The sequence below is a fragment of the Streptomyces sp. NPDC006743 genome (assembly GCF_040703815.1).
GTDB lineage: Bacteria > Actinomycetota > Actinomycetes > Streptomycetales > Streptomycetaceae > Streptomyces.
On the sequence record NZ_JBEYJA010000023.1, the window covers coordinates 57019 to 113332 of the forward strand.

Below are 56314 nucleotides of genomic sequence, written 5' to 3' on the forward strand. Positions count from 1 at the left end.
CCGTGAGCGTACGGGTGAGTGCCCGCACGTGCCCGGTGACCCGGCTCCAGCGCTCGTCCTCCGTCTCGGGCGGCACGGGCGAGGGCGGCCGGCGCAGCGCGCGCAGCGGACCGGCGGTCAGGCGCAGGCTCTCCCGGCTCCAGCGGCGGGCCGAGTGCAGCGTCTCCAGGCGGCGTTCGAGCCGGGCCGCGCCACGGGACCAATCGGCCGCCGTCCCGCCGTCCCAGTCGCCGCCGCGCAGGCCGTCCGCGACCGCGCACAGCACGTCGCCCGCCTCCCGCGCGACCGCCGCGAGGTTCTCCCGCACGTCCCGCAGGTGGATGGGCGGCAGGACGAAGGCGTTGACGGCCACACCGATCACCGCGCCGAGCGCCGTCTGCCACAGCCGGTGCCCCACCGCGGCGACGGAGACACTGCCCGTGGCCAGGGTGAACACGGCCGTGGTGGCACCGTAGACGCCCTGGTCGCCGAAGCGTGACCAGTTGGACAGCAGCATCAGCACGGGCAGCGACAGCGCGAGCGCGGACAGGGTGCCGCCGGTGACCGCCTGCGCGCCGGAGGCGAGCAGGGTCCCCGCGCCGATCGCCGCGCACTGCTGCCCCGCCCGCAGCAGCGAGCTGTACACCGTGGCCTGCACCATGACCAGCGCCACCCACGGCGCCATCAGGGCCATCGGGTCGCCCAGCCAGACCTTGGCCACCACCCAGGCCACCAGCGCCGCCGCCGCGGCCTTGAGCGACTGCACGACCAGGTCGCGTTCCCGGCCGGGGCCGCGCACCATGGCCCCGAGAGAGCGACCGACGCGGCGAGCCTCCTCGCCGACGGTGCGGCAGCAGCGGGCGCCGAGCCGCCCGCCGGGGGCACGGGCCGCGCGCCGCGCGCTCCGGCGCGGGGTGCGGCGGTCCGGCGGGGGAGTGGGTGCTGGGTTTTCCGGTACGCCCGTCATCGTGCCCGGGTATCCGCGCGGTGCGGTGTCTCATGCGGGGCGTACGTCACATTCCCGCGCGGTGGGCCGTCGTGCCGTCGGGGCACGTCAGGCCAGCGGGCTGTCGGCGAGGGAGGCGAGCAGGTGCGCGGGGCCGTCGTAGACGGCCTGCGCACCGGCCTGCTCCAGGTCGGCGCGCGGGATGCCGCCGCACAGCACGCCCACGCAGCGCACCCCGGCCCGGCTGCCGGCCCGCATGTCCCAGACGGTGTCGCCCACGAACACCGCGCGCTCGGGGGGCACACCGACCAGTTCCAGGGCGTGCTGCACCGGTTCGGGCGCCGGTTTGCCCGCCTCGACGTCGTCGGCGCTCGCGGTGGCCGCGATGGCGTCGTCCGCGTCGATCGCCCGGCGCAGCGCGCCCAGTTCCGCACCGCTCGCCGAGGTGGCGAGGACCACCGTCCAGCCGCCCTTGTGCAGGTGGCGCAGGAGCCGGCCGGCGTCCTCGAGCGCCGGCAGCCGGTCGAAGTACTGGGCGTAGAGCGTGCTGTGGGCGTCGCTCAGGGCCGCGTCCTGGTCCTCGTCGCGGTCGTCGCCGAGCAGATGGGCGATCAGGTCGGTGGAGCCCAGGCCGACGGAGCGGTGGATGGCGTGCATGGGGACCTGGTGGCCCGCCTGCCGGAACGCCTCCCACCAGGTGGTGACGTGGAGGTGGTTGGTGTCGACGAGCGTTCCGTCGACATCGAAGACGGCGGCACGGTCCATCCGGTGTGTTCCCTTCTGGTGAGAGGTCTCCTCGGGAGATCTCCTGAGAGTTCGGTGGTGCCGGCGGAGCCCGCGGGCCGGCGGGGCGCGGCACACCGGTCCGGGTACCACGTCAGCCGTCCCTCACTCCGGGCGGCGTCCGCCGCTCCCGGGCCCAGGCCAGCAGCTCGTCCAGGGACCAGGTGGTCACCACGCGCCCGGGCGGCACCCCGCACTCCTCCGCCCGCGCGCAGCCGTGGATCTGCCAGTCCAGTTGCCCGGGTGCGTGCGCGTCGGTGTCGACGGAGAACAGCACCCCCGCCTCCACCGCGCGGCGCAGCAGCCGGCGCGGCGGGTCCAGCCGCTCAGGGCGGCTGTTGATCTCCACGGCGGTTCCGGTCTCGGCGCACGCGGCGAACACCTCGTCCGCGTCGAACTCCGACTCGGGCCGCCCCCGCCCGGTCACCAGCCGTCCGGTGCAGTGCCCCAGGACGTCGGAGCGCGGGTCGCGTACGGCGGCCACCATGCGGCGGGTCATCGAACGGGCGTCCATCCGGAGCTTGGAGTGCACCGAGACGACCACCACGTCCAGCCGTTCGAGCAGCTCCGGTTCCTGGTCGAGGGAGCCGTCGTCGAGGATGTCGCACTCGATGCCGGTGAGCAGCCGGAAGGGCGCCCAGGTCTCGTTCAGCCGGGCCACCACGTCGAGCTGCTCGCGCAGCCGGTCGGGCGACAGTCCGCGGGCCACCGTCAGCCGCGGCGAGTGGTCGGTCAGCACCGCCCACTCGTGTCCGAGGGCCGCGGCGGCCCGGCCCATCTCCTCGATCGGGCTGCCCCCGTCGGACCAGTCGGAGTGGAGGTGGCAGTCGCCCCGCAGCAGTGCCCGCAGCCGTTCGCCGCCCTCCGTGAGCGGCTGGTCCGCCTCACCCTCCAGTTTCCGCAGATAGCCGGGCACCTCCCCGGTGAGCGCCTCGCGCACCACCTGGGCGGTCTTCGGCCCGACTCCCTTGAGCGACTCCAGCGACCCGTCCGCGGTCCGCCGTTCCACCTCCCCGGCGGGCAGCGCGGCCACCACCCGCGACGCCGTGCGGAAGGCGCGCACGCGGTAGGTCGGCTCCCGGGACCGCTCCAGCAGGAAGGCGATCCGGTCCAGCGCCTCGACGGGGTCCATCGTCACCTCCACCTTCAGGGTTGCCCGCCCCGGCCGCACCCGCACCCGCACCGGCGCCGCCCGCCCCGCCCGTTTGCCCCCGACCACCCCGGGTACTGCGATGCCCCGTCCGCACGACGATCCCGTGCACCGCGTCCGCCCCGTACGGCGTCCCGGTCCGTACGGCGATCCCGTACCGCAGGAGGTCTCATGTCCGCAGCTTCGTCGCAGGCCGTCCGGGTGGCCGTCGTCACCGGCGCCGACTCCGGCATCGGCCGTGCCACCGCCGTCCGCCTGGCCGAGGCGGGGCTGGACATCGGCATCACCTGGCACAGCGACGAGAAGGGGGCCGAGGAGACCGCCGAGGAGGTCCGCGCGCACGGGCGCCGGGCCGCCGTGGCCCGGATGGACCTCACCCGGCTGCCCGCCGCCGCGGACGCCCTGGACGAACTCGCCGGCGCGCTCGGCGACCGGATCGACGTACTGGTCAACAACGCGGGCACCGGCACCGCCACGCCCTTCGTCGACCTGCGTCTCGAGGACGTGCGCGAGGTCCTGGACGTGGACCTCGTCGGCCCGTTCCTGTGCGGGCAGAAGGCGGCCCGGCGGATGATCCGGCAGGGCGGCGGCGGCCGCATCGTCAACGTGACCTCGGTGCACGAGCACCAGCCCCGGGTGGGCGCCGCCCCGTACTGCGCGGCCAAGGGCGGCCTCGGACTGCTCACCCAGGTGATGGCCCTCGAACTGGCCGAGCACGGCATCACCGTGAACGCGGTGGCGCCCGGTGAGATCGCCACGCCCATGACCGGCCAGGAGGACACGGACGTACGGACCGAGCACCGCCCGGGCGTGCCGCTCGGCCGCCCCGGCGACGCCCGGGAGGTCGCCGCCGTGATCGCGTTCCTCGCCGGTCCCGACGCCTCCTACGTCACCGGGGCGTCCTGGAGCGTGGACGGCGGGATGCTGCGCATGGGCCCGATGGCCGGCTCCCACCTGGCCGGCGACGACTGGCGGCGTCCCTGAGAGGGCCCGTGGCCGCCGCCCGCACCCGGAACGGTGCCGGCTCCGCCCGCACCCGGCACGATCTAGGCTTGAAGACATGACCGAGAGCGCGAGTCCCTACATCTCCCGACCGCGGATCATGGTGCTCGGAGTCCAGCGGGCCGACCCGCCGTTCCGCATCATGGAGATCGACGGCGAGGTGATCGGCGAGGCGAAGAGCGTCACCGACGTCCTCCAGGCCGCGGCCGCGTTCGGCATCACCGTCCACGACCTGGACGACCCGGACGTGGTCCGCTGGGTGGGCGGCGACAAGTTCACCTGGCGCTGACGAGGCCGTCCGGCTCCTGCCGCGCAGCTCCCGCCGCCCACCGCGTCCGGCCGCGCCGGACGCAGAGCTGCGGACAAAAGCGGGCCCCGGCGGGCGGTGTGCGGCACGCGCCCTCGCCGCGTTGCCGGAAGGCCCTGGCAGCTCCGCTGCAAGGACCTTCCGGCGTCTTGCGATCGCACGCACCGGACACCGCCCGCTGATCGGAACCCACTTCTGTCCGCAGCTCTCAGCCCACCGTCCACTTCTGGTTGGCGCCGCCCGTGCAGGTCCAGATCTGCAGGCGGGTGCCGTCGGCGGAGGAGTTGCCGGTGACGTCCAGGCACTTGCCGGCCTGCGGGTTGACGATGTCGTGGGCCGCCGAGAGCGCCCACTTCTGGTTCGGGCCGCCGGTGCAGTCCCACAGCTGGACGGTGGCGCCGTCCGCGGTGCCGTTGCCCGTGACGTCGAGGCACTTGCCGAGGGCGCGCAGGCTGCCGTCGGATCCCACCGTCCACTGCTGGGCGGCGGTGCCGTTGCACCCGTAGAGCTGGACCGCGGTGCCGTTGGCGGAGTTCGCCCCGGCGACGTCCACGCACTTGCCGGCGAGTCCGCGGATGGCGCCACCGGCGGACGTGCCGCCCGTGGTGACCGAGACGGAGTCCACGACGAGCTGCTGCGGGAAGCCGGTGGAGCCGTCCGGGTCGCCGGGCCAGTAGCCGCCCACCGCCAGGTTCAGGATGAGGAAGAACGGCTTGTCGAACACCCAGGTCCTCCCGCCCAGGTCGGCGGGCGTGCGCCGCTGGTAGACGGTGCCGTCGACCGACCAGGTGATCGAGCCGGGCGCCCAGTCCACGGCGAAGGTGTGGAACGCGTCGGCGAAGGCCTGGCCGCCCGGCAGGGTGTAGGCGGCGCCTATGCCGCCCGAACCGGAGTAGCCGGGGCCGTGGATGGTCCCGTGCACGGTCGAGGGCTCGTACCCCACGTTCTCCATGACGTCGATCTCCCCCGAGTCCGGCCAGTTCACCGGGGTGCCGAGCATCCAGAACGCCGGCCACATGCCCTGCCCGCGCGGAATCTTCATCCGCGCCTCCACGTGCCCGTACTGCGCGGTGAACTTCCCCGAGGTGTTCAGCCGTGCCGAGGTGTACTGGCACGTTCCGTACCAGCACTGGTAGTTGGCCGGGTTCTCGCGCCGGGCGGTGATGACCAGGTGGCCCTGGCCGTCCAGGGCGGCGTTGCGCGTACCCGCCGTGTAGTACTGCCGTTCGTGGTTGTTGACGTTGTCACCGGTCTCCGTCTGCCACTTGGCAGGGTCGACGGCGGCGCCCGCGGGCCCGTCGAAGGTGTCGGAGAACGCGGTGACGGCGGCGGCCGGGGCGGCGGTGGCGGCGCCGGGACGGGCCGAGGCGTCCGTCGCCCGGGCCTGCGCGGGGCCGACGGCGGCGGCGCCGGCGAGCACGGTGGACAGGGCGGCGAGGAGGCATCCGCGGAGCAGGCGTGGGGAGGTCACGGAACTCCCTTCCGTGCGGCGGCCCGTGCGCGGGCGCGCGGCAGTCGTGGGGGGACAAGGAGAGGGGTGCCCCTTGATTCAAGTGGTGAATTAAGGGGGCGTCAATACTCCGGGACGCAGCGGCCGGTACCCGCGGGCGGGGCCCGCGCCGGGTCCTCGTGTCAGCCGAGTCCCGTCTCGGCCGTGTCTCGTGTCACCCGTGTCGCCTGCGCGCGTGCACGGCCCGGCCCATGCGCCGCCCGAGCAGGAGGTGACCGGCCAGCGCGCCGGTCGTGTTGAGGATGACGTCGTCGATGTCGAACGCCCGCCCAGTGATCAGCGCCCCCTGCGCGAACTCCACCAGCAGCATGACGAGCGCGGTGAGCAGCAGCACGCGCAGCAGCCCGCGCGCCCGCGGCGCGACCACCGGTACCAGCACGCCGAACGGCACTCCGAGCAGCAGGTTCCCGCCGATCTGCTGGACCGCGTCGCGCAGCCCCGGCTCGCTCAGATAGGCCCGCAGCGACCGGCCCGGGTGCAGGTTCGTGTGCACGAAGGACACCGACGAGGGCGACGGCTGGAGCGTCAGCCGGGCCAGGACGACGGCGAACGCCACCATGAACACGAAGGCGCACGCCATCGCGGGAAGGCGCAGCGGCCACGGCAGGGGCCTGCGGTCGTGCGGGTCGTCCCGTGCGTCCCGCGCCTTCGCGTCGCGCGCCTCCCCGCTCAGCGCCTCCCCGCTCCGTGCTTCCCCGCTCGGCGCGGCGGGCCGGGACCTGGCCGAGCGGGAGCGGAACACGGTGAGCGGGTGGAACGCGATCCTGCTCATGTCATCCTCCGTACGCCAAGTCGGCCTGCTGCTGGGCCGGTTACCCGCGAACGTCTCCGGGATGCCGGGGCGGCAGCCCGGCGGCGCGGCCGGGCCGCCGGTTTCCGTTGCTGCTGTCGGGGCATCCGGGCACCGGATGCGCGCGCCGCCGCGCGTCCCGCGGCCGGGGCGGTGCTTGGATGCCGGGGAAACGGCGTCAGGCAACGTGACGGCACAGCGGAACGACGGACGGCGAGGAAGCGCGCGGCGGGCCGGGGCACGGCGAGACAGAGCACGGCAAGGCAGAGCGAGACAGAGCACGGCAAGACAGAGCACGGCAGCGGAACCAGCCCGGGGAGGTGCCGGTTGAACCCGCGTACGACACTCCTCGCGGTGGGCGAGGTGCTGGCCTGGTGGGCCGCGCTCGTCGTGCTGTGGCTCATGCTCATCAGCACCGTCTACACCCTGGAGTGGGTGGTCGGCGCCTGCGCCGCGGGCGCGGGCGCGCTGGTCGCACGGGCCGGACGGCGGGCGGTGAGCCGCAGGTGAACGGCTGGCTCGTCGCGGCGACGGCCGTCCTGGCCGTCGGTCTCGGCACGACCCTGTGGGGCGTCGCCACCGGCCCGCTGGGGCGCCGCGTCGTCGCGCAGAACCTCTCCACCGCCCTGGTCTGCCCCGGTCTGCTCCTGCTCTCCCAGGGCTACGGACGCACCTCCTACGTCGATCTCGCCCTGCTCCTGGCCCTGCTGGGTCCGGTCGGCACCCTGGTCTTCGCCCGGCTGCTCGCCGACGAACTCGCCGAGGATCCGCCGCGGGCCTGGGCGGCGACCTGGGCCTGCGCCCTCGCCGGCGCGGCCGTCGTGCTGGTGCTGTGCGTGGTCACCGGACCCGGCCGGGCCATGGTGAAGCTCCTGATCGTCGGGGCGCTGCTGGTCGGCGGGAACCTCCTCGCCTCCCGGGCCCTGTCCGGCGGTTTCCCGGGGGTGAACGGTGGCTGACGCACTCGTCGTCCTGGCCCTGCTCGCCGTCGCGGGCTGCGCCACCGCCGCGGTCGCCAACCGCGACCCCGCGCGCCAGGCGCTCGTCCTGTCCGTCCTCGGCACCGCCCTCGCCGTGCTCTTCACCGTCCTGCAGGCCCCCGACGTCGGTCTCTCCCAGCTCGCCGTGGGCTCCGCCCTCACCCCGCTGCTCGTCATGCTCACCGTCCGCAAGGTCCGGCGGCGTTCCGCCCACGGCAAGAACGGCAGGCAGTGACCCCGCGCGCCCGGCTGTGGCTGGTGTTCCTCGGCGGCGGCGCTCTGGCCGCGCTGCTCGTCGCGGCCTGTCTGCGGCTGCCCGCGTTCGGCGGTCCGTGGCACCCCTACGGCGACCGCGCGGTCGACGCCTCCCTGACCCGGCACATCGCGAACACCATCGCCTCCGTCAACTTCGACCAGCGCGCCTTCGACACGATGGGCGAGATGACGATCCTCTTCGCGGCCGTCCTCGGCTGCGTCGTCCTGCTGCGCCAGGCCCGCGACGAACACCGCGATCCGCCCCTGCCCTCCGAGGTCGCCGCCCCCGTACGCCACTGGGCCCTGGCCGTGCTGCCCGTCGCGCTGGTCACCGGCCTCTACGTCGTCGCCCACGGCCAGCTCAGCCCCGGCGGCGGCTTCCAGGGCGGGGTCGTCGCCGCGACCGCCCTGCACCTGATGTACCTGGGCGCCGACTACGCCGCCCTCGAACGCGTCCGCCCCGTCGACGCGTACGAGATCGGCGACGCGCTGTCGGCCTGCGCCTACCTGGTACTCGGCTTCGCCGGAGTCCTCACGGGCACCGCGTTCCTCGCCAACACCCTGCTGCCGTACGGCACGTTCAACACGCTGTCCTCCGGGGGCACCGTCCCGCTGCTGAACGCGGCCATCGGCATGGAGGTCGCCTGCGCCGTCGTCGTGCTGCTCGCCCGCTTCCTGGACCAGGCCGTCGAGATCGAGGAGGAGAACGGGGAGTGAGCGCGCCGTGAGCGACGTCATGCACGTCCTGCCGTACCTGGTGGCCGCCTATGTGTTCCTGGCCGGCTGCTACGGCCTGGCCACCAGCCGGAACCTGATCCACGCCGTGGGCTGCCTGGCCGTGTGCCAGTCGGCGACGTACATCCTGCTGCTGGCGGTCGGGTACCGCGACGGCGGCACCGCGCCCGTCTTCTCCGACATCGCGCCCGGCTCGCGGCCCGTGGTCGACCCCCTGGTGCAGGCGCTCACGCTGACCGACATCGTCGTCGGCGCCACGGTCACCGCGCTGCTGCTGGCGCTGACCGTGCAGATCTCCAAGCGGCACGGCACGGTGGACCCCGACGAGCTGAGGGAGCTGCGCGGCTGATGCACCGTCTGCTGCCGCTGCTGCCCGCCGTCCCGCTGCTGGGCGCGGCCCTCCTCGTCGCCGGCGGGCGCCGTCTGCCCCGCCCCGCCGCCGAGGCGTTCGCCTCCCTGGTCTGCGCCGGCACCGCCGCGCTGGCGATCTGGCTGCTCGCCGGCTCCTCGCCGCCGCTCACGGAGTGGGTGGGCGGCTGGTTCCCGGTGGGCGGCGAGAGCGTCGGCATCGTCGTGACCGGGGACGGCGCGAGCCTCGGCATGGCGGCACTCGTCTCGCTGCTCACGCTCGCCGCGCTGGCGTACTCCTGGCACTACTTCGACGAGCCGCCGCGTGGCCACGCCGGTTCCTTCCCCGCGCTGATGCTGCTCTTCCAGGGCGGCATGTGCGGGTTCGCGATCGCCGCCGACCTGTTCAACGCCTTCGTGTTCTTCGAGCTGATGAGCGTCATCGCCTACGCGCTGACCGGATACCGCATCGACGAGGCCAAGGCCGTGCAGGGCGGCCTCACCTTCGGTGTCGTCAACTCGCTCGGCGCCTACTTCATGCTCATGGGCCTCGCCCTGCTCTACGCCCGCACCGGTGAACTGGCCATGGCGAAGATCGGGCGCGGACTGGACGCCGCCGCCGGGCACCACGGCCCCGACGCGCTGGCCCTGGCCGGTTTCGTGCTGTTCCTGACCGGCCTGCTGGTGAAGGCCGCCGCCGTGCCCTTCCAGTTCTGGCTGCCGGACGCGCACGCCGTCGCGCCCACCCCCGTGTGCATGCTGCTGTCGGGGGTGATGGTGGAACTCGGCGTCTACGGTGTCTGGCGGGTGTACGGCACCGTCTTCTCCGGGCCGGGCGGCGTCCCCGCCGCCGACGCGACGCGGGCGCTGGTGGTGCTCGGCGTGCTGACCGCGGCCGTCGGCTCGGTCATGTGCTGGTACCAGCGGCACATCAAGCGGCTGCTCGCCTTCTCCACCATCTCCCACACCGGCCTCTTCCTGGTCGGCATCGGCGTGCTGAAGGCCGAGGCGGACGACGGGACTGCGCTGTACATCCTCGCCCACGGCGGGGTGAAGGCCGCCCTGTTCGCCTGCGCGGGCATCCTGCTGGACCGCTACGGCAGCGTCGACGAGTTCTACCTGCACGGGCGCGCCCGGCGCCTGCGCGGTGTCGGGATCATGTTCGCCGTGGGGGCGCTGGCGCTGGCCGGGCTGCCGCCGTTCGGCACCGGCCTGGGCAAGGCGGTGAGCGAGGAGGCCGTCGGCGGCCCGCTCACCGTGCTCTACGTCGCGGCCTCCGCCCTCACCGGGGGAGCGGTGCTGCGCGTCGCGGCCCGGGTCTTCCTCGGGCTCGGCCCCCGGCCCGAGGGCCGCGACGGCGGGGAACGCGACGGGGACGAGACCTCGGGCTCCGGCGAGGAGCCCGAGACCAGGCAGCGGCTGGACAAGGTACCGATGACCATGCGCACGGTCCCGGCCGTGCTGCTGGCCGCCGCGCTCGCCGTCGGCGCGGTCCCCGGCTTCGCCGGCCGGGTGGGGCACGCCGTCGACGAGGCCGGAACCTGGGGGGTGTTCTCCTCGGTGCAGTGGGCGGCGAGCGGTGTCCTGCTGGACCTGCTGTCCACGCTGCTGGCGGTCGCGCTCGCCGCGGTGGCCGTGGCCCGCCCGGGGCTGCTGGGCGCACCGGACTGGGCGCTGCCGCTGCGGCGCCTGCAGTCGGGGCACGTCGGCGACTACGTGGCCTGGCTGCTGGTCGGGGCCGCGCTGCTCGGCGCGCTGGCCCTGCCCGGCGTCCTGGGGTGACCCTCCCGCCCGGTCAGTAGCATGAGCCCCGGCAGTCCGGAATGATCATGCGAGGAGCGGATCGTGCGAGACATCGCGGTGTTCAGCGGCAGTGCCCATCCCGACCTCGCGGCGGAGGTCTGCGCGCACCTGGGTGTGCCGCTCAGTCCCACCCGGGTCAGCCGGTTCGCCAACGACTGCCTGGAGGTGCAGTTGCAGGCCAACTGCCGGGAACGGGACGTGTTCCTGATCCAGCCCCTGGTCAAACCGGTGCAGGAGCACCTGGTGGAGCTGCTGCTGATGTGCGACGCGGCGCGCGGCGCCTCCGCCGGGCGCATCACCGTCGTCATGCCGCACTACTCCTACGCCCGCTCCGACAAGAAGGACGCCCCGCGCATCTCCCTGGGCGGGCGGCTGGTGGCCGATCTGCTGGTCGCGGCGGGCGCGAGCCGGGTCCTGGCGATGACGCTGCACGCGCCGCAGGTGCACGGCTTCTTCACGGTGCCGGTCGACCACCTGCACGCGCTGCGCGAACTGGCCGCGCACTTCAGGCAGTACGACCTGACACGCACCACGGTCGTCTCGCCCGACCTCGGCAACGCCAAGGAGGCCGCCGCCTTCGCCCGGATGATCGGCGCCCAGGTGGCCGCGGGCGCCAAGCAGCGCTACGCCGACGACCGGGTGACGATCAGCTCGGTCATCGGCGACGTCGCCGGGCGGGACGTCATCGTGCTGGACGACGAGATCGCCAAGGGCAGCACGGTGCTGGAACTCCTGGACCGGCTGCGCGAGTCGGGACCGCGCTCGATCCGGATCGCCTGCACGCACGGCCTGTTCGCGGCGGGCGCCCTGAAACGGCTCACCGAGCAGAGCGACGTGCTGGAGATCGTGTGCACCAACACCGTGCCGGTGCCGGTGGAGGGCCACGAGGAGTACCGGGCCCACGGGGACAAGCTGCGGGTGCTGTCCATCGCCCCCGCGCTCGCCGAGGCGGTGCGCCGGATCCACAACGGGGAGTCGGTCAGCGCGCTCTTCGACGCGCCGCAGGACGAGTAGGGCGGGCCTGCGGCCGGGCGGGGGCGGCGTCCACGGCGGCGTCCAGGGTCGGCCGCGGGGGCAGGTGCCGGGACAGGCCGGTGACGGCGAGCACCCGCAGGGTCAGCGGGTGCGTGCACACCAGCAGCAGTTCCCCGCCCTGGCCGAGGACGCGGATCCGGGCCCGGTGCAGCAGACGCAGCCCGGAGCAGTCGAAGAACTCCACTCCGCTCAGGTCGATCACCACCCGCGCCCCCGGCCGGGCGGTGACCCGGTCCAGGCGAGGCAGGATCCGCATCGCGGAGGCGATGTCGATCTCCCCGTGGAGCTCCAGCACGGTGTACCCGCGGTGCCTGCGGACGCGCAGCTGCCGGGCGGGTGGCGCGGGTGCGGGTGCGTTCGCCACGACGACTTCGCCTCCAACCGGTGGGTTCGCTGCGGCAGGGGCGCGCTCAGGGAGCGCACTGCCCGCCCTCGTCCTGCAAGTTACCCTCGTTAGAGTGAATTCCAGCATGTTCGATTGACATATGTCTGTGAATTGCCGTTGGCCTCCCGGCGGGGTCCCGCCTCACTCGGCGGCGAACACCCGCACCCCGCCCACGTAGGTCTCCCGCACCTTCGTGTCCGCGATCTCCTCCGGCGGACCGGCGAACGGGTCACGGTCCAGCACCACCAGGTCCGCGAGCGCCCCCTCGCGCACCTCGCCCGTGTCGTCCAGGTGGTTCACCCGGGCCGATCCCGCCGTGTAGGCCCTGACCGCCTCCGCCAGGCCGATGCGCTCACCGGGCAGGAACACCGGCGCGCTGCCGCCGGGCTCGCGCCGGTTGACCGCCACGTGGATGCCCTGGAGCGGATCGGGGCTGCTGACCGGCCAGTCACTGCCCGCGGCCAGCGCCGCCCCGGCCCGCAGCAGCGACCCGAACGGGTACTGCCACCCGGCCCGTTCGGCGCCGAGGAAGGGGATCGTCAGCTCGTCCATCTGCGGTTCGTGCGCGGCCCACAGTGGCTGGATGTTGGCCGTCGCGCCCAGCCGGGCGAACCGGGGGACGTCGTCGGGGTGCACCACCTGGAGGTGCGCCAGGTGCGGCCGGGTGTCGCTCGGCCCGTTCGCCGCGCGCGCGGCCTCCACGGCGTCCAGCGCGTCCCGTACCGCCCCGTCGCCCAGCGCGTGGAAGTGGCACTGGAATCCGAGGGCGTCCAGCGCGGTGACGTACTCCGGGAGGCGGCCGGGGTCGATGAACCGGGTGCCCCGGTTGGCGGTGGCGCAGCCGCAGCGGTCGAGGTACGGCTCCAGGAGCGCCGCCGTCCCGTTCTCCGCGACCCCGTCCAGCATCAGTTTCACACTGCCGGCCCTGAACCGGCCGTGGCTCAACGCGGCCCGCTTCTCGACCAGTTCGGGGATCTGCTCCGGACCGCGCGCCCGGTCCCACCACAGGGCGCCGCGCACCCGGGCGGTGAGCGAGCCGTCCCGGGCGGCGGTCAGGTACGCCTGGGAGGGGTCCTCCATGCCCAGGAAGTCTCCGACGAGCGCGTCCTGCCAGGCGGTGATGCCGAGCGCGTGCAGACGGCGCTGCGCGTGCAGCAGGGCGGCCAGCCGGTCGGCGGGGCCGGCGGGCGGCACGTGGCGGCCGACCAGCTGCATCGCGCCCTCCTGGAGGGTGCCGCTCGGCTCGCCCCGGGCGTCGCGCTCGATCCGCCCGTCCGCCGGGTCCGGCGTGCCGCGGGTGAGCCCGGCCAGGGCGAGGGCACGGCTGTTGACCCAGGCGCCGTGGTGGTCGCGGTTGGGCAGGTAGACCGGCCGGTCGGGCACCACGGCGTCCAGCAGCTCCTTGGCCGGGGTGCCGCCCTCGAAGGCCTCCATCGACCAGCCGCCGCCCAGGATCCACTCCCGCTCCGGGTGGGCCTCGGCGTAGGCGCGCACGCGGTCCACGGTCTCCTCGGCGGTCAGTGCCCCCGTCAGGTCGCACTGGGCCAGTTCCCTCCCGGCCGGCACCGGATGGACGTGGGCGTCCTGGAAACCGGGCAGCAGCAGCCGCCCGGCCAGCTCGACGACCTCGGTGCGCGGCCCGGCCAGCTCCCGTACCTCGTCGTGTCCGACGGCGGTGATGCGGTCGCCGGTGACGGCCACCGCGGTCGCGGTGCGGCCGGCCGGGGTGAGGACGGGACCGCCGGTGAAGAGGAGATCTGCGTGCATGAGTGCCTTTCCTGGACCGCGGCCCGGGGGAGGGGCCCTGCCGGCCCCGTGCACGCACATGAAACCGCCGGCCCGCACGACAGGTCAACGGTGTTGTCACAAGGTGCCTCCCGAGCCGCACCGAGGGCGCCGGAGGCGCCAGAAGCGCCGGAGGTGCCAGATGCTGTACCGCTGCTTGCGCCACACCGACGGTCTGATGCCCGCCCTCGCGGACGAACTCACCGGCCGCCCGCTGCGCGCCTGGCGCCCCACCGGCGAGCGGCGTCACGACGTGCGGGCACTCCTGCCGGACGCGGCGGCGGCCCGCCTGGAGGAGGTCCGCGCCGCAGAAGACGACTGAGCCCCCCCGAGAGTCCGGCAACGGGGCCCGGACCCGCGGGGGGCGGCGGGGAGGCAGCAGGAGCGCGGTGTTCCGGCCGTTCGGGTCGGTCCCGGCCGTTCGCGTCGGTCCCCGCCGTTCGGGTCAGTCGCGGCCGTCCGCGCTCTTGGCGGGCCAGACCCCGGTCGAGCGCGCGATGGCCGCCGCGCCCGCGCGGTCCACCGCGCTGCGCACCACGGCGAACAGCGCGCCCTGCACGGCGGCGGCGAGCAGGATCTCGCCCCAGCGGCGGTCCTCGTCCAGCGCGTCCGGGGCGTCGTCCTCGTGCCGGAAGGCCTTCCACGTCGTGCGGAACGCCTTCCCGGCCAGCGCGCCGCCGGCCCAGCCGAGCACGAAACCGACGGGCTGGTAGACGAGCGGGAGCTTGTTCTTCTTCTTGGCCACCTGAGTCCTCCTTTGCAGGGACAGCGGATACGGCGGGTACGGCAGGCAGCGGTCAAGGGGGGGCGGGGCGGTTACGGCGGCTGCGACGCCTGCGGATGTCGCCGCCGCCGTGGCCGCCGGGGCGTCAGGGCCTGCCCCGGGGCGGTACCCGTTCGGCGTCGCGCACAGGGCCCGGCGGTGTCCCCTCGCCGAAGGGCCGGCCGCCGAGTTCCTCGCGCCGGTGCGGCGTCAGCCAGCCGCACAGGTCCGGCCCGAGCGGCACGATGCCGGTGGGATTGATACCGGTGTGCACCTGGTAGTAGTGCCGCTTGATGTGGTCGAAGTCGACGGTGTCCCCGAAACCCGGCGTCTGGAAGAGGTCGCGGGCGTACGCCCACAGCACCGGGTTCTCCGTCAGCTTCCAGCGGGTGCACTTGAAGTGCCCGTGGTACACGGCGTCGAAGCGGACCAGCGTGGTGAACAGCCGGATGTCCGCCTCGGTGATCGTGTCGCCGACGAGGTAGCGCTGCCGTTCCAGCCGCTGGGCCAGCGCTTCCAGCCGGCCGAACACGCCCTCGCACGCCGCCTCGTACTCCTGCTGGCTGGTGGCGAAACCCGCCCGGTAGACGCCGTTGTTGACGTCCTCGTAGACCTGCGCCATCACCGTGTCGATCTCGTCGCGCAGCGCCCGCGGATACAGGTCGGGCGCCCCGGGCCGGTGCAGGGCCGTCCACTCGGTGGCGAGGTCGAGGGTGATCTGCTGGTAGTCGTTGGTGACCAGCGCGCCGCTGGACACGTCGACGACCGCCGGGACGCTCACCCCGCCGGGGTAGCCGGTCTCCCGCCGGTCGTAGGCCTCGCTGAGGTAGCGGATGCCGAGCACCGGGTCCCGGCCGCCGGGGTCCAGGGTGAACCGCCAGCTGCGGTCGTCCTGCACCGGATCGACCACGGCCAGCGACAGGGCGTCCTCCAGCCCGAGCAGCCGCCGTGACACCAGGGCCCGGCTCGCCCAGGGACACGCCCGGCTGACCACCAGCCGGTACCGTCCGGCCGCCACCGGGTGGCCCTCCCGTCCGTCCGCGGTGATGCGGTCGGCGAAATGGCTCTTCGAACGTTTGAATGACTTGTGGCCGTAGGAGCGGTTGCCGTCGTCCCGGTCGGCTCCGTCGTCCATGCCCGTTCCTCCCTGCCGTCGCGGCGCACCGGTGAGGTGCGCTGGTGAACGCGTTCCCCGAAATCGGCCGGCGGCACGGTGTGATCCGCACCGACGGGGGCAGTCGGCGAACGTGGACGGGACACCCGACGAGCCGGCCGAGACGCCCGGCGCAGCCAGCACAGTTGACACCGCCGAGACCGCCCGCACGGGCGGGAGCGCCGATACCGCCGAAAGAACCGAGCATGCCGAGGCGACCGGCGCCGCGGGGACTTCCGAGGCCCCCCGGGCGCCCGGCGCCTCCGGGACCACCGAGACGACCGGCACCTCCGCGGCAACCGGCACCGCAAAGACCTCCGAGGCGACCGGCTCCTCCGACACCTCCGGCGCCTCCGGACCGGACCCGGGACCGGCCGCCGACCGGAAGACCCGGGTCACCGTCCTGGTGGCGCTCGCGGCCAACCTGGTCATCGCGGTCGCCAAGGCCGTGGGCGGCCTCGTCGCGCACTCGCCAGCCCTGCTGTCCGAGGCGGCCCACTCCGTCGCCGACAGCCTCAACGAGATCTTCCTGCTGGCCGCGCTGCGCCGCAGCCGCCGCCCCGCCGACCGGCGCCACCCCTTCGGCTACGGCAAGGAGCGGTTCTTCTGGTCGCTCCTCGCGGCTGTCGGCATCTTCGTCATGGGCGGCTGCTTCTCCTTCTTCCAGGGCGTCGAGGCACTGCGCAACGGCGCGGAGGAGGACTTCACCGGCTACGTGGTCGGTCTCGTCGTGCTCGGTGTCGCTCTGCTGGCCGAGGGGACCTCCCTGCTGCGGGCGGTGCACCAGGTGCGCGGGGAGGGCGGCGCGGGCGGCCTGCGCGACCCCGCGCTGCGCACGGTCGTCGCCGAGGACGGCACCGCGGTGCTCGGTGTCACGCTCGCCATTGCCGGCATGGCGCTGCACATGGTCACCGGCCAGGTCGTGTGGGAGGCCTCCGCCTCCCTCGCCATCGGCGCGCTGCTCGTCTACGTCGCCTACCGGCTGGGCCGCGACGCGCGCGACCAGCTGATCGGGGAGGCCGCGGACCCCGAACTCAGCGGCAGGATCCGCAGTCTGCTGCGGGCGCAGCCCGAGATCGACAGCGTGGAGGCGCTGCTCACCATGAAACTGGGCCTGGACTCGGTCCTGGTGGCCGCCCGGGTCGACCTGGCGCCCGGCATGGACAGCGAACGGGTCGAGGAGGTCGCGGTACGCATCAAGGAGTCGATCGCCCGCACCGTCCCCGTCGCGGACCAGATCTTCCTCGACGTGACCGACCGCCCGGCCCAGGAGGCACAAAAGAGCCCCGCCGCGACGGGGGAACGCGGCGGGGCCTGACAGACGGGTGCCCGCCGCACGGCCGGTCCATGCCTGCCGGACCGGCATCCGCCCGGAACGGACGTACGCCCACGACGGCCGCCCCGGCCGGTTCCCCTGCCGGCCCCGCCGGTTCCCCTTTCGTCCCGGCGGGTCCCGGGCCGTCCCGGCCGGTCCCGGGCCGGTCTCAGTGCCCGCCGGTCGCCTCCAGCACGAAGACCGGGATCTCCCGCGAGGTCTTCTCCTGGTACTCGGCGTACGGCGGGAACGCGGCGACGGCCCGCTCCCACCACTCGGCCTTCTCCTCGCCGGTGACCTCACGGGCCGTCATGTCCTGCTTCACCGGGCCGTCCTGCAGCTCGACCCGCGGGTCGGCCAGCAGGTTGAAGTACCAGAACGGGTGCTTGGGCGCGCCGCCCTGCGAGGCCACCACGGCGTAACGCCCCTCGTGCTCCACCCGCATGAGCGGCGTCTTGCGGATCCGGCCACTGCGCGCACCGCGCGTGGTCAGCACGATGACGGGCAGCCCCGTGTCCATCAGCGTGGTTCCCTCGGTCCCGCCGGACTTCTCGTACAACTCCACCTGTTCCCGCACCCACGCGGCGGGGCTGGGCTCGTACTCGCCCTCCAGAGGCATGACGTCCGTCCTCTCCTGATCCGTCGGTCCTGATCCGTCGGTCCTGTTCCGTCGGCCGGTGATCCGCTGGTTCTGATCCGTCGGTCCTGATGCCTGCCCGGCGGGTCCCCGGTCGTCCGCCGTGCTGCAACACCGGCGCACGGACGATTCATCCCTACCGCGTTCCCCCTCGCCCATGCCCGGCCCGTGCCGTCGTCTCGGGGGACAGGGCGGGAATCCGGCCGATGGTCACAGCGCCGTGGTGCCCGGCGGGATCCGGCAGGTGCCGGGGTCCCCCGGACGGCCGTATCACGCCAGGTGCCGCGCCGCACCGCACCGCGCGGGGCGGCCCGGTCCTGCGCCACCACGTCCTCCGCGGACGGTGCGGTCACCGCGCGGGCCCTCGGCCCGGCCCACCGCCCCGGGAGTCCGCCGACCAGGCCGTCCGCACCGCCCGCGCCCGGATCACGGCGCACGGCGCTGGCGGTGCGCCGGCCCGAGGACGGCGGCGGACAGGGGCGGCGGCACGGTGCGGGCGGACATGGCCGGATCGTGCGCCCAGGCCCGCTCGGGGACAATCGGACCATGAAGCGGAAGAGGCGCTTCCCGGCCAGATCCGGCAGATCGCCGATGTGGCCGAACTTCGCGTCGCCCTATAGATGCCCCAGGCATCTAATGAAGATCGGCACGACGCACCCTTCGTCTGCGAGGTCTTCCATGCCGGACCCGACCATCGAAACCCCCCGCACCGTCGAGACCCCCCACCCCGCCGGGACCGCCGACGCCGTGGCCTTCCCGCAGGACCGCACCTGCCCCTACCACCCGCCCACCGGCTACGGCCCCCTGCGCGAGACCCGCCCGCTCGCCCGCATCACCCTCTACGACGGCCGCCCGGCCTGGCTCGTCACCGGGCACGCCCTCGCCCGCGAACTGCTCGCCGACCCGCGCCTGTCCAGCGACCGCACGCGCGACGGATTCCCGGTGACCACCGCCCGTCTGGCGGGGGTGCGCGACCGCAGGACCGCCCTCCTCGGTGTCGACGACCCCGAGCACCGCACCCAGCGGCGCATGCTGATCCCGAGCTTCACCCTCAAGCGCGCCACCACCATGCGGCCCCGGATCCAGGGGATCGTCGACGGCCTGCTCGACCGGATGACCGACCAGGGGCCGCCCGCCGAACTCGTGCGGGACTTCGCCCTGCCCGTGCCCTCCATGGTGATCTGCGAACTGCTCGGCGTCCCCTACGCCGACCACGAGTTCTTCGAGGAGCAGTCCCGCCGGCTGCTGCGCGGCCCGGACGTGGCCGACGTGCTGGACGCGCGCGACCGGCTGGAGGCGTACCTGGGCGACCTCGTCGACCGCAAGCGCAAGGAACCGGGCGACGGGGTCCTGGACGACCTGGTCCAGCAGCGGCTCGGCGAGGGCGAACTGGACCGCGCCGAGGTCGTCTCCCTGGCGATCATCCTGCTCATCGCGGGCCACGAGACCACCGCCAACATGATCTCGCTGGGCACCTACACCCTCCTGCAGCACCCCGACCGGCTGGCCGAGCTGCGCGCCGACCCCGCGCTGCTGCCCGTCGCGGTCGAGGAACTGATGCGGATGCTCTCCATCGCCGACGGACTGCTGCGCCAGGCGGACCAGGACATCGAGGTGGCGGGCACCACCATCAAAGCCGGGGACGGCGTGATCTTCTCGACCTCCGTCATCAACCGCGACCGGTCCCTCTACGAGGCCCCGGACGAGCTGGACTTCCACCGGCCCGCCCGCCACCACGTCGCCTTCGGCTTCGGCATCCACCAGTGCCTCGGCCAGAACCTCGCCCGCACCGAACTGGAGATCGCCCTCGGCTCCCTGTTCGCCCGGCTGCCCGGACTGCGGCTGGCCGCCCCGCCGCAGGAGATCCCCTTCAAACCCGGCGACACGATCCAAGGAATGCTGGAACTCCCCGTGACCTGGTAAGAGGCTGCTCCCATGCGCATCGACATCGACAAGGACCGCTGCATCGGCGCCGGCCAGTGCGCCCTGGCCGCCCCGGGTGTGTTCACCCAGGACGACGACGGCTTCAGCACCCTGCTGCCCGGCCGGGAGGACGGCGGCGGCGACCCCATGGTCAGGGAGGCCGCGCGGGCCTGCCCCGTCGCGGCGATCACCGTGACCGAGAAGGACGGCGCCCAGCCCCTGGGGTGAGGGGGACGACAGGGCCGGGGAAGCCGGGCCGGGGCAGGCCGCGGCCCGCCCCGGCCGTGCGGCGGTAGGGTGCCGCGGGTGACCGAACCGGCCGGGGAGACACCCGCGAAACCCTTCCTCTACGTCGTCGTCTGCGCCGCCGGCGTCGCCGTGGGCGTCGGCACCCTGGTCGCCGCCGCCCGAGCGCGCGGCTGGGCGGTGGGCGTGATCGCGACGCCCACCGCCATGGGCGGTTTCTTCGACACCGAGGACGTCCGGGAACGCACCGGCCGCCCCGTCCGCTCCCGGTGGCGCACCCCGGCCGACCCGCGCCCCTTCCCGCCGCCGGACGCCGTGGCCGTCGCGCCCGCCACCTTCAACACGGTCAACAAGTGGGCGGCGGGCATCGCCGACACCCTCGCCGTGGCCACCCTGTGCGAGGCCCACGGCCTCGGCGTCCCGGTCGCCGTCCTGCCCTGCGTGGCCGACGCGCTGGCCGTCCACCCCGCCTACCGTGACAGTCTGGCCCGCCTGCGCGGCATGGGCGTGCGCATCGGCGACCGGTACACCGGCGCACCCCGCGAGGACGGCACCCGGCCGGACTTCGGCTGGGAACAGGCCCTCGACCTGCTCGACGCGGACCGGCCGCGGCCCTGACCTCCCGCGCCCCCCGGCCCGGCCCGCCACGACCGCCGCCCGCGTCCGGCATCCGGCCCGGCCGACCGTCATGATCGGATGCGGCCTACGCTCTCCCTGGCAACCACCCGAAGACGGGAGCAGCAACGATGCAGTACGTGAAACTCGGTTCGACGGGCCTGGACGTGTCGCGGATCTGTCTGGGCTGCATGACCTACGGTGTGCCCGAGCGCGGCACGCACGAGTGGACCCTCGACGAAGAGACGTCCCGGCCGCTGATCCGGCAGGCGCTGGAGGCCGGGATCACCTTCTTCGACACGGCCAACGTCTACTCCGACGGCACCAGCGAGGAGATCGTCGGCCGGGCCCTGCGGGACTTCGCCCGCCGTGACGACATCGTGCTCGCCACCAAGGTGCACGGCCGGATGCGGCCCGGACCCAACGGCGCCGGCCTGTCCCGCAAGGCGATCATGACGGAGATCGACCACAGCCTGCGCCGCCTCGGCACCGAATACGTCGACCTCTACCAGATCCACCGCTGGGACCCGCACACGCCGGTCGAGGAGACGATGGAGGCGCTGCACGACCTGGTCAGGGCGGGAAAGGTGCGCTACATCGGGGCGAGTTCGATGTACGCCTGGCAGTTCTCCAAGGCCCAGTACACCGCGCAGGCGCACGGCTGGACCCGCTTCGTCTCCATGCAGAACCACTACAACCTCCTCTACCGCGAGGAGGAGCGCGAGATGCTGCCGCTCTGCGCGGACCAGGGCGTCGGCGTCCTGCCCTGGAGCCCGCTCGCCCGCGGCCGCCTCACCCGGGACTGGGGCACCGAGACCGGGCGCAGCGCCACCGACAACTTCGGCAGCACCCTCTACCCGGAGGGCGACCGGGCCATCGTGGAGGCCGTCACCCGCATCGCCGCCGAGCGCGGTGTCCCGCGCGCCCAGGTGGCGCTCGCCTGGCTGCTCCACCAGGACACGGTGACGGCGCCGATCGTCGGCGCGGCCCGGCCCGGGCACCTGGAGGACGCGGTCGCCGCGGTCGGACTCGAACTGAGCGACAAGGAACTCGACGAACTGGCGCGCCCCTACACCCCGCACGAGGTCAGCGGCCACTGAGCGGCGCCGCCCGGCGGATTCAGCGGTGCCGGGGCGGCCGGTGCGGGTGCGGGGGTTCGCCGTGCGGGGGCTCCGGGGGCGGCGGTCCGGGGCGGTCCGGCCCCCGGTGGCCCGGCTCGCCGTGCGGCGGTCCCGGGTGCGGCGGCGGGGGCGGCGGCAGCGTCGTGAGGTCCGGTGCGGCTTCCGGCCACACCAGCAGCACCGGGCACGGTGCGTGGTCGACGACGAACCGCACGGCGGGCCCCAGACTGCGCGGCCCGAGCCGGTCGCGGTCGCCGTCACGGGCCAGCACCAGCAGGTCGGCGTCCCCGGCGGCGGCCACCACCTCGCGCTCGGCCCGCCCCGCCCGCTCCAGCCGGGTGCACGGCCGCCCGAGCCGGGCCGCCGCCGCCTCCAGCAGCCCGGCCGCCGACGCCCCGCCGAGGTCGGCCAGCCGGTCCCCCGGATCCCGCTCCGGATGCCCCCGGCCGAGCAGCCCGGCGAACGCACCGTGCGCCACGGCCGGGACCTCGGCCCCGCTGACGTGCAGCAGCACCACCTCCGACGAGTCCGGCGCATGGCCGCGCACGGCGTCCACGCAGGCGGGCCAGGTGCCCTCGACGAGCCAGGCGATCACACGCATACGACGGCCTCCTCAGCCGTTCGGGTGTCTCACAGGATCTGCAGCGCCCCCCACAGTGCCACCACCGCGGGCACCAGCGTGGCCGGCACGGCCAGCACACCCAGGCGGGTGAACTCCTTGAGGTCCACCTCGTGTTCGTGCTGGTGCACGATCCGCCGCCACAGCAGGGTCGCCAGCGAACCGGCGTACGTCAGGTTGGGGCCGAGGTTGACGCCGAGGAGCACGGCGAGGACCGCGCCCGGCCCGGCCGGGGCGGTCAGCGGCAGCAGGACCAGGACCGCCGGGAGGTTGTTGATCAGGTTGGCCAGGAGCCCCGCGAGCGCGGCGATCCCGAGCAGCGCGGGAAGGCCCGTGCCACCGGGCAGCAGGTGCCCGAGCGCGTCGGCGAGCCCGTTGTCGACCACCGCACGGACCACGATCCCGAGCGCCAGGACGAACGCCAGGAAGGCCGGCGCCGCCGCCCGCACCACGGTCAGCGGCGTGGCCCGGCGCCGCACCAGCGCCCGCCCGGCCAGCACCAGCGCCCCGGCCAGCGCCGCCCAGGCCGGTTCGACGCCGAACGTGGACGTCACCACGAACCCGGCCAGCGTGCAGGCCACGGTGACCAGAGCGAACACCGGGAACGCCGGGGCCTCGCCGGTGTCCGGGGCGGGCGCCGAGGCCGCCAGGTCACGGGCGAAGAATCCGCGGAAGACCACGTACTCGGCGGCGATCGCCACCAGCCACGGCAGCGCCATCAGCGCGGCGAACCGGGTGAAGCTCAGCCCGCTCGCCGCGAACGCCAGCAGGTTGGTCAGATTGGAGACCGGCAGGAGCAGCGAGGCCGTGTTGGACAGGTGGGTGCAGGCGTACACGTGCGGCTTGGGCCGCACGCCCGTGCGCGCCGCGGTGGCGAACACGACCGGGGTCAGCAGCACGATCGTGGCGTCCAGGCTGAGCACGGCCGTGATCGCCGACGCCAGCGCGAACACCGCCGTCAGCAGCCGCACCGGACGGCCCCGCGCCCGGCGGGCCATCCACGCCCCGCACGCCTGGAACAGCCCCTCGACGTCGCAGAAGTGGGCGAGGACCAGCACCGCCGCCAGGAACCCGACCACCGGACCCAGCTGCTGCGCCTCCTCGCGCGCGTGGCCGAGCGAGATCGCCCCGGTGGCGACGGCCACGCAGGCCGCGGGGACGGCGAGCGCCGCCTCCGGCCAGCCGAAGGGCCGCACCACGGCCCAGGCGAGGACGGCGACGAGCAGGACGACGGACAGTGTCTCTGCGAACGCGGTGTTCAGGGCTCGGTCCTCCGGAGGCGGTCAGCGGTGCTCGCACATCAAAGCAAACCCGCGTGTCAGCTCCGCGCGCACGTGCGGGGTCCCGGGCGGACCGGGGACCGGCGGGCGGCGGCTCAGGGGCCGGTGCCGGGGCCGAGGACCGTCAGGAACACCGAGGACGAGTTCCCGCCCACCGGGACCCGGCCGGCCGTCCACCGCACCGTGAGGTGGTCGCGTTCGTCGGGCGGGGTGATGATCAGCGCCGCCGGCGAGGCGGTCCTCGCCTCGCTCACCTCGGGGTTGGAGAACGTCAGGCCGGCCCACGCACTCTGCCCGGGGCGCAGCGTCACGGTGGCGGGCGAGCCCGTCTCGCGCCTGGGGTCCGGGCCCAGCTGCCTGCCGGCGGCGTCCACGAAGGCGGCGCCCGGATAACCGTGCACCGTGCAGGTGCGGCCGGAGGTGTTGGTGAGCACCACGGGGAAGTTCTCCTGTCCGGCGCCCGGGTCGTTCCGGCCCACCGCCGCCCTCAGCTGCGAGGTGTGACAGCGGGTGCTGCGCGCCGTCGTGCCCGTCGCGTTCCCCTCGCGCGTGCCCGTGCCGCGGCCCGGGGCGGCGGTGGCGGGGGAGGAGCCCGGCCGGGTGGCGGCGGTGCCGCCAGGCGCGGAGGTGGCGGTGCCGGGGGTGTCGCTCGTGACGGGCGCCGCGCCGCTCGTGCCGCCGCCGGTCGCGGGCGCGGCGGGGCCCGGTACCTTCTGCGGACCGGCCGACGTGCCGTCCGCGCTGCCGCAGGCGGTCAGCAGACCCAGTACGGCCACCGAACCGGCGAGCAGGGCACCGCGGCGGTGGGCAGGGGACGTGTGCGCCATGTTCCACGCTCCTCGTCTTCGTCGCACGCGCTCGGGGCGTGCGTCCGGCGCCTGGTGCGCCGACATGAGGTCCGATGCGCGGACCGGGCGGAAAGTTCGCGGTTCCGGGGAATTCCTCCCGAAGCGTTCTTCCCCTTGCCGGCCCGCGCCACGTTCACTCGTACGGGGTCAGGTGACCCGCAGGGAGCGGACTATGCGGTCGGTCGCCTCGTCGCCGTCGCGCTGCCGGATCTGCACGTACACCCGGGGCGGGCGGGCGGAGCCGGCCGGGGCCAGCGCCGCCTCGGTGAGCCGGCTCCCGCCGGGGCAGTCGCTCCAGGTGCGCATCCGGCCGTGCCACCGGTCACCCGTGTAGGCCCGGCTCCCCTCGTAGCGGCAGCCGGGATGGTCCACGGCGTCCACCCGGGCGGTGACGTCGCCCGGCCCGCTCAGCCCGACGAACACGCCGCGCACCCCGGTGCCGAGATCCTGCCACCGCGCCAGGTCGTCGGCCACGGCGAGCCCCGGCTCGTGCCCGGCGGGCAGCCCCAGCGACCGCGGGTCCCAGCCGGAGTCCCGCAGCTGCCGCCCCCAGCCGTCCGGCACCCGCAGCTCGATGCGGCCGGTGGCGTCCGTCACCCGCACCCCGGACGGGGCCGCCGGCCGCAGCACCAGCGCCAGGGCGACGCCCGCGGCGGCGAGGACAGCCACGACGGCCGCCGCCACGGCCGCCCGCCGCCCGCGCCACGCAAGGCGCCCGCGCGGCCGGGCGGCCGGTGGCTCCGCCCGCCCCGCCTCCGCCGCCACGGCGGCCCCGTCCGCCCCGTCCGTCGCCCCCGCCGTCGTCGCAGCCGCCCGCTCCAGTTCCCGGGCGAACGCCTCGGCGCTCGGCCAGCGCCGCTCACGGTCCGGTTCCAGCGCGCGCAGGAGCGTGCGCGCCACCCCCGCGTCCAGACCGGGCCGCAGCCGCCGCGGCGGCACGATCCTGCCCGGCGCGCCGGGAACCGTGCCCGTGACCAGCTCGTAGCCGACCGCGCCCAGGCTGTAGACGTCGGCCCGCGCGTCGATGCCCGCGCCCGGTTCCGCCTGCTCGGGCGGCCGGTACCCGGCCGAACCGGCGGCCAGGGTCAGCCCCGAGGCCTCGGCCAGGCTCTTGGCGAGCCCCAGGTCGGCGAGCAGCACCCGCCGGGTCCCGTCCGGCGCGGTGCGCAGCAGCACGTTGCTCGGCTTGATGTCCCGGTGCACGACGCCCGCCTCGTGCAGCGCCTGCGCGGCCCGGGCGGCCAGCGCGGTCAGCCGCAGTGCCTCGGCGAGCGGCAGCGGACCCGCGGCGAGCAGGTCGGCGAGGGTGCCGGCGTCGGCGTACTCCATGACGAAGTACGGTCTGCCGTCGGGCAGTTCTCCGATGTCGTGGACCTGTACCACGCGCGGCGAGGCCGCCTTGCGCAGCAGCCGGGCCTCGGACAGGAACCGTTCCCGCACGTCCAGGCGGTGCGACCAGTTCTCGGCGAGGACCTTGACGGCGACCGGGGCGTCCAGTTCGTCGTCGTGGGCCAGCCACACCGTGCCGAAGGCGCCCGTACCCAGGCGCCGTTCGAGCCGGTAGCGGCCGATCCGTCCGACGGAGTGCATGGCACTATCATGCCTGCTGCGAGATCGACTCCGAGGAGGTCCGTCGTGCCCGATGCGGCGCCGACCGAAGAACTCGCCCGGCGGGCCGCGGCCGGCGACGGCGGGGCGCTGGAGGAACTGCTGCGGGAGATCCGCCCCGAGGTGGTGCGGCGCTGCGGGCGTTTCCTGCCCTGCCGGGAGGACGCGGAGGAGGCCGCGCAGGACGTGCTGCTCCAGCTCGCCCGGCGGATCACCGCCTTCGAGGGCCGCAGCCGGTTCAGCACCTGGCTCTACACGGTCGTCGCCAACTGCTGCCGCCAGAAGTACCGCGAGCTCAGGCGCCGCGCCGCCGAGCAGCCCGCCGCGATCGAACCGGCCCAGCACGTCGACCCGCGCACCACCAGTGTCATCGCGGGCTCCCGGATCGACCTCCTGGAGGCGCTGGAACGGCTGGAGCGGGAGCACCCCCATCTGGTGGCGCCGCTGGTGTACCGGGACATCTGCCGGCTGGACTACGCCGAGGCCGCCGAACGGGCGGGGATCCCGCTGGGCACGCTGAAGTCGCGGCTGCACGCGGCGCGCCGCCAGGTCAGGCCCTGGCTGTCGGACGACGTGCCGGACACGCCCTGAAGACGACGGGCCGGAGACGGGCCGGACACGCCCTGGACCGGCACCGGCCACCCGCGCCCCGCACCGGCCACCCGGCACCGGCCGTCTCCGGCCGCGCGGGCCGTCGGTCTCGCCGGGCACCCGGTCACCTGCGCCGCCCGCTGGCCGGCCGCGTCCCACCGGATCCCGGGCCGCCCTCGGCCCGCTCGTCACTTCTCACTCGTCGTCGAGCAGGCTCAGCTCGGCCCAGATCGTCTTGCCCTCGGTGGTGTGCCTGCTTCCCCAGCCCCGGGTGAGCTGGGCGACCAGCAGCAGTCCGCGTCCCCCCTCGTCCCACGTCTTGGCCCGGCGCAGGTGCGGGGCGGTGCTGCTGGTGTCGGAGACCTCGCAGATCAGGTGCGTGTCGTCATGGATGAGGCGCAGCCTGATCGGCGGGGTGCCGTACCGGATGGCGTTGGTGACCAGCTCGCTCACCACCAGCTCGGCGGTGAACGCCGCCACGCTCAGCCCCCACACCTCCAGCCGGTCGAGGACCTGCTTGCGGACCGGCGCCACCAGCGACGGGTCCGCCGGGATGTCCCAGGTGGCCACCTGGGACGGGGGCAGCCCCCGCGTGCGGGCGAGCAGCAGGGCCACGTCGTCCGACGGGCTGCCCGCGGGCAGCAGCGCGTGCAGCACGCGGTCGCAGGTCTCCTCCAGGGAGTCCCCCCGCTCGGCCAGCGTCTCGCGCAGCAGCCGGTGACCGTCCTCCACGTCCCGCTCACGGCTCTCCACCAGCCCGTCGGTGAAGAACGCCAGCACGCTGCCCTCGGCCAGATCCAGCTCGGCCGACTCGAACGGCAGCCCGCCCAGGCCCAGCGGAGGGCCGGGCGGCAGCTCGATCCCGCGGGGCGGGCCGTCCGGCGGCACCAGCACCGGGGCGGGATGCCCCGCTCGGGCCAGCGTGCAGCGCCGTGAGACCGGGTCGTACACCGCGTACAGGCAGGTCGCGCCGACCTCGCCGGGGCGCCCCCGCTCCTCGCCGTCGGCCTCCGCGGACATCCGCGCGACCACGTCGTCGAGGTGGGTCAGCAGCTCGTCGGGGGCCAGGTCGATGTCCGCGAGGGTGCGCACGGCGGTGCGCAGCCGCCCCATGGTGGCCGAGGCGCCCACCCCGTGCCCGATGACGTCCCCGACGACCAGGGCGACCCGCATCCCGGACAGCGGGATCACGTCGAACCAGTCGCCGCCGACACCGGCCCGGGCCGCCGGGAGGTAGCGGGAGGCCGCCGTCACGGCGGCCGTGCGCGCCAGGGTGCGCGGCAGCAGACTGCGCTGCAGGGCGAGGGCCGTCTCGCGTTCGCGGGAGTAGCGGCGGGCGTTGTCGATGCAGACGGCGGCCCGTGCCGTGACCTCCTCGGCCAGCAGCACGTCGTCGGGCAGGAACCGGGCGGTCTGCGCGAACCGGGTGAAGACGGCGACCCCGAGCGTCACGCCCCGGGCACGGATCGGCACCGACATCGTGGAGTGGACGCCGAGCCGGCCGACGCGCCGGCTGCGCTCCGGGTTCCACGCCAGCCACTTCTCCAGGTCGCCCGAGTTCTCGGACACCACGATCGCGTGCCCCGACAGCAGGGAGGCGCCCTGCGGCGAGGCGGCCGGGTAGACCTCGCTCTGCCCGAGAGGGGTCACCGCCTCGGGCTCGCCCGGTGTGACCGAGCGGTGCGCGACGCGCCGCAGCGCGGCCGGCACGCTCAGCGTGCCGATGGGCAGTTCACCGCCGTGCCCGGGCGGATCCACCAGGTCGACGCTGACGAAGTCGGCGAGCGCGGGGACGCAGACGTCGGCGAGTTCCTGCGCCGTCCGGGTGACGTCAAGGGTCGTGCCGATGCGCACGCTGGCCTCGTTCACCAGGTGCAGCCGCTCGCGGGCCCGGTACTGCTCGGTGAAGTCGTGGGCGGCGACGCACACGCCGCGCACCCGGCCGGAGGGGTCGGTGACCGGGGACATGCGGGCCATCCAGGCGCTCACCCGTCCGTCGCCGCCGACCGGCGCGTACGTCCGCACGTCGTGCCCGCGGCCGGTGTGCAGGACCTGGAGCATGTGCCGTTCGACGTCCTCGCTCTGCGGTCCGCCGCCGATCTCGGACAGCCGCAGCCCCCGCAGCCGCTCCCCGCGGACGCCGAGCACCTCGGCCATGGCGTCGTTGACCGCGCGCAGCCGCAGCCGTTCGTCGTAGACCGCGACGGCGCACGGGGACTGGACGAGCTCCACCCGCGCCAGCGGATCGTCCGGTGCCTCGCGGTCGCCGCCCTCCAGCGGGGTGACCACCAGCCAGTCGCCGCCGTCCCGCGCGTGCCGGTGGTGTGCCAGCACCCAGACGGACACGGCGTGCCCCTCGCGGTGGCGCAGGCTGAGCGTGCCGTTCCAGCGGTGTCCCGCGGGCAGGGCGGTCGGCACGCCGTCCGCGAGCAGGTTCGCGGCAGGCCTGGCCAGAACCTCGTCCGGCGCCCAGCCGAGCAGCCGGCGGGCGCCCTCGTTCCACTCGACGAGGTCGCCGTGTTCGTCGACGACGGCCCGCGCCGTGGCGGCGTCGTCGACCGGATGGACCGGACTCATCCTCGTCACTCCATCGCGCACACTCACAGTGATCAGGTGTGTCACTCGCGTTCCAGCGTAGTGCGTACCGGCTCCGTGCGGTCGGCCGCCCCCGGCAAGGGCCGAGAAGGATCCGTGAAGACGGGGACCGGTGGGCGCGGGTGCGGGACGGCCGCCCCGGTCGGGGACGGACGATGAACACTCCGCGGACCGGTCACCCTCGGGGGTGGGGTCAAGGACCGTCACCGCGAAGGGCGCCTCGCCCCGGAACAGGACGACCGCGGCGTCGCCGTTGACACGGCGGTGGCTCATGCGCAGGCCGCGGGGACCCGCGCCGGGCGGCGTAGGCCGGCGAGGAGCCTGGCGGCCTTGCCCCGCGTGCGCCGGCCGCGCCCCGGCGGCCTCGCGCTGTCCGCCGCGCTCCGGCCTTGGTACCGCCTGAAACCGCCCTGACCTGGGGCTATTTACGCGCCAGTACCATCGCGGTACCGTAGGGGCCATGCCAGCGCTCAATGTGGAGTTCAGCGACCGCGAGCTAGAGGACCTGCGGCAGATCGCCAAGGAACGCGGTACGTCGATGAAGGCGCTCGTGCGCGAGGCCGCCGCCGCCGACATAGCCCGGCACCGCGCCCTGCAGGAGGGCGCCGAGGCCTTCCGCCGGTTCTTCTCCGCCCACGCCGAGGAATTCGCCGCCGCCTTCCCCGAGGACGAGCGGCCCGGCAGGAGCCAGGGACGGGCCGCCTGACCGATGACCCCCGTCCTCCACATCGACGTGCCCTGGCTGCTCCAGCGCCACGAGGAAGTGCTGCCGGACCAGCCCACCGTCAACGACTTCTCCGCCCTCGTGGCCGCCGTCGCCCGCCACCGCGTGGATCCGCCGCGCCTCGGCGTCGACTCCGACCCCGCCTGGCGGGCCGCCGCCCTGCTGCACACCCTCGCGGTGCTCAAACCGCTGCCGTCTGCCAACGCCCGTTTCGCCTGCGCGACCGCCGTGGCCTACATGTACGTCAGCGGCGTCGGCATCGACCCGCCCTACGGCGCCCTCGTCGACCTCGCCCGCGACCTGATGTCCGGCAAGACCGACGTCTACGGCGCCGCCGACCGGCTGCGCTCCTGGGAGATCTGACTCCCGCCGCCCGCTCACCGGCCGTCCTCCACCAGGTCGGCGGGACCGACGGTGCCCGGCGTGGCGTGGCCCGACAGGGCGAGGGTCAGGTCGAACTCGGCGAGCAGACAGCGGATCACGTGCTCCACACCGGCCCGGCCGTCCAGAGCGAGCCCGTAGACGTACGGCCGGCCCAGCAGCACCGCCCGCGCGCCGAGCGCGAGCGCCTTGAAGACGTCGTCGCCGGTGCGCACACCGCTGTCGAACAGGACCGTCAGCCGGTCACCGGCCGCCTCGGCCACCCGGGGCAGCGCGTCGGCGGCGGCGACCGAACCGGCCACCTGGCGCCCGCCGTGGTTGGACACCACCACGCCGTCCATCCCCGCCTCGGCGGCCAGGCGGGCGTCGTCCGGGTGCAGGACGCCCTTCAGGACGATCGGACCGTCCCAGTTGTCCCGCAGGAACGCCAGATCGGGCCAGGTCTTGCCGGGGTCGGCGAACATGCCGACGAACCGCAGCACCGCCGCGTCGAGGTCCTCGTGCACCGGCTTGGCCAGAGTGGACAGGAAGGCCGGGTCGGTGAAGTAGTTCGCGGTGCCCACCCCGCGCAGGAACGGCAGATACGCCTGGTCGAGGTCGCGGGGGCGCCACGCCAGCAGCGGGGTGTCGAGGGTGACGACGAGGACGCTGAAGCCGCAGGCCTTCGCCCGACGCAGGAAACTGCGGGTCACCTCGCGGTCCTTGGCCCAGTACAGCTGGAACCAGCGCTCGGCGTCCCCCATCGCCCGGGCGACCTCCTCCATGGGCGTGCTGGAGGCCGACGACAGGACGAACGGCACGCCCTGCGCCGCGGCCGCCAGGGCCGCGGCCGTCTCCGCGTCCGGGTGCATGATCGACAGCACCCCGACCGGGGCCAGTGCCACCGGCGCGGGCAGAGCGCGGCCCAGCACCCGAACCGACAGATCGCGCTCGCCCACGTCGCGCAGCATGCGCGGCACGATCCGGCGCCGCTCCAGGGCCGCCCGGTTGGCGCGCGCCGTGCTGCCGTCGCCCGCGGCGCCCGCCACATAGCCCACCGGGCCCGGCCCGAGCCGCTGCTGCGTCAGTGCCTCCAGGCGGCTCAGATCGGTGGGCAGCCGCGGCACCGCGCCCGTCATGCCGTTCAGGTAGATCTCGTACTGGAAATCCGCCCAGTGCTTCGCCATCCGCGCGTCCCGCCTTCCTCGCCGCCCCACCGCGTGCACCCGCCGACCATACGGGCGAGTAGGGACGGGGTCGACCCACGGGACGCGGTCCCCGCCGCGGGGACGGCGCCGGGCGCGCGGGTGAGCGGAGGGTGAACGGACGTGGTCGCCGACGGGGGACCGCGGAATGTTTCCGGACGATTGCGCAGCGGGGGTGATCAGGCCATCCGGCCGGACCCGGTGATCGTCAACCCCGTGGTACGGGGGTCGTCCGGCCGGAACTTGGTGACTTCACGCCACTGATTCAATACGCAAGGTTACCGAAACCGGTGGGTCCGATGTGAGTTTCGGCGCCGGACTCGGCAGACTCCCGCTCGCCGGTCCGGCACCGACCGTGTCGCGGCCGGCATCACCCTCGACCTCCTGCGGAAGGAAGCACACAATGCGGAACACCGCGCGCTGGGCCGTGACCCTCGGCCTGACGGCCACCGCCGTCTGCGGACCCCTCACCGGGGCCGCCCTCGCCACCCCGTCCCCCGTCCCCGCCTCCCTCTACGCCCCCTCGGCCCTGGTGCTGACCGTGGGCCACGGCGACAGCGCCGCCACCGCCGTGCCGGAGCGCGCCGTCACCCTCACCTGCGCCCCGACGGCCTCCGGTACGCACCCGGCCCCCCTCGACGCCTGCGCCGAGCTGCGTGCGGCGGGAGGCGACATGGAGACCCTGACGGGCGGCGGCGACGTGGTGTGCACCAAGGAGTACAACCCGGTGGTGGTCACCGCCGACGGCGTCTGGCAGGGCCGGCGCGTCTCCTTCCGGCACACCTTCGCCAACGAGTGCGCGAAGAACGCCTCCCTCACGAGCGTCTTCGCCTTCTGAGACCGGGATCGCGCGGCCCCCGCGCAGCACGAGGGTCCCGTGACTGGGGAGTGCGGGCCCGGCACGGGGACCGGGGCGATCCCGCCCAGGGGCCGGCGGGCGGAGTGGGGCCTCCCGCCGGCCCCTGCATCGCGGTGGGTCATCCGGACCCGTCCGGCGCGGCGCGGCCACGGCCTCCGGCCGCGCCGCCGGACGAGTCCGGAACCCGCTTGCGGTGACTGGTGTCGCACCACGGATAGCGGCGGCTGCGGCGGCAGGTGCACAGGGCGACCCGGAACCGGTCGGACACCACGGTGGTGCCGTCCTCCAGCTCCACCTCGACCGGGCCCTCCACGAGGATCGGGCCCTGCCGCTGCATCGTCACCCGGCGGGGCGGGCCGGCGGCCGGGACGCCGCCCGGCACCTCGTCACACGGGTCGTTCGGCACGGATGACCACCAGCTCTTCCCTCTCGTCGGCGGGCCCCAGCAGACCGTGGGCCCGCAGCCAGTCCTGCCGCCTGCGCAGCACCGGTCCCAGGCCGATCCAGCGGCGGCGCACCACGGCCGCCTTGAGACCGGCCGTACGCAGCAGTTCCAGGCTGCGACCCGGGTCGCTGAGCGCGGAGTGCACCATGAGCAGCACGCCCTCGGGCCGCAGCAGCGCGGGCGCGTCCCGGCAGATCCGGTCCAGCACCAGCCGGCCGTCGCGTCCGGCGTCCCAGGCGCGGGCCCTGCCCCGCGGGGCGTGCCCGGCCTGCGGGGCGGGCACGTAGGGCGGATTGGCCAGGATGAGGTCGAAGGTCCGGTCGCGCACCGGACCGAACAGGTTCCCGCGCAGGACGCGGACCGGCAGGCGGTTCAGCCGGGCGTTCACACGGGTGGTCCACACCGCCCGCCGTGACACGTCGACGGCGGTCACCCGGGCGCCGCGCCGCGCCGCCGCCAGCGCCAGGGCACCGCTGCCGGTGCCCACGTCGAGCACGGTGGCGGCCGGCCTCAGCGCCTCGTCGGCCAGGGCCTCGGCCAGCAGCGCGGTGTCGTCCTGGGGGGCGTACACGCCCGGTAGCAGAAGTCGGCTCACGCCACGCGAGTACCCCGTCGCCCCTTGAATAGTGCCGTCGGCCGGACGGCCGGCTACCGCGGTTCACCGACGAGTACCCCCGGCACCGTGCCGAGCGGTACCCGCAGCGACGAGCGGCCGGCGCGCCAGTCGGCGAGCAGCCGGTCCCCGAGCCGGTCCTCCAGGTGGCCGGTGGCGTCGATGCCGAAGGCCACGTCGGCCGCCAGATGCGGCTCCTCCTCCAGCAGACCGGCGATGACCTCGTGCCGTACGACCTGCTCGTGCACGGCGTCCGCCTCGACGTGCTCGTCGTAGAAGAACGCGGCGGCCGCCCCGGCTCCCGTGCGGCGCATCGCCTCGGCCAGCCGCCGCGAGCCCGGCGAGGAGGTGATCTCGACGGCGGCGAAGTGGCCCACCAGCGCCCCGCGCAGCTCCCGGTGCAGCCCGAGCAGGGACATCAGGTTCACGGTGGCCAGGGCCTCCGCGGGGGCCGCGTCCAGGTAGCGGCCGTACGTCGTGTCCAGCCCCAGGTCCCGCATCAGGTCGGCGAAGAGCCGGGCGTGCACGCGGTCGGCACGGCCGCCGCCGTACTCGTCGAACTCCACCGCCGCCATCGCCGCCTTGGCCCGGCCCCACAGCCGCGGCAGCACCCAGGCGTGCGGGTCGGCCTCCTTGAGGTGGTAGAGGGAGCGCTGGGCGGCGTACTCGCGCACCTGCCACAGCTCGCCCTGCTCGCGCAGGAAGTGGGAGACCCCGGCGCCGTCCACGGGCTCCACCAGCAGGTCCGCGAGCGCGTCGTCGAGACGGGTGTGCACCGTGGCGTCGGCCCGCAGCGCGGCCAGGAAGCGGCGCTCCAGCGCCGCCCGGACGCCGAGGAGGCCGGGGTCCCACTCGCGCTCGGGAGGGACCCCGGCGAAGCCGCGGTAGTGCAGCTCGTAGCAGAGGTACAGCGCGAGCTGCAGGTCGTCGCCGTACGCCGCCGCGGCGTCCGCGTCCTCGGCGCGGGGCAGCGGGCCCGTGCCCCGCAGGTACTCCCGTACGGCGGCGCTGACGGGTCCGCGGGCGGGGGGCAGCTCGGGTCCGAGGTGAACGTGATTCATGGAGCGCGGGTACCCGCCGGACCCCCGGCCACCCGTTCAGTCCCCGCCGGCCTCGTCCGCGGCGTCCTTCCCGGCCTCCTCCTGGGCCCGGGTGTTGGGGGTGACCGCCTCGCCGGCCTCGCCCCGGTGCCGGCGTTCGCGCCGGTCGTCGACGTCGGTCTCGGCCTTCTCGAACTCGCGCAGGACCTCGCCGAGCGCCGTGTCGGGCTTGTCCTGGTGCTGCTTCCGCTCCTTGTCCGGCATGGCCGGCACCTCCTTCTCCTCGTTTCCGGTCGTGTTCCCTGTTTCCGGTCGTGCTCCGTGCCGGCCCCGCCGGGCCGTCGTACTCCGTCGTACGGTCTGCGGGGCCGTCGTACTCCGTCGTACGGTCTGCCGGGCCGTCGTGCTCCGTCCTGCGGTCTGCCGGGCACACCGCGCGCCCGGGGTCCGGACCGCGGGGTCAGCCCCGCGCCGTCGACGTGGCCGTCGATGTGGCCGTCGCCGCCAGGCGCAGCGGTACGGGGTCCGGCGGCGCGGGGTCCTCGCCGAGCCGGGAGACCCGCTCCCACCATGACGCCCCGGCCGCCCCCTCCTCGATCTGCCGCAGGAGCACCCCTTCGCGGATGGCCCAGGGGGAGACGGTGACCGTCTTCAGGCCCATCAGTTTCATCGCCGTGTGCCCGACCACCGCGCCGGCCAGGCTCTGCGCGGCGCGCGGCGCGGAGATGCCCGGCAGGGCGGCGCGCTCGGCGGCGGGCAGCGCGGCCAGTTGCCCGACCGCCCGGCGCAGTGCCGCGCGCTGCACCCGCCGCTCCACGAACGGCCCGTGCCGGCCGGGGGCGGCCCCGCACAGCCGGCCCAGCTGCTGGAAGGTGCGGGAGGTCGCCACGGCGGTGCGCGGCCCCTCCCAGCGGATCCGGGCCGCCACGTCCCGCAGCTGGTGCCGGACGTGGCGCCGCAGCTCCTTGAGCCGCTCCGGGGACGGCGGGTCCTGCTGCGCCAGGAACTCGTGGGTCAGCCGTCCCGCGCCGAGCGGCAGCGACGCCGCGAAGTCGGGCAGCCGGCCGCGGCCGAAGGCCACCTCCAGCGACCCGCCGCCGATGTCGAGCAGCGCCAGCGGTCCCGACCGCCAGCCCATCCACCGCCGGGCGCCCAGGAAGGTCAGCTCGGCCTCGACCTCGCCGGGCAGGGTGCACAGCGCGATGCCGGTGCGCGCCCGGACGGTGCGCAGGACGTCCAGCCGGTTCGGGGCCCCGCGCACCACGGCGGTCGCGAAGGCGGGCGGCCCGGCCGCGCCCCACCGGGCCGCCGTCCGGCCGGCCTCCGAGACCGCCTGGACGATGCGCTCCACCGCCTCCTGCGGAATCTCCTGGCCGGGCGCGACCTGCTCCGACAGGCGCAGCCGCCACTTGGCGGTGTGCACCGGCAGCGGCGCCCCGCCCACGGCGTCCGCCACCACCAGCCGTACCGTCTTCGACCCCACGTCCACCACGCTGATTCGCATGGGCCGGTGGGTACCCGGCCCGGTGATCTCCTACGCCTGTCACCGGCGGCTGCGGCGCACGAACAGCGGGACAACGGCCGGTTCACCCCGGGTGGCGCCCCGGTGGCGCGCAGCCGAGCCGTGCAAGGCCCCTGACAAGCGCAGAAGATCAAGAACGCTGACGAGCACACCCCAGATTCACTGCAGAGAGCTGCTTGTCACTTCGGGAGGACGGGGCCGGGGACGGCGCCGCGTCAGGCCAGCTGCCGCCGCACCAGCTCGTGCAGCCGGCCCCCCGTGTCCGCGAGCAGTTCGGCGGGCGTGCCCTCCTGGGCGATCCTGCCCTCCTCCATGACGATCACCCGGTCGGCGTCCAGCACCGTCGACAGACGGTGCGCGATGACGACGCGCGTCGCGTTCAGCTTCCGGGTGCTCTCGATCACCGTGCGCTGCGTCTCGTTGTCCAGGGCGCTGGTGGCCTCGTCGAAGAAGAGGATCCGCGGCCGCCTGACCAGGGCCTGCGCGATCATCAGCCGCTGCCGCTGGCCCCCCGAGACGGCCCCGCCGCCCGAGACGATGGTGTGCAGCCCCATCGGCATCCGGCGGATGTCCTCCGCCAGACCCGCCAGCTCCGCCGCCGCCATCGCCTCCTCGGGCGAGCACGGCTCGGTGCCCCGGATGACGTCCAGGACCGACCCGGTGAACGGCTGCGCGTGCTGCAGCACCACCCCGCACTGCCGGCGCACCGCCGACTGGTCGAGCGCGGCCAGGTCCTGACCGTCGTACAGGACGCTGCCCGACAGCGGCCGGTCGAAACCGATCAGCAGCCGCAGCAGCGTCGACTTGCCGCAGCCGCTCGGCCCCACGACCGCCACGAACTCGCCCGGCCGCACCCGGAACGACACGTCGTCCAGGACCAGCGGCCCGTCCTCGGCGTACCGGAACGACAGCCGCCGCGCCTCGACCGCCCCCGACAGCGGGCCCGGCCGGGTACTGCCGGTGCGCACCTCCGGTGTGGCCCGCAGCACCGGCCTGATCTCCTCGAACAGCGGAAGCGCGGCCACCGCCGACACGAACGCCCCGGTCAGCTGGGTCACCGAGGTCAGCAGCATCGTCACCGACGTGCTGAACGTCAGGAACGCCGCCGCCGACATCGAGCCGCGCGCCGGTCCCGCCAGCAGCATGAACATGACCAGCGTGCACACCGGCAGGTACACGGCGCCGAGCACGGTGGTGAGGTTCTTGATCCGGCCCACCTTCTGCTGGAGCTCGCGGCTGCGCGCGAACTGCCGCGCCCAGGCCGCGTACGCGTAGTTCTCCGCCGCCGCCACCCGCAGTTTGGGCAGTCCGCGCAGCGTCTGGAACGCCTGGTTGTTCAGCTTGTTGCCGAGCACCACGAGCCGCCGCTGCCAGCGCACCTGCCACAGCCCGAGCCCCAGGAACACGGCCGCGATCACCACGAGCATGCCGAGCGCCGCGCACGCCATCGGCGGGCTGTACCAGAACAGCAGCGCCAGGTTCATCGTGCCCACGGTCACCGACTGGGCGACCACCGGGCCGATCCCGGCCAGCAGCCGGCGCATCGCGCTCACGCCCATCGCCGCGCTCGCCAGTTCCCCGGTGGAACGGGCGGCGAAGAACGCCGTGGGCAGCCTGAGCAGCCGGTCCCACACGGCCGGCTGGAGCGTCGCCTCGATCCGCCCCTCAAGCCGCAGCACGGTCAGGTTCTCCAGCAGCGTGAACGCCGCGGCCACCACGCTGCCGATCATCACCGCCAGGCACACCTGGGCGATCGGCCCCTCCTGGGCCCTGGGCACGTACTGTCCGAGCACCTTGCCCGTCGCGATCGGCACCAGCGCCCCGACGGCGACCGTCACCAACCCGCTGACCAGCAGGTTCAACAGGTCCCCCGCGGTACCGCGCAGGCTGAAGCGGAGCAGGGCGAGCGGGGAGAGGCGGCGGTCGGGCAGCGGGCGGTAGAACATCACCGCACGCGGCTCGAACTCCCGGGCGTTGGCCTTCTCGACCGGTGTCTCCCGCCCGGTCGCCGGATGCACCGCGACATAGCCGCCACGCCGCCACAGCAGCGCGACCGGCGCGCCCGACAGCGCCCGGTGACCCACCAGCGGGCCCGCGTCCTGCCGCCACCAGCGGCCTTCGAGGCGCACGGTGCGGGTGCGCACCCGGGAGGCCAGGGCGACCCGCTCCACCGGATCGAGCCGGTCGCCCTCGGTGCCGGACCGCGGGGCCGCGGCGAGCGTGATCCCAGCGGCCCGGGCGACCAGCCGGCAGGCCGCGTACGTCGCGTCCGCGTCGGCGGCCGTGGCGCGCCGCGCCGAGGAGGGGCCCAGGGCGGCCAGCAGCGTCCGGTCGGCCTCGGCGCGCACGGCCTCACCGGCCTCGATACCGGCCGCCGTGCGCATCTCGTGGCCGCGCTCCAGCTCCTCGATCCAGCGGTCCAGCGCCGTCAGCAGCCGGTACTGCTGGTCCACCACGCTCTGCCAGAGCGCCGGGTCCATCAGCAGGTCGGCCGCGGCCTCGGCGCCGTGGAGCGAGCCGTAGTGCACACTGCCCGGCGGCACCTGCATCCAGAACACGTCGTCGTCGGCGGGCGCGGCGCCGCGCTGGCCGGCCGTCGGCGCCTGGAACAGGACGGACAGGCTGCGCCCGATCCCGAGCGCGAGCGCGTACTCCAGGGGACCGGCGGCCGGCGGCACGTACCGTGGGTTGCCGTACTCGTCGTACGACCAGGTGCGGGTGTCCGCCTGCTGGTACAGCTCGCGCAGCCCGATCCGGTGCACCACGCAGTCGCGCAGCGGCCGCGCCACCAGGGTGTGCCGGGGGCCCGCCACCGGACCGAGCAGCAGCGAACCCGCCTCCAGCCGCCCCAGGTGGTGCCACTGGCCCTCCTGCCGCGCGTCCACCGCGAACAGGTCCACCGCACCGGCCGCCACCAGCCACAGCACCTGCGGGCCCTCGAGGTCGAGCCGGGACAGCCCCGTGCAGTCCAGCGGCGTGCCCAGGGAGGCGAGCGCCCCGACGACCAGGTCGCCTTCGCCGACGGCCGTCATCTCATCGCTCCCCGACCAGCGCGGCGTACGCGCCGCCGCGCGCCACCAGTTCCTCGTGCCGCCCGCGTTCGACGACCGTACCGTGCTCCAGGACGACGATCTCGTCGCTGTCGCGCACGGTGGACAGCCGGTGGGCGATCACCACACAGGCGCAGCCGCGCCGCCGCAGGTTGTCCATGACGGTCTGCTCGGTCTCCGCGTCCAGCGCGCTCGTCACCTCGTCCAGGACGAGGATGCTCGGCCGGCGCACCAGCGCCCGCGCGATCTCCAGGCGCTGGCGCTGCCCGCCGGAGAAGTTCCGCCCGTCCTGCTCGACACGGCTGTGGATGCCTCCGGGGCGGCGCGCCACCACGTCGTACAGGCAGGCGTCGCGCAGCGCCTCCACCACGGCGTCGTCCGGGATCGAGGGGTCCCACAGGGCCACGTTGTCGCGGACCGTGCCCTCGAAGAGGAACACGTCCTGGTCGACGAAGGACACCGAGGCGGCCAGCGCGCCGCGCGGGATGTCCGCGAGGTGCTGCCCGTCGATGCGGATCACGCCCTCCCAGGGCGTGTACAGCCCGGAGATCAGCCGGGACACCGTCGACTTGCCGCTGCCCGAGCCGCCGACCAGCGCCACCTGCTGCCCCGGCCCCACGGTGAGGTCGAAGCCGGTCAGCAGCGGCTTGTCCAGCGGGCTGTAGCCGAAGGAGATGTTCTGGAGTTCGACGTGGCCGCGCAGCCGGCGCGTGGAGTCGCCGGTGCCGGGCCGGGAGTACAGCGGGTCGGTGCCGAAGGACTCGACGTCCTTGAGCCGGGCCACGTCGGCGGCGAAGTCCTGGATGCGGCCCGCCACCCCGTTGAGCCGGGTCAGCGGCGCGGTGAAACGGGTCACCAGCGCCTGGAAGGCGACCAGCAGTCCCACCGAGACATGGCCCTCGACCGCCCGCATCCCGCCGATCCACAGGATCAGCGCACTGTTCAGCGTGGCCAGCGCCGGCGCGACCACGCCCAGCCAGGCGCTCGGCACCCCGAGCCGCTGCTGCTCCTCCAGCGTGGTGGCGTGCTGCCCGGCCCAGGTGCGGAAGTAGCCGTCCTCACCGCCGGTCGCCTTCATCGTCTCGATCAACTGCAGTCCGGTGTACGCCGTGTTGGTCAGCCGCGCGGTGTCCGCGCGCAGCTTCGCCGTCCGCGTCGCGCGCAGCCGTACGACCACCCGCATCGCCACCACGTTCAGCAGCGCCACCCCGATGCCGACCGCGGTCAGCTGCGGGTCGTAGGTGTAGAGCAGCACGGCGTACAGCACGACGACGATCGCGTCGACGCCCGCCGCGGACAGGTCGCGGGCCAGGGTCTCGGCGACGGCGTCGTTGGACTGCAGCCGCTGCACCAGGTCCGCGGGGCTGCGCTGGGCGAAGAACGTCACCGGCAGCCGCAGCAGATGGCGCAGGAAGCGGGCGCTCGACAGGGTGGAGGAGACGATGCGGCCGTGCAGCAGGTTCGTCTGCTGCAGCCAGGTCAGCACGACGGTGAGCAGCACGCACGCGCCCATCGACGCGAACAGCACGCCCAGCAGCGAGGTCTGGCCACCGATCAGGTACGAGTCGATGTAGGTGCGGCTGAGCGCGGGCACCGCCGCGCCGGCCACGACCAGCAGCAGGCTCGCGAGGACCGCCGCGGGCAGCGTGCCCGCGGTGCCGCGCAGCCGGGCCGGGAGCGCGCTCAGCACACCCGGTCTGCGTCCGCCGCGCGTGAAACCCTCGCCCGGCTCCAGCACCAGCACCACCCCGGTGAAGCTGCTGTCGAAGTCCTCCATGGGCACGAAACGCCGGCCCTTGCCCGGGTCGTTGACGTACACCCCGCGCCGGCCCAGGCGGCGGCCCATGCCGTCGTAGACGACGTAGTGGTTGAACTCCCAGAACAGGACGGCCGGTGCCGCCACCTCGGCGAGGGCGGCGGTGTCCATCTGCATGCCCTTGGCCGTCAGGCCGTAACCGCGTGCCGCCTTCAGTAGGTTGCTCGCCCGCGAGCCGTCCCGCGAGACCCCGCACGCGATGCGCAGTTCCTCCAGCGGGACGTGGCGGCCATAGTGGGCGAGGATCATGGCGAGCGAGGCGGCGCCGCACTCCACGGCCTCCATCTGGAGAACGGTGGGTGTACGGACCGTGCGGGTGCGTCCCCGGGGCACCGGGCGCCGGGGCGGGGCGGCGCGTCGCCGCCCGCGGGTCTGCGGTGCGGCGCTCACGGCAGGAGCCAGTCGACGGGACGCTGGTCGGCCAGGCGGATCGAGGCCGTGGCCAGGGTCATGGACTCCAGGCGGAACGGCGGGCCGTCCGCGGAGGACCAGCGGTACCCGCTCGGTGTGCCGGGTGCGGTGTCGAGCCGTACCCGGACGGCCACCGGCCGGCCCTTCCCGGCCAGTTGCCCGCCCAGCCGGGCGTCCCCGAGGAACGCGCCGATCTGCTGGGCGGACTGCGCCGAGCGGTCCACCGACGCCACCCGGCCGCGCAGCACGCCGTACCGCTCGGCGGGCGCGGAGGAGACGGTCAGGTCGACGGGGGCGCCGGCGGGAACGGCGGCGGCGTTCTGCGCGGGCACGTAGACGGTCGCGTACAGCGGGTCGGAGGCGTGGGCCGCCTTCTCGACGGCGGCGACGTCCGTGCCGGGGGAGACGATCTGCCCGAGGGCGGCGGCCAGCGTGGTGATCCGGCCGGCGGCCACGGCCCGTACGGGCGTCGTCGTGCCGGAAGCGGTGCGGACCTCGAGCACGGGCGTGCCGGCGGCGAGCCGTCCGCCCTCCTCGGCGAGGACCGCGGTGACCTGTCCGGAGACCGGGCTCTGCAGGACGTAACTGCCCTGCCCGTGGGTGAGGACGGCCTGCGCGGTGACCGTGGAGGCCACCGAACCGGTCACCGCCCACACGCAGGCGGCGGCCGTCGCGACGAGGGTGACGGAGAGCACGAGCCATCCCCGCGGGCGGGCCAGGCGTACCGGAAGGTCGAGTTCCTCGGGTGACTGGAGCTTGGCGAGGGCCTGTTGGCGGAACTGCACGGAACTTCCCTCACCTGTGGCTGAGGCCTGTGCGGGGCGGTCTTTCGAGGTACGGGGCCCGGCAGGACCGGGCGGGCATCCGGGCGTCCCGGAACCGGTGTACGGCTCCGGGACGCCTCGGGGCGCGATGCGCTCAGAGACCGGCGACCAGGTTGGTGACCGGCGCGGTGTTCAGGCCGGTCACACCCTCGACGGTGCCGACGGCCGTGTCGACCAGGCCGGACACCGGGGCGACGCCGTCCACCAGGCCCGTGACGGTGCCGACGGCGTTCAGCGACAGACCGCCCGAGACGTTGTCGAGGTCGGCGTCGGAGATCTCGGCGGTCTCGACCTGGGGGGTGGAGTTCATGGTGGAACTTCCCTTCCTGTGGGGTTTCTCAACGGGGAGCGGCCCCCTCTGGGGGGCAGAGGGAAGGCCGCGGGCGGGGCAGCCGGCCGTCGCCGATGCAAGGGTCCGGCGGGCCCCGCGGTGCGATGGATCAAAGCACGGCACGAACCGGCCCCTCCACTCGAGCAGGCCTCTCACCAGGGAATTTCCCGCTCCAGGGGGCCCATCCGTGCACGCCCGGGCACGAGTCGTCGGCCACTTCTTCACAAGGCGCACGGCATCGGCTCACCGCGGCTCTTGCCGGGCCGCCGCGGAATCCGGCACTCCGCGCCAAACGCGCCGCCGGGGGCGCGCGGTTGTGCAGATCTGTGCCGCCCGGTGACCCCGCTGGGCAGTCGCTGTGCAGATTTTCTGAAGCAGGGGTTCCGCTTCCCGGCCGCGACGGTTCGTCGACCGAACGTGACCGGCCGGTGGCGGACTGTTTCCGGCCGGGGGATGTGCGACGGGCCCGGGCTCGGGGGCACGGCGCACCACGGACGGCGAACGGCCGGCAGCGGCCCCCGCGCCCGGTGCCCCCCCGCGGCCGGCGCCCGGTGCCGGGCGCCGTGTCAGCCGTCGCCCCGGGCGCGCAGCAGCAGGACCGCCACGTCGTCGATCCGCTCCCGCGCCGCCGCGCTGTGTTCCACCAGCAGGTCGGCCAGCCGGCCCAGCGGCACGTCCCCGGCCTCGCCGAGCCGCTGCCCCAGGCCGGCGAGCGCCTCCTCGATGTCGGTGCCGGGCGACTCGACCAGCCCGTCGGTGTAGAGGACCAGCACGGAGCCGGGGGGCAGGCCCACGCGTGTCGTCGGATACGTCGCCGCCGGGTCGATGCCCAGCAGCGGGCCCCCGGCCAGGTCGAGCACGCGCACCCGCCCGTCCGGGCGGCGCAGCAGCGGCGGCGGGTGCCCGGCCCGGGACATCACGGCGCAGCCCTCGGCCGGGTCGAGCCGCAGATACAGACAGCTGGCGAACAGCTCGACGCCCAGCTCCATCATCAGCCGGTTGGTGCTCGCCATGACCTCCTGCGGCTCCTGGCCGACGGTGGTGTACGCGCGGACCGCCGTACGCAACTGGCCCATCAGACCGGCGGCGGTGACGTTGTGCCCCTGCACGTCCCCGATCACCGCCGCGGCCAGCGGGCGGCTGGGGACGAGGTCGTAGAAGTCGCCGCCGATGTCCATGCCCTGCGTGGCCGGCAGATAGCGCGCGGCCGTCTCGAAGCCCGGCAGCCGGGGCAGTGAGCGCGGCAGCAGCGCCTGCTGCAGGCCGTGGGCCAGCCGGTGCTTGGCGTCGTAGAGCCGGGCCCGTTCCAGTGCCTGCGCGATCAGGCCGCCCAGGCTCGTCAGGACGGCCCGCTCGTCCGCCGGGAAGGGGTGCGGATGGGCGTAGGACAGGACGCAGGTGCCCACCGGGCGGCCGGACGCGATCAGCGGCAGGTACGCCCAGGCCGCGAAGCCGTCGCGCACCGCCTGCCGTACCGGGTACAGCCGCTCCAGCTGCTGCCGGGACTCGAAGAAGGCGGGGGCTCCGGTGGACAGCACCCGCGTGCTCGGGGTCGGCGCCCCGAGCGGCGTGCCGTGGAACTCCTCGACGGCCCGTTCGGGGTATCCGCGGTGGCCGAGCACGTGCAGCCGCCCCGACTGGGAGCCGAGGATCATCAGGGCCCGGCTGCCGACGGCCGGCACGATCTCGTCGGCGACCAGCCGCACCACGTCCTGCACGCCCACGGCCTCGGTCAGTGCCCCGGCCAGCCCCAGCACCCGCGAGATGGTCACCAGGCCGGCCGGCGACTGCGTTCCTTCCGGGTGCGGTGCCGTCCGTCCCAGCTCGGCGACCGCGCGGGCCCGGCTGATCCGCAGGCTCAGCCCGGTGGTGCTCGGGTACATCCGGAAGGACAGCCACTCACCGGGCGGGCGCAGCGCGACGAAGGACGTGACGTGCTGGCTGAGCAGGGCGGCCCGGTAGCGGTCCTCGTACATCGGGTCGTTCAGCCACGGCACGGCCGTCCACAGCCGGGTGCCCAGCAGTTCGGTGACGGGCAGTCCGAGCAGTCCGGCCGCGGCCGGGTTGGCGAACGAGACCCGGCCGTGCAGGTCGAGCGAGGCCAGCCCGTACGGCAGCCGGGCCGTCATGCGGGCCGCCTCGACCGAGCCGAACGTGCCGGTGACGCCCCCGGCCGGCGGCGCGGCGAGCAGATCGGGCTCCGGGAGCACCGGGCGGCGTTCGGCCGCGGCCCGCTCCAGGCGTACCGCCAGCCGGTCGCAGGCCGCGGCCAGGTGCTCGCGTTCCCAGTCGGACAGCACCGGCGGGTGGGCGTCCGGCCAGGTCACGAAGACGGCCCCGTACACGGTGGCCCCGGTGGCCACCGGCAGCGCGGCCAGCGCGAAGGGGTAGGGCAGCACGACGGCGATGCGCGGATAGCGGCGGGCCATCTCCTCCTCGCCGCTTACCCAGATCAGCCGCCGTTCCCGTACGGCCTGGGCGACCGGGATGGGGGCGCTCAGCCCGACCCGCTCCCAGGGCGCGGCGAACGCCCGGGGCATGCCCGCCATCACCGCCATCTCCAGGACCGGCTGGTCCGGCGCCAGCAGGTACACCGCTCCCGAGTGCGCGTGGACCTCGTCCAGCATGGCGGCGAGCGCCAGGGACAGCAGCGGGCGGCCGGCGGGCCCGGGGGCGGTCGCCGGGGGCTGTCCGGACCTCGGCCGCTCCGACACGCCGACCACCTCCTCGCAGGGCCGCGTCACCGGTTTCCGGGACCAGGACTCGCCCGTCGCGGCCCTCCCCGCACGGTGAGCGGCGGGGCGGCTCGAGCGGGGAGCGCGGTGGCGGCGGGCTCGTACGGGTGCCCCGGGCGGGCGCCCCGTGTACCCCGTCCGGCGCTGCCCATGCCGGGGCGGACGGGGCGTGTTGCGGTGGACGGCCGCCGCGTGTGCGCCCCCGCGCCTCCCCTTGGCCAATTCTCCGCGCCACTGGGCCGTACACGCCCCCAAGAATGGGGCACGCGCACACCACCATCACAGAACCGCGCGAGGACCGGCACGGAACCGGCACGCGGGACGAACCGAGGGGGCGGCAGTGATCCGGATACTTCTGGTGCACGACGCGTGTCTGGTGCGATCGGTCATGGCGGAGTGGCTGCGCCGGGAGCCCGACCTGGGGGTGCACGACACGCCGTGGCGCGGTGCGCCGGGGCAGGTGCGCAGAGTACGGCCGGACGTGTGCGCCGTCGACCTCGACCACCCGAGGGCGCGCAAGCAGGTCCCGCTGGACGAGCTGTGTCCGCGGGAGCCGGGCCGGCGGGCCCCCCGCCTGCTGGTGCTGGCAACGGCGGACCGGCCGGGGCTGTTACGCCAGGCCATCGAGGCCGGGGTGCTCGGGTACGTCGACAAGAAGGGATCGCCGGAGCGTCTGGTGCGCGGCATACGCCGGGTCGCCGAGGGGGAACGTTTCGTCGACGAGTCCCTGGGCCTCGGTTTCCTCAAGGCCGCCGAGATGCCGCTGACCCGGCGCGAACTGAGCGTGCTGTCACTGGCCGCCGAGGGCGCCTCCGTCGCCGAGATCGCCGGAAGCCTGCACCTGTCCCACGGAACCGTGCGCAACTACATGGCGGCCATCACCCGCAAGACCGGGGCCCGCAACCGGATCGACGCCATCCGCATCTCCCAGGGGGAGGGCTGGCTGTGAACCGGGCGGTGCCCAGCCGCCGAAGAGTTCCCGGTAGAGCCCGCAGGTCCGCAGCAGTTCCTCGTGCGTCCCGTAGGCGGTGTCCCGGCCGTCCATGACCAGGACGCGGTCGGCCCGGCGGGCGGAAGTGAGCCGGTGCGCCACCACCACCAGCGTTCCGCCGGGCCGGGCGGCGAAGGCGCGCTCCGCGCGGGCCTCGGCGTCCGGGTCCAGGTGGCAGGTCGCCTCGTCGAGCAGGGCGAGCGGGGCGTGCGACAGGTACGCCCGGGTCAGCGCGATCAGCTGGCGCTCGCCCGCCGACAGCGCCGCCGGGTCCACCGGTGCGCCGGGGCCGCCGAGGCGGTGCAGCAGCGGTGCGAGTCCGACCGCCTCCGCCGCGGCGAGCAGTTCGTGCGGCGGCACCGGGTCGGGGCGCAGATGGGTGAGGTTCTCGCCGAGGGTCCCGGTGTGGACGTACGCCTCCTGCGGGATCAGGACGCGGCGCGCGGCCGCACCGGGCCCCGGAACCGGCAGCCCGCACACCGTGATCTGCCCGGCCGCCGGTTCCAGCAGCCCCGCCACCAGCGCGGTGAGCGTCGACTTGCCGATCCCGCTCGGCCCGACGACGGCCAGGTGGCCGCCGTGCGGCACGACGAGGTCGAGATCCCGGACCACGGGTTCGCTGTGTGGCCCGTAGGCGAAGGTGACGCCGGACAGGGCGAGGGCGGGGGCCGCGCCGGGAGGGGGAGGGGGAGAGGGGGCGGGAGGGGGAGAGGGTGTGGGCCGGGGGGCGGGTGTGGACGGAGAACGGGGCGCGGGCCGGGGGGCGGGCGCGGGGGCCCGGCCGGTCCGGGCGTCCTCGTCACCGGCCGGGGCGAGGCGGCGCAGCACCACCGTCAGGCGGGCGCCGCCGGCCCCCAGGCCGTGGATCAGGTTCTGCAGCGCCGGCAGGAGCGACTGGGTGACATAGGCGAGGGCGCCCACCAGCGCGCCGGGCGACACGTCGTGGTCCAGCAGCCACGGCGCGGCGACCAGCAGGAGGACGACCGGCGCGTGACCGCCCACGGCGAGGGCCGCCACCCGCAGGACACCCCAGCGGGCCAGCGCGCCCGCGGCCCGCCGCTCGGCCTCCACGCACCGCGCGACACCGGCCGCGACCCGGGCCTCGGCGCCGAAGGCCGTCACGTCCCGCAGGCCCGGGCCCACCCGGCCCAGCCCCTCCGCGAGGGCCTCGTCCGCGGCCAGGTACGCCTCCTGGCGCCGGGCCAGCGGTCGCAGCGTCAGCGCGAACAGGGTGATCGCGGCGGCCAGCGGCGCGACGACCACGAGCGCGAGCGGCGGCGCCAGCGAGAACAGGCCGATCAGAGCGCCGGCCGCGGCGACCACGAACGATCGGGAGACCAGCACCAGCCCGGCGAAGGTGTCGCGGGCGATCTCCACCTGCTGGGTGAGCCGGGAGAGCGCGCCGTCGTCCGCCTCCCGCACCCCGCGCGCCACGACCCGCTCCACGAGCCGGTCCCGCAGCGGCTCGACCAGCGCGGCGACCGAGCGGTACACCCGCCCGGTCCCGACCGCGCCCAGAAGGACTCCGGCCCCGGCGACGCCCAGCCAGGCCAGCCCGGCCGCGGCGCGTCCCGCCAGGAACCCCGAGTCCAGGGACCGTGCCAGGGCGTAACCGAGCAGGAACGTCTGCCCCGTCTCCAGCACGGACCACCCGCCCAGCCGCACCAGGACCCGCCACCGGGCGCGCAGGAACCTCAGCCCCCGCCACCCCGCTCCGGGCGCCGCGCCCCCCGGCTGTCCTGTGTCGGGTGGTGGGTCTGCTTGCTGTCCGGCCCCGGGTGTCGCGCCCCGCGGCCGTCCTGCGTCCGGCGCCGCGTCCCCCCGCCGTCCCGCACCGGGTGCCGACCACCGCCGCCGGGGCCGCGCGGCCGCGTCTCCGTCCGCCGACCCCCCGGCTTCCGCCCCGTCCGCCCCCGCACCCCGCGTCCCGGTGCCGTGTCCGACGGCCGCCGCACTCTCCGCGTGCCCCTCCGCAGGCCCCTGCGCGGCGGGGCCGGGCGCGGCCGGTGGCCGTCCCTGGTCCCCGGCCGGGCCCGCGGACCGCCGCTCCTCACCGGGCCCGTAGGTCCCGTTCCCGCTCGCCGCCGTGCGGCGCCGGTCCTCCTCGCTCACGGCCGTGCCTCCCGCGCCGGACGGCCCGGATCCCCGGCCGGGCGCACGGCACCCGCACCCGGACCGGGGTGTTCTCCCGCCACGGTGCCGTCCCCGCGGCCTTCGCCCGAAGCGGCCCCGCCCCCGCGGCGGTCTCCGCCGTCCTCCCCGAACACCTGGCGGTATCCCGCCTGCCGCCACAGCGCGGCATGGGTGCCGACCGCCCGTACGCGGCCGCCGTCCAGCCACGCGACCGTGTCGGCGCGGGCCGCGGTCGCCGCGCGGTGGGCCACGACGACGCGGGTGGTGCGGGCGCCGCCCTGGGCGAGGGCGTGGGTGATCCGGTGTTCCGTGACGGTGTCCAGGCTGGAGAGGGCGTCGTCGAGGACGAGCAGCCGGCCGCCGTGGGCGAACGCGCGCGCGAGCCCGAGCCGCTGGGACTCGCCGCCCGAGCGGGGCGCGGCGGCCAGCGGGGTCGCGTACCCGTCGGGCAGCCGGCGCACGAAGTCGTCGGCGCGGGCCGTGCGGGCCGCCTCCCGGACGCGGCCGGGGGAGGGCGCGGCCGGGCCGAGGCCGATGGCGTCCTCGACGGTCGCCCCGATCAGGACGGGCCGCTCGAAGGCGTGACCGATCGCACCGCGCAGTGCGTCGTGGGTCAGTTCGCGCAGCGGCACCCCGTCCAGCAGCACCTCCCCGGAGTCGGGGTCGCACAGGCGTCCGGCGACGGCCGCGAGCAGGGACTTGCCGGAGCCGGAGCGGCCGACCACGGCCAGGGTCGTGCCGCCGGGCACGGTGAGGTCGACACCGTGCAGCACCGTACGGCCACCGCGCCGCGCGGTGACACCGCGCAGTTCCAGGCGCCCCGGTCCCGGCGGCAGCCGCCGGCCGCCGTGGGCCGGCGCCGGCTCGGCCAGGACCTCGGCGAGGCGTCCGGCCGCCGCGCGCGCCCGGACCAGGGCGGAGAGCTGCCCGACCAGCGCGCCGACCCCGCCGGCGAGGACCGCGTAGCGGGAGGCGGCCAGCACGTCGCCGACGGTCAGCCGGTGCCGGGCGAGCAGCACCCCGGCGACGGCGACGACCACCAGGTGCAGCAGCGGGGCCACGGCGACGGCCCGGGCGGCCGCCCGGGCCTGCGCGCGCCACATTTGGTGTCCCGACCGGGACAGTTCGGGCAGCGGGCGCAGGATCCGTGCCGTCTCCCGGTCCGCCGTACCGGCCGCCCGGATCGTGCGGGCCCCGCCGACGGCCTCCGCGAGCGCGGCGGCGATCCGCCCCTGCGTCTCCTGGTAGCGGGCGACGCACTGGGAGGCGTCCCGGGCGAACGCCCGCAGCAGCAGCACGAGCAGCGGCGCCCCGGCCAGGAAGGCGACCGCGAGCCACACGTCGAGCAGCCCCAGCGCCACGACCGCGCCGGCGGGCCCGGCCACCGCCGCGACGGCCGCGGCCACCGCGGCGGGCGCGCTGCCCGCCTGGGCGGCGCTGCCCACCAGCCGGGCGACGAGTTCCCCCGGCCCGAACCGGGCCGTGGCACGCGGGCCCAGAGCCAGGACGTGCCCGGTCAGCCGCAGCCGCAGCCATGCGGTGGCACGGGCGCCGGTGGTGGTGTCGAGCACGGTCTCGGCCATGTCCAGGGCGGTGAGCAGGGCGAGCAGTCCGACCGAGTACCCGACCCAGCGGCCGGCCGGCGCCCGGTTCAGCAGCAGGTCGAGGGTGCGGCCCAGCACGGCGGGCAGCAGCAGCCCGGCCCCGGTCGCCGCCGTGCTCACCAGGCACAGGGCGGCGCAGCGCACCGCGCCGTGCCGCACGGTGGCGCGCAGGAGCGAGGGGGCGGTCACCGGCGGGGTGCCGCGGGCCTGGTCGAAGAGGGTCGTCATACGGCTGCCGCCTCGCATCCTGTGCCGTGGTCTCGCGTCCGCGCGCGGAACGGGCCCCGGGCGGCCGCTCCCCGCAAGGGGAGGCGGCCGCCCGGAGCCGTGGGACGGACGGTGCGGGTCAGAGGCAGAGCAGGACGCTCACCGCGCTGACACACGACAGCAGGCTGGCCGTGCTGGCGCCGCCGCCACCGCCGTTGTTCTCGTCGGACTCCATCGTCTGCAGGTCGAGCAGTGCCATGCCGTGTCCTTTCGGTCGGCCCCGGACGGTGCCGGGACTCCGGTCGGTTCCCACGTCGGGGACGGGGGTGGTGTCACGACTCCGCGGGTCGCGGAGCCGCGTCTGGGTGGGCCGCCGGGGCGGCGGCGGGGGGCGGCAGGAAGGGCAGCGCCGCGCCGGTCGCGCCGTCCAGCGCCGCCGCGAGGGCGAGCAGGCAGCCGGCCGTACCGGTGGCGAGATCCATGGACAGCCGCATCATCTGGTGGCCGGGGAAGGCGAGCTGGCCCTCGTACGCCATCGCGTACCAGCCGAGCGCGCCGACCTGGCCGGCCAGCTTCTGCGGGGTCGCCCCGGGGGCCGTGCTGCGGCTGAGGTGCAGGATCATTCCGGCGCGGCCCTGGAAGAGGCCCGGCTGGGCGTAGAAGCGGGAGGTGGCGGCGGTGAGGACGGCGTCGCGGGCCCGGGCGAACTCCTCGTCGGGCGCGTGGGCGAGGTAGTCGTCCAGGACCATGCCGATCCCCGCGCTGCCGTCGCCCAGGTAGGGCAGGGTCCGCCAGCCCTCGTCGACCTCCAGGCCGCCGCCGCTCGGCTGGACGACGCACTGCTCCAGGTCGCGGCGGAGCGCGACGGCGGCCGCGTCCAGCAGCGCGCGTTCGCCGGTCCACTCGTACTGCCGCAGCAGGAACAGCGCCACTCCGCTCGCGCCGCGCAGCAGCCCGGCCCGCCTGCGGGGGCTGTCGGGGAGGGGTTCGGCGAGCCGCGCGGTGAGCAGGTGCGCCGCCTCGGCTGCCCGCTCGCCCAGCTCGCTCTCGCCCGTCGCGCGGGCCAGCGACCCGAGGACCAGACCCAGCCCGGCGAGCCCGCCGCGCAGGTCGGAGGAGAGTTTCTGCCAGCGCTCCTTCAGGACGCCGTCGATCAGGTCCAGGGCGCGCTGCCGGTGACCGAGCAGGTCGAGCACGTGGGCCACGCCCGCGAGACCGTCGTACAGGCCGAACGGGGTGCCCGGCGGCGCGGCCGCGGTACGCGCCAGCAGCCAGCGTTCGCCTTCCTCGTAACGCCCGGCCCCCGAGGCCCGCAGCGCGTACAGGACACCGGCCGCGCCGTGCGCGAGGCCGAGGCCGCCGCCGTCGGTGAACTGCGCGATGTCGCCGGGGAAGAGCCGGTCGGCGCGGTCCGGCGTCGCCGACGCCAGCAGGGCCTTGGCCATCGAGTCCCGGCTCGCGGGCCAGTCGGCCGGGTCCGGGAAGGAGGGGCCGCCGCGCCCGGTGAAGAGGACGCCGTCCCCCTGCCCGGGCGTGCCGCCGCGCGGGTCGGCGCCGTCGCGGGTGATCTCCGCGACCGCCTCGTCGAGGAACTCCCGCGGAACGTCGGGGAACTGCTCGGCGATCACCTCGGCCAGGTGTGCCGCCTTGCCCCGGTCGATCACGAAGAGCGTGGTCACCGGCAGGAACAGGGCGAGCCGCAGGCAGGCCAGGGCGTAGCGGTCCACGTCGGGGCCGGTGCGGTCGGGCGGCGCGAAGAAGCCCGGGTGGGCGACGACCTGCCGGCCGCCCTCCTCGGCCGGCGCGGCCGCCTCGAAGTCCAGCAGCTGCACCGACTCGTCGTCCGGTCCGACGACGATGTTGAACACGTGCAGGTCGTTGAAGACGATCCCGCGGGCGTGCACCGCGGCCACCGCCCGCTCCACCGCCCGGTGCACGCGCAGCGCCCACGCCGTGTACGCGGCGACGGCCCGCGGGTCGGGGTCCGGGGTGAGCAGCGGGTGGCGGTCGCCGAAGTAGGAGTTGAGCGGCCGTCCCTCGACGAAGTCCATGACGAGGAAGCGGTGGTCGCCGAGGGTGAACCAGTCCCGCACCTCCGGCACGACCCCCGTCCCGGAGAGCCGTTCCAGGGCCGCCTTCTCGCGTTCCAGGCGGGTGACCGCGTCGGCGCCGTCCGCGGCCAGCCCCGCGTGCGGCCGGCCCTCCTTGAGCACCACCCGCCGGCCGTCGCGCGTGTCGGTGCCCGCGTAGACACCGCCGCCGTTGGAGAAGTGCAGCGCCTTCTCGATGCGGTACGGCAGCTCGCCGACCGTGGTGGTGTTGCGCGCCGCCAGGTGCGGCTCCAGGAACGAGGGCAGCGTCACCCAGTCGGGCACCTGGAAGGACGGTGCCCGCCGGTCCGGCACCAGGCGTCCCTCGCCGTCGCGCACCGCCGGCACCAGCGAGCCGCGCTCGTCGACGACGAAGGCCCGCGCGAACGCGCCGTAGCGGACGTACAGCGGGCCCTTTCCCCAGCGCAGATCGGTCAGGATGTACGGCCCCTCGAAGCCCTCCAGCAGCCCGCCCAGCTCGCGCAGCACCTGGTGCAGCTGCTCCTCGCCGTCGGGGTAGACGGTGACGAACTTGCCGCTGGTGTCGCGGGCGGCGTACTTCGTGTTCCGCAGGTGCAGCAGGTGCGGGCCGGGAACGAACTTGAAGGGGATCCGGCGCGGTACGCAGTAGTCCCAGACGATCGCGGCGATCTCGTCCGCGTTGTCCCGGGTGGCCGAGGCGTGGATCTTCCAGCCCTGGGCCGGGCCCGCGGCCGCGGCGCCGTCCGCGCCGAGCGGGGTCAGCGTCAGCCAGTCGCCGGTGCGGGTCGCGTCCCACCCCTGCGGCACGGCGCGCCGGGCCGTCGCGTACAGCTGCGCGGCGGACCGCCCGCCCTCGGACAGCCGGTCGGGTGTCTCGTAGAAGTGCGGATCGGCGAGCGCGTACACCTCGTAGCGCTGGTCCATGTCCGTCCCCCCTCCCTGGTCGGCACCGAGCCTTCCAGCCGGGCGGGGGCCGCCGACAGTCACGTCTGTCACGAGACCACCGTGCGGAACGCACGCGTCAACAACCGTTCGAAGAGATCGCCCCGACCTGTTCGAAAGATCCGGAGCAGCCGCCCGGACCGCCGTGTTCGCACGGATGCCGGGCGGCCGGCCGCGGGGGCGCGAAACCGTCCCGGGCGCGCGAACCGTCACAGGGGCTGCGCGAACGGCTCATACGCGCTGTAATGGCCAACGTGGTCAGTGAGGGCGCTACGGCACGCAGATCGAGGACGCTGCAGGCCGAACTCGCCCTGAGCACGCTCACCGAGGACCCCGCCGCGCCCGACCGGCCGCGCCGCGTCCTGGAACAGGCCCTCGTCTTCACCTCGGCCGCGTTCGCCGGTGTCTACGTCCCCGGCGGCCCCTCGGGCGAGGCGCTCTGCCTGGCGGAGTCGGCCGGCGTGCCGCGCACGCTGTACGGACTGCGCGACACCTACCCCCTGGCCGGGAGCTCGCCGCCGGCCGAGGCCTGCCGCACCGGGCGGGCCGTGTGGCTGGGCCCCGACGAGGTGGCGGACCACGCCGACTCCCGCCGGATGCCCGCCGGTGACGTGTCCCTGGCGGCGCTGCCGATCGGCGGTGCCCGGGGCGGCTGCCTGCTCGCCGTCACCGACGCCCCCGGCGGCTTCGACAGCGAGGACCGGACCTGCCTGGAACTGGTCGCCGAGGCCTCGGCGTGTCCGGTGGCCGCCGCCTCGGCACCCGGCGGGGAACTGCCGCCGGGCGCCTTCGCGCTCGCCATGGACAGCGGGCGCGTCGAGGCCGGCGACGACGTCCTCGCCCTGTTCGGCATCGACCGGGCCGGCTTCGACGGCAAGGTGGAGACCCTGCTCGCGCTGACCGTGCCCGAGGACCTGCCGTCCCTGATGTCCGTGGTCGAGGCGGACCACATGTCCATCGGCGAGCGCGAACTGGAGTTCCGCGTCCTGCGGCCGGCCGGGCCGCCCGGCTGGCTGCGGCTGCGCGGACGCCTGCTGCCCGGCGGGGACGGCCGCCCGGCGCGCCTGGTCGGCACCGTCGCGGAGGCCTCCGCCCTGCGCCCGGGCGTCACCGACGTCGCCCGCGTCCAGCGGCTCGCCTCCGCCCTCGCGACCGCGGGCACCGTCCGGGACGTCAGCCACGCCGTGGTCGCCGCGCTGCGCGCCCCCCTGCGCGCGGACCGGATCGCCCTGGCCGAACTGGAGAACGACCGGCTCGTCGTCACCGTGCTCGACCCGCCCGAGCCGGAGTCCTGGCCCGAACTGTGGCGCCGGGAGTGGCGCACCGAGTGGCCGGACGCGCCGGTACGGGCCATGCCCACCCTGGCCGCCGCCCTGCGCGAGGGCCGGGCCCGGATCTGGCCCGCCGGCACCCGACTGGAACCCGCGCTCGCCGAGGTCGGCCCCGGCGGTCTCGCGGTGCTGCCGCTGTCCGCCGCCGGCCGCACGGCGGGCGCCTGCCTGATCGGCTGGGACAGCCCCCACGACTTCGGACCGGACGAGCGCGCCCTGCTCACCGCCTCGGCCGGACTGGCCGGGCAGGCACTCATGCGCGCCCACGCCTTCGACGCCGAACACGAACTCGTCGGCATGCTCCAGCGCACCCTGCTGCCCCGCAGGCTGCCCCGGCTCCCCGGCGCCGAGGCCGTCGCCCGCTACCTGCCCGCCACCGCGGGACTGGAGGTCGGCGGCGACTGGTACGACGTGATCCCGCTGCCCGACAACCACGTGGCCCTCGTGATCGGCGACGTCCAGGGGCACAGCACCGGCGCGGCCACCCTCATGGGGCAGATGCGCACCGCGCTGCGCGCCTACGCCGCCGAGGGCCACCCCCCGGACGTCGTCGTCTCCCACGCCAACCGGCTGCTGCTCGACATGGAGACCGACCTGTTCGCCACCTGCGCCTACGTCGACCTGGACCTGGAGGCCGGCACCGCCTGGTGCGTACGCGCCGGGCACCTGCCGCCGGTGCTGCGCCACCCGGACGGCGCAGCGGAGATCACCGAGGTGGAAGGCGGCCCCCCGCTGGGTGTGCTGTCCCAGGCCGACTTCCCGATGACCCCGCTGCGGCTGCGGCCGGGGACCGTGCTCGCCCTGACCACCGACGGACTCGTGGAGTCGCCCGACGCCGACATCGACACCGGCATGGACGGGCTCGCCCGCCGCCTCGCCGCCGTCGATCCCGGCCGTCTCGGCCCGGTCGCCGACGCGCTCCTGACCGGCGCCCGCCGCGACGACGACATCGCCCTGCTCCTGGTGCGCTACGACGGCCTGGCGGTACGCCCGCTGAGGGAGAGCTGGACGGTGCGGCGGGTGCCCGAGGCGGTCCGGCACGCCCGCCGCTTCACCCGGCGCACCCTGCGCTCCTGGGGCGTCGGCGAGGACGCCGACGCCGCCCTCCTGGTCGTCTCCGAACTGGTCACCAACGCGCTCGTACACACGGAAGGCCCGGTGCGCCTGGACCTGACCCTCGTCCACCACCGGCTGCGCATCGCCGTCGCCGACGCCTCGCCCCGTACGCCGGTCAAGCCGACGAACATCGGGTGGGAGGCCACCGGCGGACGCGGGATCCTCCTCGTCGAGGCCGTCTCGACGGCCTGGGGGGCGCTGCCCGTCAGCGGCGGCAAGCAGGTCTGGAGCGAACTGCTCCTGGGGCGGTGAGCGCACCCTCCGCCCGCCGACCCGCCACACGGGTGCGCCGCGCCGCCGGCACGGCAGGTCTGAGCCGCGCGCCCGGCCGCCGTGCTTAGGGTCCTGGGCTGTGTCACACACCTTCGAAGAGCTCGTGGCGAAGCAGCGCGCCGCCGACGAGGCGCACACCCGGGTCGAACAGCTCCGGGCGGCCTACGGGCCGCCCGCGCAGGAGCGGTGGACCGGGATGCAGAGCGAGACGTACGAGACGGCCCTGCGCGCCTGGCGCGACCTGGCCCGGGACCTGCAGACCGCCCTGAACGAGTACGCGAACCACGAGGCCAGGCCCCGCGCCGAGATCGAGGCCGAGGTGGAACGGGCGGCCCGCCCGGCGGGGCAGGAAGGCCCCTGAGCGCCGCCGCGCCGGGGCCGGGCGGCGACCCCCCGGCACCCGTGACGGCGCCGGGGACGGCCGCGACGGCGCCGGGCCGGCCGTGCGGGGCGGGACGCGGGACCGGTGACGTATTCGCCGGTGGTGCGGGTACCCGCGCGCCATGGACACCTCCCGTTACGAAGCAGCCTCCGGTGCCGGATCGGTCTTCGGGATCGTCGTCATCGTCGTGGGCGCCCTCGTCATCGTCGGCGCGCTGATCT

50 protein-coding genes and 3 pseudogenes (2 of these 53 running past the window's edge) are annotated in these 56314 nt (G+C 75.2%); 23 read left to right on the plus strand and 30 right to left on the minus strand.

Annotated features, from left to right (window positions below; all coding sequences use genetic code 11):
• From ABZ719_RS20195 to ABZ719_RS20205, 3 genes and pseudogenes are all read right to left on the minus strand, one after another.
• Nucleotides 1-781: pseudogene (locus ABZ719_RS20195) on the minus strand (FUSC family protein); its annotated part reaches 290 nt to the left of the window's first position; the annotation flags it as partial.
• A 252-nt stretch (nucleotides 782-1033) separates the two neighbouring features.
• On the minus strand, nucleotides 1034-1690 hold the full coding sequence (locus ABZ719_RS20200) for an HAD family hydrolase (protein ID WP_366726548.1): 657 nt from the start codon (nucleotides 1688-1690) through the stop codon (nucleotides 1034-1036).
• Nucleotides 1691-1802: 112 nt separating this feature from the next.
• A complete protein-coding gene (locus ABZ719_RS20205) occupies nucleotides 1803-2840 on the minus strand; it encodes a PHP domain-containing protein (protein WP_366726549.1) in 1038 nt (345 codons plus the stop codon).
• Nucleotides 2841-3029: 189 nt separating this feature from the next.
• Between ABZ719_RS20205 and ABZ719_RS20210 the strand changes: the two genes are divergently transcribed.
• Together ABZ719_RS20210 and ABZ719_RS20215 are read left to right on the plus strand one after the other, a co-directional pair.
• Entirely contained in the window at nucleotides 3030-3842 is an 813-nt protein-coding gene (locus ABZ719_RS20210; protein ID WP_366726550.1) for an SDR family oxidoreductase, read from the plus strand.
• Between the two features lie 76 nt (nucleotides 3843-3918).
• A complete protein-coding gene (locus tag ABZ719_RS20215) occupies nucleotides 3919-4149 on the plus strand; it encodes a hypothetical protein (protein WP_366726551.1) in 231 nt (76 codons plus the stop codon).
• A gap of 226 nt (nucleotides 4150-4375) precedes the next feature.
• Here ABZ719_RS20215 and ABZ719_RS20220 read toward each other — a convergent pair whose 3' ends face one another.
• Nucleotides 4376-5638, minus strand: a complete 1263-nt coding sequence (locus ABZ719_RS20220) for a lectin (protein WP_366726552.1) — start codon at nucleotides 5636-5638, stop codon at nucleotides 4376-4378.
• 193 nt (nucleotides 5639-5831) lie between these two features.
• Nucleotides 5832-6449, minus strand: a complete 618-nt coding sequence (locus ABZ719_RS20225; RefSeq protein WP_366726553.1) for a VanZ family protein — start codon at nucleotides 6447-6449, stop codon at nucleotides 5832-5834.
• A gap of 345 nt (nucleotides 6450-6794) precedes the next feature.
• Between ABZ719_RS20225 and ABZ719_RS20230 the strand changes: the two genes are divergently transcribed.
• The 7 genes from ABZ719_RS20230 (at nucleotide 6795) to ABZ719_RS20260 (ending at nucleotide 11602) form a co-directional block, all read left to right on the plus strand.
• Entirely contained in the window at nucleotides 6795-6977 is a 183-nt protein-coding gene (locus tag ABZ719_RS20230) for a hypothetical protein (protein ID WP_366726554.1), read from the plus strand.
• Entirely contained in the window at nucleotides 6974-7426 is a 453-nt protein-coding gene (locus ABZ719_RS20235) for a monovalent cation/H+ antiporter complex subunit F (RefSeq protein WP_366726555.1), read from the plus strand. Before ABZ719_RS20230 ends, ABZ719_RS20235 begins: the two co-directional genes overlap by 4 nt.
• A complete protein-coding gene (locus ABZ719_RS20240; protein WP_366726556.1) occupies nucleotides 7419-7682 on the plus strand; it encodes a hydrogenase subunit MbhD domain-containing protein in 264 nt (87 codons plus the stop codon). The genes ABZ719_RS20235 and ABZ719_RS20240 overlap by 8 nt, the downstream gene beginning before the upstream one ends.
• Nucleotides 7679-8419, plus strand: a complete 741-nt coding sequence (locus ABZ719_RS20245) for an MnhB domain-containing protein (RefSeq protein ID WP_366726557.1) — start codon at nucleotides 7679-7681, stop codon at nucleotides 8417-8419. Before ABZ719_RS20240 ends, ABZ719_RS20245 begins: the two co-directional genes overlap by 4 nt.
• Nucleotides 8420-8438: 19 nt before the next feature.
• On the plus strand, nucleotides 8439-8786 hold the full coding sequence (locus ABZ719_RS20250) for a sodium:proton antiporter (RefSeq protein ID WP_366726592.1): 348 nt from the start codon (nucleotides 8439-8441) through the stop codon (nucleotides 8784-8786).
• A complete protein-coding gene (locus tag ABZ719_RS20255; protein ID WP_366726558.1) occupies nucleotides 8786-10567 on the plus strand; it encodes a complex I subunit 5 family protein in 1782 nt (593 codons plus the stop codon). The genes ABZ719_RS20250 and ABZ719_RS20255 overlap by 1 nt, the downstream gene beginning before the upstream one ends.
• A 63-nt stretch (nucleotides 10568-10630) precedes the next feature.
• Nucleotides 10631-11602, plus strand: coding sequence for a ribose-phosphate diphosphokinase (locus tag ABZ719_RS20260; RefSeq protein ID WP_366726559.1), 972 nt, complete (start codon nucleotides 10631-10633; stop codon nucleotides 11600-11602).
• Here ABZ719_RS20260 and ABZ719_RS20265 read toward each other — a convergent pair.
• Nucleotides 11568-11987 (minus strand): anti-sigma factor antagonist, encoded by a 420-nt coding sequence (locus tag ABZ719_RS20265; RefSeq protein WP_366726560.1) that lies wholly within the window; start codon nucleotides 11985-11987, stop codon nucleotides 11568-11570. The genes ABZ719_RS20260 and ABZ719_RS20265 overlap by 35 nt on opposite strands.
• 162 nt (nucleotides 11988-12149) lie before the next feature.
• Nucleotides 12150-13775, minus strand: a complete 1626-nt coding sequence (locus tag ABZ719_RS20270; RefSeq protein WP_366726561.1) for an amidohydrolase — start codon at nucleotides 13773-13775, stop codon at nucleotides 12150-12152.
• Nucleotides 13776-13935: 160 nt separating this feature from the next.
• On the opposite strand from ABZ719_RS20270, the gene ABZ719_RS20275 reads away from it, so the two are divergent.
• The gene (locus ABZ719_RS20275) at nucleotides 13936-14115 is read left to right on the plus strand and encodes a hypothetical protein (RefSeq protein ID WP_366726562.1); all 180 of its coding nucleotides are present in this window, start codon (nucleotides 13936-13938) and stop codon (nucleotides 14113-14115) included.
• Nucleotides 14116-14238: 123 nt separating this feature from the next.
• Here ABZ719_RS20275 and ABZ719_RS20280 read toward each other — a convergent pair whose 3' ends face one another.
• Together ABZ719_RS20280 and ABZ719_RS20285 are read right to left on the minus strand one after the other, a co-directional pair.
• The gene (locus ABZ719_RS20280; RefSeq protein ID WP_037851159.1) at nucleotides 14239-14538 is read right to left on the minus strand and encodes a DUF4235 domain-containing protein; all 300 of its coding nucleotides are present in this window, start codon (nucleotides 14536-14538) and stop codon (nucleotides 14239-14241) included.
• A 124-nt stretch (nucleotides 14539-14662) separates the two neighbouring features.
• A complete protein-coding gene (locus ABZ719_RS20285) occupies nucleotides 14663-15691 on the minus strand; it encodes a glutathione S-transferase C-terminal domain-containing protein (protein WP_366726563.1) in 1029 nt (342 codons plus the stop codon).
• Between the two features lie 112 nt (nucleotides 15692-15803).
• On the opposite strand from ABZ719_RS20285, the gene ABZ719_RS20290 reads away from it, so the two are divergent.
• Nucleotides 15804-17027: a cation diffusion facilitator family transporter gene (locus ABZ719_RS20290; protein ID WP_366726564.1), complete on the plus strand. Its 1224-nt coding sequence runs from the start codon at nucleotides 15804-15806 to the stop codon at nucleotides 17025-17027.
• Nucleotides 17028-17193: 166 nt separating this feature from the next.
• On the opposite strand, the gene ABZ719_RS20295 is transcribed toward ABZ719_RS20290, so the two are convergent.
• Complete coding sequence (locus tag ABZ719_RS20295; RefSeq protein WP_366726565.1) at nucleotides 17194-17643, minus strand: nitroreductase family deazaflavin-dependent oxidoreductase; 450 nt, start codon at nucleotides 17641-17643, stop codon at nucleotides 17194-17196.
• Between the two features lie 696 nt (nucleotides 17644-18339).
• Between ABZ719_RS20295 and ABZ719_RS20300 the strand changes: the two genes are divergently transcribed.
• The 4 genes from ABZ719_RS20300 to ABZ719_RS20315 all read left to right on the plus strand — a co-directional run bounded on the left by ABZ719_RS20300 (nucleotide 18340) and on the right by ABZ719_RS20315 (nucleotide 21545).
• Nucleotides 18340-19584 (plus strand): cytochrome P450, encoded by a 1245-nt coding sequence (locus tag ABZ719_RS20300; protein WP_366726566.1) that lies wholly within the window; start codon nucleotides 18340-18342, stop codon nucleotides 19582-19584.
• A 12-nt stretch (nucleotides 19585-19596) separates the two neighbouring features.
• Nucleotides 19597-19812 carry a ferredoxin gene (locus tag ABZ719_RS20305; RefSeq protein WP_366726567.1) on the plus strand — a complete coding sequence of 72 codons (216 nt, stop codon included), beginning with the start codon at nucleotides 19597-19599 and terminating at the stop codon, nucleotides 19810-19812.
• 78 nt (nucleotides 19813-19890) lie between these two features.
• A complete protein-coding gene (locus tag ABZ719_RS20310; RefSeq protein ID WP_366726568.1) occupies nucleotides 19891-20448 on the plus strand; it encodes a flavoprotein in 558 nt (185 codons plus the stop codon).
• Between the two features lie 128 nt (nucleotides 20449-20576).
• The gene (locus ABZ719_RS20315) at nucleotides 20577-21545 is read left to right on the plus strand and encodes an aldo/keto reductase (protein WP_366726569.1); all 969 of its coding nucleotides are present in this window, start codon (nucleotides 20577-20579) and stop codon (nucleotides 21543-21545) included.
• A 136-nt stretch (nucleotides 21546-21681) separates the two neighbouring features.
• Here the strand turns inward: ABZ719_RS20315 and ABZ719_RS20320 are convergent.
• The 4 genes and pseudogenes from ABZ719_RS20320 to ABZ719_RS20335 form a co-directional block, all read right to left on the minus strand.
• Nucleotides 21682-22167 (minus strand): annotated as a pseudogene (locus ABZ719_RS20320) (universal stress protein); the annotation flags it as partial.
• A 29-nt stretch (nucleotides 22168-22196) separates the two neighbouring features.
• Nucleotides 22197-23447 (minus strand): SLC13 family permease, encoded by a 1251-nt coding sequence (locus tag ABZ719_RS20325; RefSeq protein ID WP_366726593.1) that lies wholly within the window; start codon nucleotides 23445-23447, stop codon nucleotides 22197-22199.
• A 113-nt stretch (nucleotides 23448-23560) separates the two neighbouring features.
• Nucleotides 23561-24292, minus strand: a complete 732-nt coding sequence (locus ABZ719_RS20330; protein ID WP_366726570.1) for a DUF4232 domain-containing protein — start codon at nucleotides 24290-24292, stop codon at nucleotides 23561-23563.
• A 168-nt stretch (nucleotides 24293-24460) separates the two neighbouring features.
• Complete coding sequence (locus ABZ719_RS20335) at nucleotides 24461-25903, minus strand: serine/threonine-protein kinase (RefSeq protein WP_366726571.1); 1443 nt, start codon at nucleotides 25901-25903, stop codon at nucleotides 24461-24463.
• A 45-nt stretch (nucleotides 25904-25948) separates the two neighbouring features.
• On the opposite strand from ABZ719_RS20335, the gene ABZ719_RS20340 reads away from it, so the two are divergent.
• Complete coding sequence (locus tag ABZ719_RS20340) at nucleotides 25949-26512, plus strand: RNA polymerase sigma factor (RefSeq protein WP_366726572.1); 564 nt, start codon at nucleotides 25949-25951, stop codon at nucleotides 26510-26512.
• Nucleotides 26513-26707: 195 nt separating this feature from the next.
• Here ABZ719_RS20340 and ABZ719_RS20345 read toward each other — a convergent pair whose 3' ends face one another.
• Entirely contained in the window at nucleotides 26708-29089 is a 2382-nt protein-coding gene (locus tag ABZ719_RS20345) for a SpoIIE family protein phosphatase (protein ID WP_366726573.1), read from the minus strand.
• 478 nt (nucleotides 29090-29567) lie between these two features.
• On the opposite strand from ABZ719_RS20345, the gene ABZ719_RS20350 reads away from it, so the two are divergent.
• Nucleotides 29568-29813: a hypothetical protein gene (locus ABZ719_RS20350; protein ID WP_037851141.1), complete on the plus strand. Its 246-nt coding sequence runs from the start codon at nucleotides 29568-29570 to the stop codon at nucleotides 29811-29813.
• 3 nt (nucleotides 29814-29816) lie between these two features.
• On the plus strand, nucleotides 29817-30194 hold the full coding sequence (locus ABZ719_RS20355; RefSeq protein WP_037851140.1) for a toxin Doc: 378 nt from the start codon (nucleotides 29817-29819) through the stop codon (nucleotides 30192-30194).
• A gap of 14 nt (nucleotides 30195-30208) precedes the next feature.
• Here the strand turns inward: ABZ719_RS20355 and ABZ719_RS20360 are convergent, their stop codons facing one another.
• Nucleotides 30209-31378, minus strand: a complete 1170-nt coding sequence (locus ABZ719_RS20360; protein ID WP_366726574.1) for a lactate 2-monooxygenase — start codon at nucleotides 31376-31378, stop codon at nucleotides 30209-30211.
• 421 nt (nucleotides 31379-31799) lie between these two features.
• On the opposite strand from ABZ719_RS20360, the gene ABZ719_RS20365 reads away from it, so the two are divergent.
• Nucleotides 31800-32234 carry a protease inhibitor gene (locus tag ABZ719_RS20365; protein ID WP_366726575.1) on the plus strand — a complete coding sequence of 145 codons (435 nt, stop codon included), beginning with the start codon at nucleotides 31800-31802 and terminating at the stop codon, nucleotides 32232-32234.
• Between the two features lie 139 nt (nucleotides 32235-32373).
• Here the strand turns inward: ABZ719_RS20365 and ABZ719_RS20370 are convergent, their stop codons facing one another.
• The 10 genes from ABZ719_RS20370 to ABZ719_RS20415 all read right to left on the minus strand — a co-directional run bounded on the left by ABZ719_RS20370 (nucleotide 32374) and on the right by ABZ719_RS20415 (nucleotide 45030).
• The gene (locus tag ABZ719_RS20370; protein WP_366726594.1) at nucleotides 32374-32592 is read right to left on the minus strand and encodes a CDGSH iron-sulfur domain-containing protein; all 219 of its coding nucleotides are present in this window, start codon (nucleotides 32590-32592) and stop codon (nucleotides 32374-32376) included.
• Nucleotides 32593-32641: 49 nt separating this feature from the next.
• Nucleotides 32642-33295: a HemK2/MTQ2 family protein methyltransferase gene (locus tag ABZ719_RS20375; RefSeq protein ID WP_366726576.1), complete on the minus strand. Its 654-nt coding sequence runs from the start codon at nucleotides 33293-33295 to the stop codon at nucleotides 32642-32644.
• Nucleotides 33296-33348: 53 nt separating this feature from the next.
• Nucleotides 33349-34374: an iron-containing redox enzyme family protein gene (locus ABZ719_RS20380; protein ID WP_366726577.1), complete on the minus strand. Its 1026-nt coding sequence runs from the start codon at nucleotides 34372-34374 to the stop codon at nucleotides 33349-33351.
• A gap of 36 nt (nucleotides 34375-34410) precedes the next feature.
• Nucleotides 34411-34617, minus strand: a complete 207-nt coding sequence (locus tag ABZ719_RS20385; protein ID WP_366726578.1) for a hypothetical protein — start codon at nucleotides 34615-34617, stop codon at nucleotides 34411-34413.
• Between the two features lie 196 nt (nucleotides 34618-34813).
• Nucleotides 34814-35857: a Ppx/GppA family phosphatase gene (locus ABZ719_RS20390; RefSeq protein WP_366726579.1), complete on the minus strand. Its 1044-nt coding sequence runs from the start codon at nucleotides 35855-35857 to the stop codon at nucleotides 34814-34816.
• Nucleotides 35858-36090: 233 nt separating this feature from the next.
• On the minus strand, nucleotides 36091-38907 hold the full coding sequence (locus tag ABZ719_RS20395) for an NHLP bacteriocin export ABC transporter permease/ATPase subunit (protein ID WP_366726580.1): 2817 nt from the start codon (nucleotides 38905-38907) through the stop codon (nucleotides 36091-36093).
• Between the two features lies 1 nt (nucleotide 38908).
• Nucleotides 38909-41131, minus strand: coding sequence for an NHLP family bacteriocin export ABC transporter peptidase/permease/ATPase subunit (locus tag ABZ719_RS20400; RefSeq protein WP_366726581.1), 2223 nt, complete (start codon nucleotides 41129-41131; stop codon nucleotides 38909-38911).
• The gene (locus ABZ719_RS20405) at nucleotides 41128-41937 is read right to left on the minus strand and encodes an HlyD family efflux transporter periplasmic adaptor subunit (protein ID WP_366726582.1); all 810 of its coding nucleotides are present in this window, start codon (nucleotides 41935-41937) and stop codon (nucleotides 41128-41130) included. Before ABZ719_RS20405 ends, ABZ719_RS20400 begins: the two co-directional genes overlap by 4 nt.
• 133 nt (nucleotides 41938-42070) lie before the next feature.
• Complete coding sequence (locus ABZ719_RS20410) at nucleotides 42071-42286, minus strand: hypothetical protein (RefSeq protein WP_037851125.1); 216 nt, start codon at nucleotides 42284-42286, stop codon at nucleotides 42071-42073.
• A gap of 587 nt (nucleotides 42287-42873) precedes the next feature.
• Nucleotides 42874-45030, minus strand: a complete 2157-nt coding sequence (locus tag ABZ719_RS20415; RefSeq protein ID WP_366726595.1) for a SpoIIE family protein phosphatase — start codon at nucleotides 45028-45030, stop codon at nucleotides 42874-42876.
• Nucleotides 45031-45430: 400 nt separating this feature from the next.
• On the opposite strand from ABZ719_RS20415, the pseudogene ABZ719_RS20420 reads away from it, so the two are divergent.
• A pseudogene (locus ABZ719_RS20420) lies at nucleotides 45431-45907 on the plus strand (response regulator transcription factor); the annotation flags it as partial.
• On the opposite strand, the gene ABZ719_RS20425 reads toward ABZ719_RS20420, so the two are convergent.
• The 4 genes from ABZ719_RS20425 to lanKC form a co-directional block, all read right to left on the minus strand.
• The gene (locus ABZ719_RS20425; RefSeq protein ID WP_366726583.1) at nucleotides 45833-47677 is read right to left on the minus strand and encodes an ABC transporter ATP-binding protein; all 1845 of its coding nucleotides are present in this window, start codon (nucleotides 47675-47677) and stop codon (nucleotides 45833-45835) included. The pseudogene ABZ719_RS20420 and the gene ABZ719_RS20425 overlap by 75 nt on opposite strands.
• Before the next feature lie 464 nt (nucleotides 47678-48141).
• A complete protein-coding gene (locus tag ABZ719_RS20430) occupies nucleotides 48142-49998 on the minus strand; it encodes an ABC transporter ATP-binding protein (RefSeq protein ID WP_366726584.1) in 1857 nt (618 codons plus the stop codon).
• A 118-nt stretch (nucleotides 49999-50116) separates the two neighbouring features.
• Entirely contained in the window at nucleotides 50117-50236 is a 120-nt protein-coding gene (locus ABZ719_RS20435; RefSeq protein ID WP_366726585.1) for a SapB/AmfS family lanthipeptide, read from the minus strand.
• 73 nt (nucleotides 50237-50309) lie between these two features.
• A complete protein-coding gene (gene lanKC / locus ABZ719_RS20440) occupies nucleotides 50310-52973 on the minus strand; it encodes a class III lanthionine synthetase LanKC (RefSeq protein ID WP_366726586.1) in 2664 nt (887 codons plus the stop codon).
• A 263-nt stretch (nucleotides 52974-53236) separates the two neighbouring features.
• Here lanKC and ABZ719_RS20445 point away from each other — a divergent pair, with 263 nt between their 5' ends.
• The 3 genes from ABZ719_RS20445 to ABZ719_RS20455 all read left to right on the plus strand — a co-directional run.
• Nucleotides 53237-55690, plus strand: coding sequence for a SpoIIE family protein phosphatase (locus tag ABZ719_RS20445; RefSeq protein ID WP_366726587.1), 2454 nt, complete (start codon nucleotides 53237-53239; stop codon nucleotides 55688-55690).
• Between the two features lie 100 nt (nucleotides 55691-55790).
• Nucleotides 55791-56072: a hypothetical protein gene (locus ABZ719_RS20450; RefSeq protein ID WP_366726588.1), complete on the plus strand. Its 282-nt coding sequence runs from the start codon at nucleotides 55791-55793 to the stop codon at nucleotides 56070-56072.
• Between the two features lie 142 nt (nucleotides 56073-56214).
• Nucleotides 56215-56314: the 5' end (the start) of a DUF6479 family protein gene (locus ABZ719_RS20455; RefSeq protein ID WP_366726589.1), read on the plus strand. It continues 272 nt past the right edge of the window; the window shows 100 of its 372 coding nt (coding positions 1-100); the start codon lies at nucleotides 56215-56217; its stop codon lies off the right edge, out of view.

Coding starts and splice junctions, on each gene's coding strand:
- ABZ719_RS20210 (WP_366726550.1), top strand. CDS start 3,030: ATGTCCGCAGCTTCGTCGCAGGCCGTCCGGGTGGCCGTCGTCACCGGC.
- ABZ719_RS20305 (WP_366726567.1), top strand. CDS start 19,597: ATGCGCATCGACATCGACAAGGACCGCTGCATCGGCGCCGGCCAGTGC.
- ABZ719_RS20360 (WP_366726574.1), bottom strand. CDS start 31,378: ATGGCGAAGCACTGGGCGGATTTCCAGTACGAGATCTACCTGAACGGC.
- ABZ719_RS20390 (WP_366726579.1), bottom strand. CDS start 35,857: ATGCGAATCAGCGTGGTGGACGTGGGGTCGAAGACGGTACGGCTGGTG.
- ABZ719_RS20380 (WP_366726577.1), bottom strand. CDS start 34,374: ATGAATCACGTTCACCTCGGACCCGAGCTGCCCCCCGCCCGCGGACCC.
- ABZ719_RS20315 (WP_366726569.1), top strand. CDS start 20,577: ATGCAGTACGTGAAACTCGGTTCGACGGGCCTGGACGTGTCGCGGATC.
- ABZ719_RS20435 (WP_366726585.1), bottom strand. CDS start 50,236: ATGGCACTGCTCGACCTGCAGACGATGGAGTCCGACGAGAACAACGGC.
- ABZ719_RS20330 (WP_366726570.1), bottom strand. CDS start 24,292: ATGGCGCACACGTCCCCTGCCCACCGCCGCGGTGCCCTGCTCGCCGGT.
- ABZ719_RS20200 (WP_366726548.1), bottom strand. CDS start 1,690: ATGGACCGTGCCGCCGTCTTCGATGTCGACGGAACGCTCGTCGACACC.
- ABZ719_RS20285 (WP_366726563.1), bottom strand. CDS start 15,691: ATGGACGACGGAGCCGACCGGGACGACGGCAACCGCTCCTACGGCCAC.
- ABZ719_RS20205 (WP_366726549.1), bottom strand. CDS start 2,840: ATGGACCCCGTCGAGGCGCTGGACCGGATCGCCTTCCTGCTGGAGCGG.
- ABZ719_RS20385 (WP_366726578.1), bottom strand. CDS start 34,617: ATGCCGGACAAGGAGCGGAAGCAGCACCAGGACAAGCCCGACACGGCG.
- ABZ719_RS20335 (WP_366726571.1), bottom strand. CDS start 25,903: ATGCACTCCGTCGGACGGATCGGCCGCTACCGGCTCGAACGGCGCCTG.
- ABZ719_RS20255 (WP_366726558.1), top strand. CDS start 8,786: ATGCACCGTCTGCTGCCGCTGCTGCCCGCCGTCCCGCTGCTGGGCGCG.
- ABZ719_RS20350 (WP_037851141.1), top strand. CDS start 29,568: ATGCCAGCGCTCAATGTGGAGTTCAGCGACCGCGAGCTAGAGGACCTG.
- ABZ719_RS20300 (WP_366726566.1), top strand. CDS start 18,340: ATGCCGGACCCGACCATCGAAACCCCCCGCACCGTCGAGACCCCCCAC.
- ABZ719_RS20250 (WP_366726592.1), top strand. CDS start 8,439: ATGCACGTCCTGCCGTACCTGGTGGCCGCCTATGTGTTCCTGGCCGGC.
- ABZ719_RS20355 (WP_037851140.1), top strand. CDS start 29,817: ATGACCCCCGTCCTCCACATCGACGTGCCCTGGCTGCTCCAGCGCCAC.
- ABZ719_RS20370 (WP_366726594.1), bottom strand. CDS start 32,592: ATGCAGCGGCAGGGCCCGATCCTCGTGGAGGGCCCGGTCGAGGTGGAG.
- ABZ719_RS20410 (WP_037851125.1), bottom strand. CDS start 42,286: ATGAACTCCACCCCCCAGGTCGAGACCGCCGAGATCTCCGACGCCGAC.
- ABZ719_RS20215 (WP_366726551.1), top strand. CDS start 3,919: ATGACCGAGAGCGCGAGTCCCTACATCTCCCGACCGCGGATCATGGTG.
- ABZ719_RS20270 (WP_366726561.1), bottom strand. CDS start 13,775: ATGCACGCAGATCTCCTCTTCACCGGCGGTCCCGTCCTCACCCCGGCC.
- ABZ719_RS20365 (WP_366726575.1), top strand. CDS start 31,800: ATGCGGAACACCGCGCGCTGGGCCGTGACCCTCGGCCTGACGGCCACC.
- ABZ719_RS20295 (WP_366726565.1), bottom strand. CDS start 17,643: ATGCCTCTGGAGGGCGAGTACGAGCCCAGCCCCGCCGCGTGGGTGCGG.
- ABZ719_RS20445 (WP_366726587.1), top strand. CDS start 53,237: ATGGCCAACGTGGTCAGTGAGGGCGCTACGGCACGCAGATCGAGGACG.
- ABZ719_RS20430 (WP_366726584.1), bottom strand. CDS start 49,998: ATGACGACCCTCTTCGACCAGGCCCGCGGCACCCCGCCGGTGACCGCC.
- ABZ719_RS20275 (WP_366726562.1), top strand. CDS start 13,936: ATGCTGTACCGCTGCTTGCGCCACACCGACGGTCTGATGCCCGCCCTC.
- lanKC (WP_366726586.1), bottom strand. CDS start 52,973: ATGGACCAGCGCTACGAGGTGTACGCGCTCGCCGATCCGCACTTCTAC.
- ABZ719_RS20225 (WP_366726553.1), bottom strand. CDS start 6,449: ATGAGCAGGATCGCGTTCCACCCGCTCACCGTGTTCCGCTCCCGCTCG.
- ABZ719_RS20395 (WP_366726580.1), bottom strand. CDS start 38,907: ATGACGGCCGTCGGCGAAGGCGACCTGGTCGTCGGGGCGCTCGCCTCC.
- ABZ719_RS20345 (WP_366726573.1), bottom strand. CDS start 29,089: ATGAGTCCGGTCCATCCGGTCGACGACGCCGCCACGGCGCGGGCCGTC.